The following is a 55,380-nucleotide window of genomic DNA, read 5'->3' as shown; positions in this document are numbered from 1 at the left end:
TTTCGTAACCGAGGCCGTAGACCGCGACACCGGAGACGACGATCAGCGCCGGCATGTGCCACAGGTAGACGCTCATGAACCGCGGGCCGATCCACTTCAGGGCGGCGTCGAGGTTCGGCCGGGCGGCCAAGGCGTTCAGCTGGGGCTTGAAGGCCAGCAGGAGCCCGATCTGGCCGATCGCGAGGAAGGCCAGCAGCGCGGTCGGCGGGCTCATGTTCGACACCGGGGCGCCCGGCATGCCGATCATGCTGGCCGGGTACGGGCCGAAGGCGACCATCAGCGCGGTGATGCCGAATCCGATACTTGCCATGCCGAGCGCGGCGTTGCGGCCGAGCGCCCCGAGACGTCCTTGCGTGTAGTGGAAGCCGAGCTGGTGCACGGCCATCCAGACGAAGACGGCGTTCGCGAAACCGATCAGGCCGAGGTCGTTGAAGCGGGCGACGTCCACGAGCACGGCGGCGGCGAGCATCACGAGCGGGACCTTCAGGCCCCAGCGGCGATGTGCCGCGGCCAGCATCGGGGTGAGCAGCACGGTGAGCACGTACACGGCGAGGAACCACAGCAACTGGGCGGCGATCGCGCCGCCGACCTGCAACGGCTGCTCCGGAACGCCCATGCCGCGCAGGATGTCCGGGACGAACAGCCAGACGGCCACCAGCGGGAGCACCGGGATCATCAGCCGCTTGAGACGGGCCGCGAGCCAGGAACGGGAACTTTCCGCGCGGCTCAACGAGATCAGGTTCGCCGCGCCGCCGGCGAAGAAGACGAGCGGCATGACCTGACTGAGCCAGGTGATGATCCACCAGCCGGGCGTCGCGAGGGCGTTCCCGGTGGCGAGACGGCCGTCGGCGTAGGAGAGCACCGGCATACCCCAGTGCTGGACGACGACCGCGAGGATCGCGACCGCTCGGACGATGTCCAGGAACCTGTCCCGGCCCTGTTTCCCGCTTGTGTGCATGGAAAAGAGCCTGGTGCTTCGGGGCCGCGAAAACAGTGGTGCGGGCCGCCGTATCGATCTTCGGGGTTTTCGCCCTCGGAAGGTGGAGTTTTCCCTACCCCACGCCGTCGGTCTCGGGCTCCGGGAGCGGGGCGGAGCACAGCCGGAACTCCCAGCAGTCGTCTTCGGCGCGGCCGAGTTCGTACCGGGTTTCGATTTTGGGCCCGTCGTGGAGATGGACGTGTTTGAGGACGGTGCCCACGATCGGCTCCGTGTCACCGAGTTCCTGGACACGGCCGTCGAGCGGCCCGCCGAAGAAGCGGACGCTGCGGGAGGTCCGGTCGGTCATGGGGCCTCCTCGGCTCGGCTCGTTTCCTCACCAACAGTCTGCCCATGTTAGGTGAGTGACGGCTTCGCCACCAAGAGCTACTTCAGCGTCCTAAGTAAGTGAGCACCGCGCGGACCCGGCGGTGCTCCACCGAGCTCGCTTCGAGCCCGAGCTTCGAGAAGATGTTGCCGATGTGCTTCTCGACCGCGCCGTGCGAGACGACGAGCGAGTTCGCGATCGCGGTGTTCGACAGGCCCTGCGCCATCAGCCCCAGCACCTCGGACTCGCGGGCGGTGAGCGCGTCGAGCGGGTTCTTGCGGCCCCGCGCCATGAGCTGCGCGATGACGTCCGGATCGATGGCCGTGCCGCCGCCGGCGACCCGCTTGACCGCGTCGAGGAAGTCCCCGACGTCGGCGACGCGTTCCTTGAGCAGGTAACCGACTCCGCCCGCGCCACCGGACAGCAGCTCGACGGCGTAGCTCTCTTCGACGTACTGGGAAAGCACGAGGACCGGAAGGCCGGGAACGGCCTCACGAGCGCCCAGCGCCGCACGCAAGCCCTCGTCGGTGAAGGTGGGCGGCATACGGACGTCGACGATCGCGAGGTCCGGCCGGTGCTCCTTGACCGCGACCAGCAGATCGTCACCGTTGTCCACGGCGGCGACCGTCTCGATGTCCTCGTCGGCGAGCAGTCGGATCACCCCCGCGCGCAACAGAACCGCGTCTTCGGCGATGACAACCCGCATGCTGCCCCCAGCGTCGTGAGTGAATGGCAGAGCCTATTCACTCACGAGCGGGTCACCATTGGCACGGCAGGTCCGCGCGAATCACCGTCGGGCCGCCGGGCGGGCTGACGACGGTGATCACGCCGTCGATCGTGGCCGCGCGGTCGGCGAGCCCGGCGAGGCCGCCACCTGGCCGGACTTCGGCGCCACCGTGCCCGTTGTCGGTGATCTCGACGATGACCATCGACTCGGTGCGCCACACCTTCACGCCCGCTTCGGTCGCGCCCGAGTGCTTCGCGATGTTCGTCAGCGTCTCGCCGACGATGAAGTAGGCCGTCGTCTCGACCGCGGCCGGTGGTCGCGGCTCGACGTCCACCTCGACGTCGACGTGGATCGGCGATTTCGCGGCCTGCGCGGACAAGGCGGCGTCGAGACCGCGGTCGCCGAGGACGGCCGGGTAGATCCCGCGTGCGAGATCGCGCAGTTCCGACACCGCGAGCTTGGCGTCGAGGTGCGCCTCGTCGATCAGTTCGCGCACGGCGTTCGGGTCCTGGTCGAACTTCGACTTCGCGCGGCCGAGGCTCATCGCGACGGCGACCAGCCGCTGCTGGGCGCCGTCGTGCAGGTCGCGCTCGATGCGGCGGCGTTCGGCCTCGGCGGCGTCGACACCGCGAGCCCGCGACGCCTGCAGACGCTCGGCCTTCTGTTCCAGTTTCGCGGCGCGGTTCGGGCCGAGCAGCGAGTACGCCAGGTTGCCGTGCAGCCACCCGACCCACGGGGTCACCCAGATCGCCATCGGCAGCAGCACGACCGACGCGATCGCGATCGGCAGCTCCAGACAGGCCAGCGGGAACGCCGCCATGAGGTAGGCGAGGTCGCGCCAGGTCGTCGCGTCGGTCAAGCGGGTCAGCCAGCGCTTGACCAGCGAAAGTCCTTCGAGGGGGAGCCGCTCGACCGGCTCCAGCGGGGTTTCGAGCATCGTCCGCGCCCAGCCCCGCTCCCGGTCGGCGGACCAGCGGATGAAGCTGGTCGTGGCCATCAGGATCGGGAAGCCGATCCACACCACCGCGGTCGCGATGCCGACCGCCAGCCCGACGACGATGAGGATGAACTGGAGCAGCCGGAAGAAGAAGCTGACGAACATGTAGGCGATCGACCGCATCGGCCGCGGCCGCGGGATCCCCACCTGCTGTACCTGCTGGTCGATCGTCATCCGTGAACCTCGCCCCAAGAATTTTCCAGACGGCGGCGCTGGGCGTGAGTCGGCCCGAGCAACGCCGCCGCGAGCCGGGCATGCATCCCGGCCAGCGCCTTCGTCAACGCTACCGAGAGCGCGATGCAGAGCACTCCGAGCGCCGCCCAAGGCAGCGCGGAGACCGTCGAATCGACGGTGAACCACGCGTTCTCCCAGGCCGGGAAGTGGTACTCGCCGCCGGGCAGGAAGCGGTAGTAGATCGGCAGCCCGGCGAGGCCGAGACTGGTCGCCCAGAACGCGGTGACCAGGACGAACTCGACGATCCCGAGCGGGAAGAGCAGGAAGAAGTAGCCGAGGTCGCGCCAGGTCGAGCCGTCCTTCAGGCGTGCCTTCCAGCGCACGGACTGGCCGGCGACGGGCAGCGGGAGATACGGCAGGTCGATGTAGCGGTCGAGCAGCGCGTACACCCTGGCGCGCTCCATCCGGGCCGCGCCGCGGACCGTCAGGATCACCAGCGCGAGGATGGGCAACCCGATCCAGACGACCGCCGTGCCGATGCCCGCCGAGATGAAGGACATCAGGAGCGCGAAGGCCAGGACGCCCATCGGCAGGTTCATCAGCAGGTAGACCAGCGAGCCGCCGAACGACGGATCGGACCTGCTCAGCTCCCGCTCGGCCGCCAGCGAACTCATGGTCGTGCTCCTCTCCTGTTCGAGGAGTCAAGCATCGCGCGCGGGGACGTCCGCTGACATGGTGCTCGCGGGCATCTCCCAGGTAGGGCTAGCCCCACCTGCGGGATTAACCCGGTTGCCGACCGCGTTATGATGTAGAGGTTGTGTCCCACCAAGGGGGTGAACGGTTTCGACTTTGGACGTTGAATCAGGAGAAGCGTGCCGGTGCAGGCGAGAGACCACCGTAAGCGTCATCGCAAACCAATAAGCGCCGAGCCTAAGAGCCAGCGCGAGTTCGCTCTTGCTGCCTAAGCAGTAGAGCAACTCTGTCGGTCCGGGGTCGCCTCCGACCCGGTCACCGGCATCAGCTAGGAGGCTTACCGTCACACTCGGCTACGGAGTGTGGTTGGGAATCAAACAGTGGCTGGGCTCGTCACTTCAGCTTGTTCGCGTGACTGAAGGGGCCAAGTAGAGACATAGCGGACTGCGCACGGAGAAGCCCTGATGATTCGCCAGAGGACCCGGGTTCAATTCCCGGCACCTCCACCGTTCGACGAAGCGGCCCTGCCCCTCAAGGGTGGGGCCGCTTCCTTGTACGTTGCAGGTGTGCACTTAGGGACATAGGCTGGCCCGCTTCCGGGTAATAGCCTCGTGACCATGCGCCTTCATGTGCATCAGTGGGGATCCGGACCGCGTGTCGTTCTCGTGCACGGCGTCCTGCTCGGCGGCCGCGAGGCGTGGCGGGCTCAGCGCCCGCTGACCGAGCGGTGGACGTTGCTCGCGCCGGACCGCGTCGGTCACGGGAAATCGCCGGACGGCGTACAGGATTTCGAGGTCGACTCCGAATTGATCGCGGAGCAGGTGCTGGACGAGCCCGCGCATTTGGTCGGGCTGTCCTACGGCGCGATCGTCGCGATGCTGGCCGCCGCGCGGCGGCCGGAGATGGTCCGGACGCTCACCGTGGTCGAACCGCCCGCAGCGGGGATCGTCCGCGGTGACGAGGTCGTCGACGCGTGGGACGCCGAATTGCGGCGATTTCTCGACGGGCCGCTCGACGATCCTCGCGAGGTGTTCAAGGCGTTCTTCCCGCTCGCCGGCGTTCCGTTGCCCATCCCGGACCCTGTGCCGGAGGCGCTGCGGCGCGGTGCCCGTGCGCTGGTCGGGATGCGGCCGCCGGGTGACGCGGACTTACCGCTCGATGCGCTTGGCCGAAGCGGATTTTCCGACACTCGTGGTCACCGGCGGCCACCGGCCGGAGTACGAGATCATCGCCGACGCGATCGCGGACGGGGTCGGCGCCCGCCGGGAAATCGTGCGGGGGATGGGGCATTTGGTGCCCGACACGGGTGCGCCGTTCAATGAGCTTTTGGAAGGATTTCTGAATCACGGAGAGTAGCTGCAGCAAGGTCGATTTCATCTCGATTCACCCGCAATGGCGATCTTGTTCCGGTGAAGTGTCATGCTGTGTGTCCGACCATGGCTCTCTTTCGAAACGACCCCGTGTCGCCGGAGGGCCGGAAGAAGGTGGCAGATGACCTGGGCCAGGCATTCCAGTCGTCCCGACCCCGCTGAAGACCAGAGCCGGATGGCTGGAGTGCGCGCGGAGGAAGAAGTCCGCCTCACCCTGCAAAACGGCAGAGCCGCTCGAACCGTCGCAGGGCACGCCTCGGATGCGATCGACTGCGCGGAACTGCTGGCGATGCTCGGACTCGAGGGAGTCCAGAAGAAGCACGCTCAGCGCACCTGACCCCCGATCCGGGTGGTCAATTCGGCCGCGGTCGGACGGACCTCTTCGGCGAGATCGGGCCAAGTCTCCTCGCATCCCTCGGCCCCCGGGCAGAGGTGGCGGAGGGTCACGCTGATCGCGGCCATCGGCCGGCCGCCGTGGTCGAAGACCGGGCAGGCCACCGAGGCGAATCCTTCGGTGACGTGACCGTCTTCGACCGCCCAGCCGAGCCTGCCTTCCGCGTTCAGTGTGCGGCGCAGTTCGGCGAGGGTGCGCGGGCCGCGACCGGTGCGCAGGACGAACGCCGACGCGGCAGGGAAGAGCGCGCGCACATGCGGTGAGGGCAGATGCCGCAGGATCGCCCTGCCCGACGCCGTGAGCTGGCCCGGGAGCCGGACGCCGACCTCGGTCACCAGGGTTTCCGGGCGCGTGGGGCGCTCTTTGACCAGGTAGAGCGACTCGTTGCCGTGCAGCACGCCCAGATGTGCGGTGTGGCCGACGCGGTCGGCGAGTTTGCGCAGCAGCGGGACCGCGAGTCGTTCCAGCGGGTCGTGCCGCAGGTAGGCCGACCCGAGTTCGAACGCGGCGATGCCGAGGCCGTAGCGGCGCTCGGCGGGCAGGTGCGTCACGAATCCGGCGGCTTCCAGTTCGGCGAGCAGGTGATATGTCGTCGACCGCGGGAGACCGAGCTCGCGCGCGATCGCGGCCGCGGACACCGGGCCGGGCCGCGCGGCGAGGGCGCGGAGGATGCCGAGGCCGCGTCGGAGGGCCGGCACTTCGCTGCTCTCGCCCATGGTCGGCCTCCTTCGTTTTCGTGCGGGTGTTTCGTGCGGCGGGGGAGCAAGGGACCTTTGCTACCACTTCTCTCAATGTCGAGACGAGTGGTAGCAAAGGTCCCTTGCTCCCTTTCCGCAGGTGGAAGCGGTGACTGTGTGGATTTCTGGTCACTCAACGCACCAAAATCCACACAGTCGCTACGTGGGGTAGGGGGTGTGTGGATATAGGGACACTCAACGTCCCTATATCCACACACCCCCATCCCGGCGGCGACCCGTGGTAGCAAAGGTCCCTTGCTCCCACCGTGCGTGTCTTGGATACCAGACACAACCACCGGTTGGCGCGGCCCACCAGCGGGCATGGCGTTGTCCAATGGGGCTATGCCGGAAACCGTACTTCTGGGGTCCGAACCGCTTCGGCCCGAACAGGTCGTCGCGGTCGCCCGTGACCACTCGCCCGTCGCGGTCAGCGAAGCGGCCGAGAAGAACCTTGCCGCGACGCGTAAGCACATCGACGACCTCGCGCACGCCGAGACGCCGACGTACGGCGTTTCGACGGGCTTCGGGGCGCTCGCCACCAGGCACATCCCGCTTGAGAGCCGCACCGCGCTCCAGCGGTCGCTGATCCGGTCGCACGCGGCCGGGGCGGGCCCGGTCGTGGAGACCGAGGTCGTCCGCGCGCTGATGTTGCTGCGCCTCCGCACCCTCGCCAGCGGGTACACCGGCGTCCGCCCGCAGACCGCGCAAGCGCTTGCGGCCATGCTCAACGCCGGGATCACCCCGCTCGTCCACGAGTACGGCAGCCTCGGCTGCTCCGGCGACCTCGCGCCCCTCGCCGCTGTCGCGCTCGCGCTGATGGGGGAGGGCGAAGTCGAGTACAACGGCGAAGTCGTCCAGGCCGACGTAGCGCTGAAGCACGCTGGGATCGAGCCGATCGTTCTCGCGGAGAAGGAGGGTCTCGCCCTCACCAACGGGACCGACGGCATGCTCGGCATGCTCCTGCTCGCCGCCGCCGACCTGCGCAAGTTGCTCGACACCGCCGACATCACCGCGGCGATGAGCGTCGAAGCGCTCCTCGGCACCGACCGCGCCTTCGCGGCCGACCTCCAGGCCTTGCGTCCGCACCCGGGCCAGGCGCTGAGCGCCCAACGCATGTGGACGGCGCTTCAGGACTCGAAGATCGTCGAGAGCCACCGCGGCCCCGACTGCAACCGCGTCCAGGACGCGTACTCCCTCCGCTGCGCGCCCCAGGTGCACGGCGGCGCGCGCGACAGCCTCACACACGCCGAACTCGTCGCCGAGCGTGAGCTTCATTCCGCGGTCGACAACCCGGTCGTGTTGTCCGACGGACGCGTCGAGTCCAACGGCAACTTCCACGGCGCCCCGGTCGCGTACGTGCTCGACTTCCTCGCCATCCCGCTCGCGGACGTCGCGAGCATCGCCGAGCGCCGCACGGACCGCATGCTCGACAAGGCTCGTTCGCACGGCCTGCCGCCGTTCCTCGCGTTCGACCCCGGCGTCGATTCCGGCCACATGATCGCCCAGTACACGCAGGCGGCCGTGGTCAGCGAACTCAAGCGTCTCGCGGTGCCGGCGTCGGTCGACTCGATCCCGAGCAGCGCCATGCAGGAGGACCACGTCTCCATGGGCTGGTCCGCCGCCCGCAAGCTGCGCAAGGCCGTCGAGGGCCTCAACACCGTCCTCGCCATCGAGCTGCTCACCGCCGCGCGCGCCCTCGACATGCGCGCGCCCCTGGTCCCGTCGCCGGTCACCGGCCGGGTCCGGGATCTCGTCCGCACCAAGGTCGAGGGCCCCGGCCCCGACCGTCATCTGGCGCCGGAGATCGCCGCCGCCGAAGAACTCGTCGCGTCGGGTGCCGTCCTCGCCGCGGCCAAACTGGAGGTCTGAGCCCATGACCCGCACGGTCCGTGCCGCCCGAGGCACCACGCTCACCGCGAAGAACTGGCAGACCGAAGCCGCGTTGCGGATGTTCCACAACAACCTCGACCCCGACGTCGCCGAGCGTCCCGAGGACCTGGTGGTCTACGGCGGCACCGGCAAGGCCGCCCGCAACTGGGCCAGCTTCGACGCGATCACCCGCGAACTGACCACTTTGGACGCCGACGAGACGCTGCTCGTCCAGTCCGGCAAGCCGGTCGGCGTGTTCCGCACGCACGAATGGGCGCCGCGCGTGCTCATCGCGAACTCCAACCTCGTCGGCGACTGGGCGACGTGGCCGGAGTTCCGCCGCCTGGAGGCCCAGGGCCTGACCATGTACGGCCAGATGACCGCGGGGTCCTGGATCTACATCGGCACGCAGGGAATCCTGCAGGGCACGTACGAGACCTTCGCCGCCGTCGCCAAGAAGCGGTTCGGGGGCAGCCTCAAGGGCACGCTCACCGTCACCGCCGGTCTCGGCGGCATGGGTGGCGCGCAGCCGCTCGCGGTCACGATGAACGACGGTGTCGCGCTCGTCATCGAATGCGACCCGCAGCGAGCGCACCGCCGCGTCGAGACCCGCTATCTCGACGAGGTCGCCGACGACCTCGACGACGCGATCCGCCGGGTGGAGGCCGCGAAGAAGGAGAAGCGCGCGCTGTCCGTCGGCGTGGTCGGCAACGCCGCCGAGGTGCTGCCCGAACTGCTGCGCCGTGGCGTCGAGGTCGACATCGTCACCGACCAGACCTCCGCGCACGACCCGCTGTCCTATCTGCCCAAGGGAATCGGCGTCGACGAGTGGCAGGACTACGCGGACAAGAAGCCCGACGAGTTCACCGAACGCGCCCGCGAGTCGATGGCGGAGCACGTCGAGGCGATGCTCGGCTTCCTCGACAAGGGCGCCGAGGTCTTCGACTACGGCAACTCCCTGCGCGGCGAGGCGAAACTCGGCGGCTGCGAGCGCGCGTTCGACTTCCCGGGATTCGTGCCGGCCTACATCCGCCCGCTGTTCTGCGAGGGCAACGGCCCGTTCCGCTGGGCGGCGCTGTCCGGCGATCCCGAGGACATCGCGGCGACCGACCGCGCGATGCTGGAACTGTTCCCGGAGAACGAATCCCTCGCGCGCTGGATCCGGCTCGCCGGGGAACGTGTGGCCTTCCAGGGCCTTCCGTCGCGGATCTGCTGGCTCGGCTACGGTGAGCGGCACCTCGCGGGCCTGCGGTTTAACGAAATGGTCGCCAGCGGCGAGCTGAAGGCGCCGGTCGTCATCGGCCGCGACCACCTCGACTCGGGCAGCGTCGCCTCGCCGTACCGCGAGACCGAGGGCATGGCCGACGGTTCCGACGCGATCGCCGACTGGCCGCTGCTGAACGCGCTGGTCAACACCTCGTCGGGCGCCAGCTGGGTGTCGATCCACCACGGCGGCGGCGTCGGCATGGGCCGCTCCATCCACGCGGGCCAGGTCAGCGTGGCCGACGGAACCCTGCTGGCGGCGCAGAAACTCGAGCGCGTGCTCACCAACGACCCGGGCATGGGCGTCATCCGGCACGTCGACGCGGGCTACGACCGCGCCGCCGACGTCGCCGACGAGCGCGGCGTGCGCGTGCCGATGCGGGACGCCGAGTGACCGCGTCCTCGCTGCTGGAGGAGATCTCGGACGTCGGCCGCGACCCGAAGCGCGGCGGCTATTCCCGCCACGCCTTCGACGCGGCCGAAACCGAGCTGCGCGCGTGGTTCGTCGAGCGCGCCGGATGGCTGGGGCTGGGCGTCGAGACCGACCGCAATGGCAACATCTGGGCCTGGTGGGGCACACCCGGCCCGGACGCGGTCGTCACCGGGAGCCATCTCGACTCGGTGCCCGGCGGCGGTGCCTTCGACGGTCCGCTCGGTGTCGCGAGCGCGCTCGACGCGGTGGAGATCCTGCAGGCCAAGGGATTCCGGCCGGCCAAGCCGTTCGCCGTCGTGGTCTTCGCGGAAGAGGAAGGCGGCCGATTCGGCGTGCCGTGCCTCGGATCGCGTCTGCTGACCGGGACCATCGACGCGGACAAGGCACGCGGCCTGCGCGACCCGGACGGCGTCACGTTCGCCGAAGCGGCGGCGAAATCCGGCCTCGATCCGGATCGGGTCGGCCGTGACTCCGAGCGGCTCGGGCTGATCGGGCGGTTCCTGGAACTGCACGTGGAGCAGGGGCGCGGGCTGATCGACCTCGGTTCGCCGGTCGCCGTCGGCAACACGGTGATCGCGCACGGGCGGTGGCGGTTCTCCTTCCAGGGGCAGGGAAACCACGCAGGTGCGACGCTGATCGGCGATCGCCGCGATCCGATGATCCCGGCGGCGGAGACCGTTCTCGCCGTGCGGAAACTGGCGAAGGCGACCGCCGACGCGAGGGCCACTGTCGGCAGGCTCGTGCCTGTTCCCGGCGGGACGAACGTCATCGCGTCCACTGTGGACCTGTGGCTGGACGCGCGGGTACCGGGCACGGATACGCCCGCACTGGTCGCGGAAATCGCGAAGCTGGCCGAAGAGGCGGCCGGACAGGAAGGGTGCCGGGTCGAGGTCACCAGGGAGTCGTACTCCGACGACGTGATCTTCGACGACGCGCTGCGCCGCGACCTGGGCACATGGCTGGGCGGGCCGCCGGAACTGCCGACCGGCGCCGGGCACGACGCGGCGATCCTCGCCGGGTTCGTCCCGTCCGGAATGCTCTATGTGCGTAACCCCACCGGGATCAGCCATTCGCCCGAGGAGTTCTCCGAGGCGGAGGACGTCGACCACGGTGCCCGCGCGCTCGCGGACGTCCTGGAGAAACTGTCGACATGACGACATATTGGTGTGAACGTGCCTGGCTGCCGGACGGGATCGCCGATGCCGTCAGGATCGAGGTCGACGGCGGCAAGATCACGTCCGTGACGGCGAACGCGCCTCGCGAAGGGACTGTCCTGAGTGGACTGACCTTGCCGGGCTTCGCGAACGGGCACTCGCACGCGTTCCACCGTGCGTTGCGCGGGCGGACGCACCACGATCGCGGAACCTTCTGGACGTGGCGCGAGCGGATGTACTCGCTCGCGTCCCGGCTGGACCCGGATTCGTACTACCGCCTGGCGCGCGGGGTCTACGCCGAGATGGCGCTGGCCGGGTACACGAGCGTCGGCGAGTTCCACTATCTGCATCACGCGCCGGGCGGAAAGCCTTACGCCGAGCCGAACGCGATGGGCGAGGCGTTGCGGCAGGCGGCCAGTGACGCCGGGATCCGGCTGACGTTGCTCGACACGTGCTACCTCGCGGGCGGGATCGGCGTCGAACCCGACGAGGTGCAGCGGCGGTTCTCCGATGGGACGGCCACCAGGTGGGCGCAACGAGTCGGCGAACTGCGGGAGGACGAGACGTTCCGGGTGGGTGGGGCGATCCATTCGGTACGTGCCGTTCCCGAGGATCAACTGTCCGAAGTGGCCGGTGGGACTGGGCCGCTGCATATCCACCTTTCGGAGCAGCGTGCCGAGAACGAGCAGTGCCTGGCGGCTTATGGCCGGACGCCGACGGAGTTGCTTCATGACCACGGCGTGCTTGGCGAGCGGCTTACCGCGGTGCATGCGACGCATCTGACTTCGGAGGACGTCCAGCGGTTGGGTGCGGCAAGGAGCCGCGCCTGTTTCTGCCCGACGACGGAACGGGATCTCGGTGACGGCATCGGTCCCGCGCGGACGCTGCTGGACGCGGGGGTGCGACTGTCGCTCGGCAGCGACAGCAACGCGGTCGTCGACGCGTTCGAGGAGACCAGGGCACTGGAGCTGAACGAGCGGCTCGCCAGCGAGAAACGCGGTCGGTTCACGGCCGAAGAACTGCTCGCGGCCGCGACGGATCACGGTGCAGTCGGCTGGGACGAGGTCGGCGCGCTGGCTCCGGGGGCGGGCGCGGACCTGGTGACGGTCGGGCTCGGGTCGGTGCGGACCGCGGGGATCGAGCCGTCCGGGGTGGTCTTCGCCGCTTCGGGGGCGGACGTACGGGACGTCGTCGTCGCCGGGCGTGAGATCGTCCGCGATGGCGTGCATCAGCTGATCGACCGGCCGGAAACGGTCTTGGCCAAGGAGATCGAGGCATTGTGGCAGTCCTGATCACGGGAATCGGCGAGCTCACGACGAACGACGCCGAACTGGGCAAGCTCCGGGACGCGGCGGTCGTCATCGAGGGCGAAGCGATCGCGTGGGTCGGCTCGGCGGCGGACGCGCCCGACGCGGACGAGCGGGTCGACGTCGAAGGGCGTGCGGTGCTGCCCGGTTGGGTGGACAGTCACACGCACCTCGTTTTCGCCGGGGACCGCACTGCCGAGTTCGAGGCACGGATGGCCGGGAAGGCGTACAGCGCCGGGGGCATCGCGGTCACGGTCGACGCGACGCGGTCTGCTTCCGATGAGCAGTTGGCGGCGAACCTGCGGCGTCACGTGGACGAAGCGGCGAGGCAGGGCACGACCTGCCTGGAGACGAAGACCGGATACGGGCTCAACGTCGAGGACGAGGCTCGTTCGGCGCGGATCGCGGCCGATGTGGCCGACGAGGTCACGTTCCTCGGTGCGCATCTGGTGCCGCCGGGCGCGGACGCGGAGTCCTATGTGGACCTGGTCTGCGGTGACATGCTCGACGCCGTGGCGCCGCTCGTGCGGTGGGCCGACGTGTTCTGCGAGACCGGTGCGTTCGACGAGGCGCAGTCCGGACGGGTGCTCAAGGCGGCGCGGGAGCGTGGGCTCGGGCTGCGGGTGCACGGGAACCAGCTGGGGGAGGGGCCGGGAGTGCGGCTCGCCGTCGAGCTGGGGGCGGCGAGTGTCGACCACTGCACCTACCTGAGCGAGGCGGACGTCGAGGCTCTCGCTGCTTCGGACACTGTCGCGACCTTGCTGCCGGCGTGCGACCTGTCGACGCGGCAGCCGCTGGCGCCGGCGAGGCGGCTTCTCGACGCGGGGGCGACGGTGGCGCTGGCCAGCAACGCGAACCCGGGCAGCTCGTACACGACGTCGATGGCGTTCTGCGTGACGACCGCGGTGCTGCAGATGCGGATGACGATCGACGAGGCGGTGTGGTCGGCGACGGCGGGCGGTGCTCGGGCTCTGCGGCGTGACGACGTGGGCTTCGTGCGGCCGGGGGCGCGAGCCGACCTTCACGTGCTGGAGGCGCCTTCGACGACGCATCTCGCGTATCGGCCGGGGGTGCCGCTGACGGCCGGGGTGTGGCGGCGCGGAAAGCGTCTGACCAGCGGTTTCGCCTCAAAGTGGTAGCAAAGGTCCCTTGCTCCCCCGCGCGGGTCAGGAGGCTTGGCCGAGGGTCTCCTGGACGCGTTCGCGCAAGGCGGGCGGGAGCTCGTCGAGCAGGTGGGACCACTGCTCGACCCGCTTCTCGCTCAGGTGCGTGAGCAGGTCGAGCACCGGCGCCCACAGACCCTCGTCGGCGGCCGCGACCCCCAGGAGACCGCGGAACCGGGCTTCGGGAAGCAGCCCGAGGACGTGATCGATCCGGCTCTTGTCGTCGAGGACGAACGCGATCCGGATCAGCGCTTCGTCGCCGATGACGGCCAGCGCCCGGCGCACCGTCGGATCGGGCAGGTGCCCGACGAACCGGCCGACGGTGATCCAGTCCTCGCGGCGCACCAGCTCACCGGCCACTTCGACGACGGTGTCGAGCGGGATCCGCGCGATGATCGCGCTCGCCCGGCGCGGGTCCAGTTCGGCCGCGACGTCGGCCAGGAACGGCGGCTTCAGCCGCTTCGCGACGTCGACGCCCCGAGAGACGTCGACCAGCCCGGCGATCCGCGCGCACAGAAGCGGGCCGAAGACCTTCTCGGCGATCTTCGCGAGAATCGGGCTCGGGACGAGCTTGCTCGCCATCGCCATCCGCTCCAAGGCGGCGAGGTTGGCGTCGAACAGCGTGTCCGTGACCTGCTCGCGGAACGTCTGGAGCTCGGCGGCGTCCACGTTCTCCAGATACGAGAGCCGTTCCGGGGTGGTGCCGAGGACGCGGGCGAGTTTGAGGATCTCCGCCTGCGAAGCGAAGTTTTCGGTGGTCACAGGCCCACCACCTTCCGAACGGCGCCGCGCAGAAGCGCGGGTACGTACTTCAGGCCCTCTTCGCCCGCTTCGGCCAAGGCCTTGGCCTGGCGGTGGCGCGCGTCGCGCAACGCGTCGGAGAGGTCCTGTTTCTCGTGGTCGGCCAGCGCTTCGATGCCTGCCGGGACAGGACCGCCTAGCTGACCGGTGAGTGTGCGCTCGGCCATGGTCGATCATCATGCCTCATCGGGCCGGGGAAGCAGGGGACCTTTACTTTCGTCCATGGCGGACCGCTCGTCGCGGCTTGTAGCGTCCTGTCGTGTGAAGGACGCTGAGGAGCCCGTGCGGCGTGGGCGGCGGCTGGTCATGGACGTCGCCTTGTGGCTCGGGCTCTGCGGCTGGGTGGTCATCGACGCCGGATCCAGTACGAGGCACTGGGAACTGCTCGCCGGCCTCGTCGCGACCACCACCGCGATCGCGGCGGCGCGCCGGTATCCGCTCGTCTCGCTCGCCATCGCGATGGTGGCCAGTTTCGTGGTCATGGGGAGCTTCGGCGGCCGGGTGCCGATCTGGGAAGGCTTCGTTCTCGTCGCGGTCGGTTACCTCGCCGGCTATCGGCAACCGGTCGCGAAGCCGATGCTGCGCCTCTTCGCCGCTGTTTCGGTGCTGGCGGTCCCTGTCGCGCTGTTGTGGAGCAAGGACGGCTTCGCGTCCTGGGGTGCGCTGCTCGGCGTCCTCGTCTTCGCGGGTGTGACGCCCTGGCTGCTGGGCAGGTACGTCCGGCAGCGCGAGGACATGGCGCGCGACGGCTGGCGTCGCGCCGAGGAGATGGAGAGCCGCCAGCGGCTCGTCGCCGACCGCGCGCGGCTGCGCGAGCGCACCCGGATCGCCAGCGACATGCACGATTCATTGGGCCACGAGCTGAGCCTGATCGCGGTGCGCGCGGCGGCGCTGGAGGTCGCGGGAGGACTCGACGAACCACAGCGGCTGGCCGCGGGCGAGCTGCGGCAGAGCGCCGCGACGGCGACCGAACGGCTGCGCGAGATCATCGGCGTCCTGCGTGAGGACGACGCGCCGACCGAGCCGGTGCACGAGAGCATCGACGAACTGCTCGACCGGACCAGGGCTTCGGGCGTGCTGATCGAGTCCTCAGTGGACGAACCGCTCGACGGTGAGCCGCAGATGGTCGACCGCGCCGCGTACCGCGTGGTCCAGGAATCGGTCACGAACGTGGTCAAACACGCGCCGGGTGCCGCGGTCGCGGTCCGGGTCGTGCGGTCCGAAGGACAGACGGACGTCGTGGTCACCAACTCCGCGCCGCCCGCGGGGCCGCTGCCGGGCAGGACGTCGGGCAAACGCGGGCTGATCGGCCTGCGCGAACGGGTCCGCCTCGTCGGCGGAACTCTGCGGGCAGGCCCCCATGACGGCGGATTCGAGGTCAGCGCGACCTTGCCGCACGACGCGGCGCCGTCGGAGGAATCGCCCGAGAGCCAGGCGGCGATGGACGCGGAAGTGGGGCAGTCGACGTCGGCGAGGGAACTGGAACGCGCCCGCCGGGACGTCCGGCGCAGCTTGATCCAGGCGATCGTCGTGCCGATCGGGCTTTTCGGTGTGGTGGTCGGGATCAGCGGGGCCGTGTTCCTCGTCAAGTGGTACGGCTCCGAACTCCCCGGTGGCGACTACGCCCGCATCCACGTCGGCCAGACCCGCGCGGAGATCGCCTCCCTCTTGCCCGGCGGTCAGCGGATCGCGCGGCCACGTCAGCTGGAACCGCCGGTGCCCGCCGGGGCGATATGCGAGTACTACGGCACCGAACGCAGTCTGTTCGACAGGTACTACGAGGCGTACCGGCTGTGTTTCGCGGGTGGGAAACTCGTGTCGAAGAACGTGATCAGCGAAGACGAGAAAAAGGGGGACCCGGATGATCCGGGTGGTGCTGGCCGATGACGAGGCGATGATCCGCGCCGGGGTGTCGGCGATCCTGGCCGCGGACGCCGGGATCAAGGTGGTCGCGGAGGCCGAGGACGGGCGCGCCGCCGTCGAGCAGACCCGCGCGACCAGGCCGGACGTCGTGCTCCTCGACATCCGGATGCCGGTGATGGACGGGCTCAAGGCGGCCGAGGAGATCCGGCGGCTGCTGCCCGAGGTCGGCGTGATCATGCTGACGACGTTCGGCGAGGACGCCTACATCGAACGCGCGCTCGGCCTGGGCGCGAGTGGTTTCCTGCTGAAGTCCGGCGATCCCCGCGAACTGCTCGGCGGAATCCACGCGGTCGCGGGTGGGGCGGCGTTCCTTTCGCCGAAGGTCGCGCAGCGGGTCATCGCCCGCTTTTCCGGCAATCAGGTTTCCCGCGCCGAAGAGGCGAAGGCGCTGATCGGGAAACTGACCCCACGTGAGCAGGAAGTGCTGGCGCTGCTGGGTTCCGGACTGTCCAATGCGGACATCGCCGCGAAACTGTTCGTCGTCGAGGGCACGGTGAAGGCCTACGTGAGCACCATCCTCAACCGGCTCGGCGCGCGGAACCGGGTGCAGGCCGCGATCACGGCGTACGAGGCGGGGCTGGTCGGCGGGGGACGGGAGGAGTCCAGCCGCTGACGCCGGCGCCGATGCGTGCGGTGAGCGTGCCGGGGAGCAGCCGGAACACGCCGTTGCGGACGGCCACGGCGAACGGATTGCGCAACTGCGGCCCGACTTTCCCCGCCTGGACCGAGGCTTTCACGACGCCTTGGCTGCGCGGGCGGCGCTGCTCGTCGTAACTCTTCAATGCCGCGTCGACGTCTTCGGTGGTGCTGAGCGCGGCAGCGAGGACGACGGCGTCTTCGATCGCCTGGCAGCCGCCTTGGCCGAGGAACGGCGGCATCGCGTGGGCCGCGTCGCCGAGCAGTGCGACGCGGCCTTTCACGTATGAAGACAGGGGAGTGCCGAGCAGGTCGAGATCGTGGTGGAGCAGCGTCTCGGGCGCGGTCGCTTCGATGAGTTCGGGAATGGGATCGTGCCAGCCACCGAAGCGGTCTCGCAGATACGACTTCGGATCCTCGTGGCGGACGCCCGCTTCGGCGACGTAACTCGCCCACCAGTAGACGCTGTCGTCGTGCAGCGGGATGACGCCGATCTCGGCGCCGTCGTCCCAGCTCGTGCTGAGCTCGATCTTCCGGTCGACGGTGGTCACCGCGCGGAACGCCGTGCTTCCGCTGTAGACCGGTTCGGGGTGTCGTGGCCACAGCAGCTTGCGGGCCATGCTGTGGATCCCGTCCGCGGCGACGATGACGTCGGCGTCGAGGTCGTCGAGTCGGGTGACCTCGACGCCGGTGCGGACGCAACCCTCGGGAAGGGCGTCGTGGAGTGCGCCGATGAGATCCGCGCGGTGGATGGCGGCGAGCGGGCGGCCGTGATGACGGCGGAACGCCTCGGCATCCCATCGGGTGATGCGGCGGCCGTCGCGGTCGTGGAGACCGCCGGACGATTGTTCCCGCAGCTTGCCGAGCCGGACGCCCAGCGTCTCGAGTGAACGCAGGGCGTTCGGCCACAGGGAGATGCCCGCGCCGGCGGCGGTGAGCGCCGGTGCCTGTTCGAGGACGGTGACCTCCCAGCCGATGCCGTGCAGCCCGATGGCGGCGCTCAGTCCGCCGATTCCCCCGCCGATCACGATCGCTTCGCGCATGTCGACCTCCTCTACACCTGTAGAGTACTACTACACTTGTAGAGTGCGAAAGGCGACGATCGGGGACGCGGCCATCGAGGTCATCGCGGCCGAGGGGATGCGGGGGCTGACGCATCGCGCGGTCGACCGGTTCGCCGGGCTGCCGCCGGGTTCGACCTCGTACTACGCGCGGACGCGGGCGGCGCTGCTGGAGCTGGCGATCTCGCGGATGGTCGAACTCGACGAGGTCACCCTCGACCCGCCGCCCGGGCAGCTGGCTGAATACGTGGCGGGGTTCGCGCACGCGGCGATCACGAAGGGGCGGACGCGGATGCTCGCGCGGTACGAGTTCGCGCTGGAGGCGACGCGGCGGCCTGAGCTGCGGGAGGCCTACGACCGGGGTGGGCTGGTGATCCGGCGGCGGTGCGCGGAGGTGCTCACGGCGTGCGGATCGGCGGAGCCCGAGCGGCACGCGCGGGTGCTCGTCGCGTGGCTCGAAGGGACGGTCTTCGACGCGCTGGCCGGGACCGGTTCACTGCGGCCGCCGGGGCTGGAGGAGCTGACGGTGGGGGCGCGGGAGGTTTTGGCGGGGCTCGGGGTGGCGGGGTAGCAAGGGACCTTTGCTACCACTTGGGGCGCTGACCTGCGGAAAGGGAGCAGGGGACCTTTGCTGCCACTCGGGGTGTCGGTCCTGAAGCGAGAAGTCGCGAAAGCCACTTTCGGGACATCTGACGTCCTGAAAGTGGCTTTCGCGATGTGCGGCCGGCGCGGGTGGTAGCAAAGGTCCCTTGCTCCCCCGTCAGGCGTCGCGCCGCCGCAGCACGGTGGAACCGGTGACAAGACCGGCCCCAGCCCAAGCCGCACAGAGCGCGACGCCGACCCAAGGCGCGTAGGGCGCGACGCCGCCGAAGATCGGGTTCGGCTGCCCAGGAGTGACCATCGCGTTGACGCCCGCGAAGCCGGGGAAGTAGTTCACGAGGTCTTCCCAGCCGAGCGAACCGGCGAACATCGGGATCATCACCAGCAGCACGAACACCGTCACGATCGTCCCCGCCGTCGAGCGCAGCGCCGTCCCCAGGCCGAGACAGAGCAGCCCCAGCAGCGCGAAGTAGGCGCCCATGCCCGCCGCCGTCGCGAGCACTTCGCCCACCGAGGAGCCGGGCGCGGGGATCAGCGGCGCCGAGACCGCCACGCCGGCGAGCGTGTTCAGCACGCCGAAGCCGAACAGCACCGGCAGCAGGACGGCCGACTTCGCCGCGAGGACCCGGTTCCGCACCGGGACCCACTGCAGGGTCGAGCGGATGCTGCCGCTGGCGTATTCGCTCGTGATGAACAGCGTCGCCAGCGCGACCACGGCGAACTGCGTGAGATAGAACGCCGCACCGGTCACCACGGCGTGCGGGGCCATCGGCCGGTCGCTGCCGTCTCGCAGCGCGAAGCCCAGAGCCGCCGAGTACGCCAGCATCAGACCGAGCCCGCTGATCAGGCACCACCAGGTCGACCGGACCGACCAGAACTTGGTCCATTCCGAAGAGATCGTGTTCATCGTGCGCTCCACTGCTTGAAGAAGCCGGTCAGCTCGGTACGGAAGAACTCCAGCGCCTTCCGCGAGTCGATCGAGCCGTACTGGTTTTCGATCTCGGTCGGCGGGAGTTGCGGTCGCAGTCCCAGCTGGTCGATCAGGATCGCCGCGTCGGTCACCGACGAATGGCCGCTGTTCTCGACCAGGTCCTGCCTCTTCGGGCCGGTGAGCCGCGGCCAAGTCTCGTCCCAGGACGCGCGGAAGTACTTCTCGCCGGTCGGGCTGGTCAGCAGCAGGAACGGCCGGTCGATCGAGACGTCGCCGTAGAACGGGCCGTCGATGTTCACGCCCGCCTTGATCCGCCGGTCGGCGGTCATCGCGGCGGCGGTCGCCGAACCTCCGGCGGAGTGACCGGCCATCCCGATCTTCGTCGCGTCGATCGACCAGCGCCGGTCCTTCAGCAGCGTGTCGACGACGAACGTCGTGTCCGCGGCGCGGTTGGCGATCGCGGAGGGCCACGGCTCACCGGGAAGTCCACAAGCGACACACTGGCGCAGCCCGTCGGGGAATTCCGTCGCCCAGGCTTCGTAGGCGTGGTCCACCCCGGCGACCACGAAACCTTGTGCGGCAAGGTGTTCGGCCACCGAGGTCAGCGTGATCCGGTTGTTGCCCGCGCCCGGCGAAAGCACCACCAGCGGACGCCGTCCCGGCAGGGAGGGCGCGTTCTCCCGCGAGTGGACCCGCACCTTGCTCAGCGCGTCCGGCGGCAGGTCGAGCTTCCGCCCGGCGACCGCGGCCGCCGATTCCGCCTTCGTCATGTAGAGCGGCGCGCGGCCGATCGGCACGGCCGGATACCAGACGTTGACCATCAGTTCGCGGCGCTTTTCGGGCACCCAGGGCTCGGCTCTCCGCTGATCGGTGAGATGCAGCGTGCGCAGCCCGATCGGGAACGGGCCGTCCGGCGCGGGCAGCGACAGCGCCGGAGCCGGTGCCGCCGACGCGGCCGCCGGCACCCCCAGCAGGCCGGCGATCACCGCCACCATGACCATGAGTGACTTCATGCCGCGACTCCCGTTCCGTATTCGACCGACGACGCGGTCAGTTCCATGTACGCCTGTTCGAGCGAGGCGGTCCGTTCGGTCAGCCCGTGTACGCGGATCCCGAGTTCGTGCACCGCGTCGCCGACGAGATGAATGGGCAGGTCGTGCACGACCAGTTCGCCCTGATCGGCTTCCGTGGTCGCGCCGAGCGCGTGCAGGCGCTGTTCGAGAGCATGGAGTTCGGCGGGGGCGGGCACCCGCACCGCGACCGAAGTCCGCGAATTGCCCGCGATGAATTCGTCGACCGGCGCGTCGGCGAGGAGCTTTCCCTTGCCGATGACGACGAGCCGGTCCGCGGTCAACTGCATCTCGCTCATCAGGTGGCTCGACACGAACACCGTGCGGCCCTCCTCCGCGAGCGACCGCATCAGGTGCCGCACCCAGCGGACGCCGTCGGGGTCGAGCCCGTTCACCGGCTCGTCGAACATCAGCACGCCAGGGTCACCCAGCAGGGCGCCGGCGATCCCGAGCCGTTGCCCCATGCCGAGGGAGAACGTTCCGGCGCGTTTGCCCGCGACGTCGCTGAGGCCGACCGTCGCGAGCACCTCGTCGACCCGGCTCGCCGGGATCCCGTTGCTGCGCGCCATCGCCAGAAGATGTTTGCCCGCGCTCCGGCCGGGGTGCAGCGCCTTCGCCTCCAGCAGCGCGCCGACCTCGCGCAGCGGGAAGCTCAGGTCCTCGTACCTCTTGCCGTCGATGCGGACTTCGCCGGCGTTCGGCGCGTCGAGGCCGAGCGTCATCCGCATGGTCGTCGACTTGCCCGCGCCGTTGGGACCGAGGAAACCGGTCACCTTGCCCGGCTCGACGGCGAAGGTCAGCCCATCGACCACCGTCTTCTCGCCATAGCGCTTCGTGAGTCCTCGAAGCGTGATCATCCGCGTCCTCCTTCGTGTCTCTGAATCCTCCGATGCGGGGACGCCCGGGGGCATTGCCCCGAAGTCATCGGCCACCCCTTACTTTCGGCAGGTGCCGCTCGGCACGAGTCAGCGTGGAAAGGCACAATCGGCGCCATGACCACCCGCGAACAACGGCGCGTGAATCCGCTCGACCTGGTGATGCTCGTCCTCGCCGTGTTCTCGGTCGGGCTGCTCGCCTACGTGACGTTCTTCCCGCATTCGGCGGAGACGGCGCACCGTGTCTTCGTCATCGACACGACGGTGTGCGGGATCTTCGCGCTGGAATTCCTCTGGCGGTGGCGGCGCAACGGCTGGGAGAAGCGCTTCCCGCTGCGCAACTGGTATGAAATCCTCGGCATGATCCCCATCGCGCATCCGGCGCTGCGCGGCTTCCGGCTGTTGCGGATCATCGTGGTGCTGGTCCGGCTCGCCCGTACGGCGGACCGCGCGTTCGGGGAGCGGTTCACGCAGCGGCTGGTCGAACGGCTTTCGCGGCCGATCGTGCTGGCGATCAAGAAGCCGATCACGATCGCGGTGCTCGACGAGGTCGTGAAGGTGCTGGAAACCGGGAACTATCCGCAGAACCTCGCGCGCTCGCTCGGTGAGAACCAGACGCTGCTGCGCGGGATCATCGCGGAGAAGCTCAAGAACGATCCGCAGGCCGGGCGGCTTTCGAAACTGCCGTTCCACGACGAGGTGGTGCGTTCGGTGATCGACACCGCGATGCGCGTGATCCTCGAAGTGCTGACCGATCCGCGGATCGACGAATTCTTCGCGCATGTGGTGCGGGAGAACCGGGAGCAGATCCGCAGCGCCGTGCAGCTGGGATTGAACGAGCGGGAGGACGACGAGGAGCTGGCGGCACAGTTGCCGACCAGGCCGCAGCATCAGCTGATGGACTGACCTCTTGAGGTACGCCGGGTGGGCGCGGCGGTCAGCGGATCCTCCGGCCAGGGGTGTTTCGGGTAGCGGCCGCGAAGATCGGCGCGCACGGCCGCGTACCCGTTGCGCCAGAACGATTCCAGATCGGCGGTGACGGCGGCCGGCCGACCGGCGGGGGAGAGCAGGTGCAGCACCACCGGGACACCCGCCAGCTCCGGCGTCGCGAGCCAGCCGAAGGTCTCCTGCAGTTTCACGGCCAGCACCGGCTGCTCGCCCGAATAGTCGACCCTGATCCGCGAACCCGACGGCACCTCCAGCCGATCCGGTGCCAGTTCGTCCAAACGCGACGCTTCGGGCCAGGGCAGCAATCCACGCAGCGCGGCACCCGCGTCCAGCGATGCCAGGTCCGATCGGCGGCGAGCCGAGCCGAGGTCGAGCCAGCTGTCCATAGTGGACAACAAGTCAGCGTCGCCGACCGCGGGCCAAGGCGGGCCCAGTACTCGATGCAGGAACGACAACCGTTCACGGAGTCGCTTCCCGTCTTCCGGCCAGCGAAGCAGGCCGAGTCCTTCGGTGCGCAAACCGTCCAGTAGTGCGGCGCGGATCGCGTCTGGGGCGGGTGAGCGCAACGGTTTCTCCGCGAGCACGATCGCCCCGAGCCGCCGCACCGATCGCGCGACGACGTCACCCGAAGACCAGCGCACTTCGTCCACCGAGGACACCAGATTCGGCGCCGCGCGCACGGCGAGGTCCTCGTCGGCGGGGGCGGCCAGCCGGATGATGCCCTGTGCGCGGCCGGGATCGCGGGTCGCTTCGGCCACGGCCAGCCATTCGACGTCGGCGAGTCCGCTGCCGCGCGGCAGTTCGGCCGCCGTTCCGCCCGCCATCAGATACACCGGCGTCCCCGCGGCACGCCGTCGCGCGAGCCGCTCGGGATGCGCGAGCGCCACCACCAGTGCTGGATCGGACGCGTTGCCGCCGTCGGGCACCAGCCGGGAAAGCCGTCGCACGTCACGCTTCCAGCGCTCGTCACCGCGCACTCGGCGCAGCTCGGCTTCGAGGTCGGTCAGGGTGCCGCCGCTGTCCAGCAGCGCGACGACTTCGGCGGCCGAGCGCGCGTTGGTCCGCGCCGCGCCGTCCAGCAACGCCCTCGCCAGCCGTGGATGCAGGCCCAGCCCGGCCATTTTCCGGCCGCGTTCGGTGACCGTGCCGTCCTCCGCGGTCGCCCCGAGCGTGGTCAGCAACGCGCGCCCGGCGGCCAGCGCGCCTTCGCCGGGCGGGTCCCACCAGGCGAGGCCGGAACCGTCCGGAGTGGACCAGCAGGCGAGTTCGAGGGCGAACCGCGCCAGTTCCGCCGTCCGGATCTCGGGTTCGGGATAAGCGGGCAGCGAACCCTGCTCGTGCGCGGCCCAGCAGCGGTACGCGCGGCCCGGCGCCTCACGTCCGGCGCGACCGGCGCGCTGTTCCGCGACCGCGGCCGAAACGCGGACCGTCGCCAATCCGGGCAGGCCGCGCCGGTGATCGACGCGGGGAACGCGGGAAAGTCCGCAGTCCACCACCGCGCGCACCCCCGGCACGGTCAGGCTGGATTCGGCGACCGACGTCGAGAGAACCACCCTGCGACGGTCGCGCGGGCGCAGCGCGTCGTCCTGGCTCGCCGCCGAAAGCCGTCCGTGCAAGGGCAGCACGTCGGCGTCGAGACCGTTGAGAAGTCCGCTCACCCTGGCGATCTCCCCGGCGCCGGGCAGGAAGGCGAGGACGTCACCGTCCCCTTCGGACAGTGCTTTGTGGATCACGCGGGCCACGGTCGCCTCGATCCGCTCGCCGCGCGCGGGCGGGGAGTACGAGACGTCGACCGGGTACGTCCTCGCGTGCGCGGTGATCACCGGCGCGTCGCCGAGCAGGGCCGCCAGCCGTCCGGAGGCCACCGTGGCGGACGTCGCGAGCAGCCGCAGGTCGTCCCGCAGCCCGGCGCGCACGTCCAGCAGCAGCGCGAGCAGGAGGTCCGCGTCGAGATGGCGTTCGTGGCATTCGTCGAGCAGGACGGCCGACACCCCGGCCAGCTCGGGATCGCCCTGCACCCGCCGGACCAGCAAGCCCGAGGTGACCACTTCGATCCGCGTCGAAGAAGACACCTTCCGATCGCCGCGGACCGAATAGCCGACCGTCTCACCGACCCGTTCGCCGAGCAGGGACGCCATCCTCGCCGCCGCGGCCCGTGCGGCGAGCCGCCGCGGTTCGGCGACGATCACCCGGCCTTCGCCGTTGTCCAGCGCCAGCGGCACCAAAGTGGTCTTTCCGGTGCCAGGGGGCGCGACGAGGACCGCGGTGCCGTGGGCGTCGAGTGCGGCTTCGAGTTCGGGCAGGACGGCGCGAACCGGCAGATCGGGAAGGGTCACCGCTCGGTGACCTGTGGCGGAGGCGGGATCCGGTAGCCGGACGGGCCGATGTTGCGGTTCAGCGAATCGAGCCATTCCCCGGACGAGATCATCTTCTGGATCGCCTTGGCCACCGCCGCGCGGCCCTCGATGTCGTCCTTGCGCAGGCCGACGCCGTACTTCTCCTTCGAGAAGGGCTTGCCGACGACCCGCAGCAGTTCCGGGTTCTGCGCCACGTAACCGGCGAGGATGACGTCGTCGGTGGTCACCGCGTCCACCTGTCCGGCGAGCAGCGCCGTGACGCAGTCCTGGTAGCGCGGGTACTCGACGAGCTGCACGGCCTGGGCGAACTTGTCGCGCACCTGCTCGGCGGAGGTGGTGCCGCCCACGGCGCACAGCTTGCGGCCGTTGAGGTTCTCGGGACCGGTGATGTCGGTCGACCGGAGGCGGACGAGGAGATCCTGGCCGGTGTCGAAATAGGGCCCGGCGAACGCGACCACCTGTTTGCGTTTTTCGGTGATCGAGTAGGTCGCCACCATCAGATCCGTGGTCCCCGAGGTGATGTCCGTCTCGCGGGACGACGGCCTGCTGTCGTGCCAGGTGATGTGATCCTCGTCGACGCCCAATTCGCTCGCCACGTACTTCGCCACGTCGACGTCGAAGCCGACGTACCGGCCGTCGACCGTCCGTTTGGAAAGCCCCGGCTGGTCGAAGCGGATGCCGATGGTGAGCTTGTTGGACGCGACGGCGCGCGCGACGAGGGAATCCGACGGACCGGCCTCTTCGCCGCAGGCCGCCGCTGTGACCAGCATCAAGCAGGCCACCAGCAGGGCGCGTCCCCTCATCGGGTGCCTCCGTCCGCCGCCTCACGTTGTTCTCAGGGTCGGCGGTTAGCCTAGGCCCGTGCGTAGACCGCCCCAAGTCGTACTCGACGCCGTGGGCACACTCGCCCGGCTCGGACTGGCCGCCGTCTGGTTGGTTTCCGGAGCGCTGAAGATCAGCGCCCCGGGGCAGACCTACATCGCGGTCCAGGCGTTCGATGTCCTGCCGGACGGGCTCGTCCGCCCGGTCGCGATCGGGATGCCGCTCGTCGAACTGGCGCTCGGCCTGTTCCTGCTCGCCGGGTTCGTGACCCGGTGGGTGTCGGTGCTGTCGGTGCTGCTGCTCGCGGTGCTCATCGCCGCGATCGCCCAATCCTGGGCGCGCGGGCTGAGCATCGATTGCGGCTGTTTCGGCGGTGGCGGTCAGATCGCCGCGGATCAGACGCAGTATCCGCAGGAGATCGCCAGGGACCTCGGATTCGCGCTCTTGGGTGTCTGGCTGATCGTGCAGCCGCGGACCTGGTTTTCCGTGGACGGCTGGCTCGGGAACTCTCGCGCCTCCGCCGACGACGACTATGTGGGTATCGCTGAAGGGAACGAATAATCGTGGGTGGAGCTGAGCGCAACGCTCGGAAACGCAAGCAGCAGCAGACGGCGGCGCGTTCGGTGGCACAGGCCAGGGGCGTCGCGGGCGGCGACAAGAAGAAGGTCGTCGCGATCACCGTCGCGGTGGTCGTTCTCGCCGCGCTGGTGATCGGTGGCGTCATCTGGACGACGTCCAGCAAGGACAGCACCGAGGGCAAGGTGATCGGCGCGCAGACGGGCACATCGGCGCCCGGTGTCGTCGAAAAGCGCGACGGTGCCGTCGTGACCGTCGGCAAGTCCGAGGCGAAGAAGACCATCGACGTCTACGCCGACTTCCTGTGCCCGGTCTGCAAGCAGTTCGAAGAGACCTTCAAGGGGCAGATCGAGGAGCAGGTGAACAACGGGACCCTGCAGGTCCGGTACCACATGCTGCCGATGCTGAACCAGCGTTCCGACCCGCCCGGCTACTCGCTGGACTCCGCCAACGCCTCCCTCGCGGCGGCCGACGCGGGCAAGTTCCTCGCCTTCCACGACGCGCTGTTCAAGGACCAGCCGGAGGAAGGCGGCCGCGGGTTCGACAAGGCGCAGCTGATCAAGCTCGGCCAGGACGTCGGCATCACCGACCCGACCTTCGTGCTCAAGGTCAACAGCGGCGCGTACGAGCAGGAGATCCAGGACGCGTACAAGAAGATCTCCACGGACCCGTCGCTGCAGCAGGACTTCGGCAACGGCCCCGGTTTCGGCACGCCGACCGTCACCGCGAACGGGCAGGTCGTGAAGCTCGAGCAGGACTGGGTGCAGAAGGTCGTCAGCTAGTTTTCCCGTGAAGGCCCCCTTCCCTCGGATCAGCCGAGGGAAGGGGGCCTTCACGCTGTTCGGGGTCGGTGGGGGCGGCCGGGTGGTAGCAAAGGTCCCTTGCTCCGCGCCGCGGTGACCGTGTGGATTTCTGGTCATCCAACGCACCAAAATCCACACAGTCAGTCAACACCGCTGCCCGCCGGGGACGTGGTAGCAAAGGTCCCTTGCTCCCTTTCGCAGGTCAGGGGCGCGAAGCGACGGCGGCGAAGGCCTGTACGCGCGCTGTCTCCGCGGAGCGCGGCCAGACGAGGCCCCACTCGACGGCGGGTGAGCCGGCGAAGGGCACGAAGCGGATCCGCGGGTGGCTGAAGTACTCCCGCGCGTGCGCCGCGAGCGGGCAGATGCCGGCACCGGTGGCGATCGCGGCGAGCAGTTCTTGAAAGGTCGCGAAGGGGGCGCCCCGGGTCACGGGGTGTCCGGCCGGCGTCAGCCACTGTCGCGGTTCTTCGATCCAGTACGGCTCCGGCGGATGCGCCGCGCGAAGGACGGTGTCGCGGGCGAGGTCGTCGAGAGTGACTGACTTTCGTCGCGCGAATGGGTGTTTCGACGACACCGCGAGCACCATCGGTTCGGTGTACACGGCCGGGCCGGTCGCGAGATCGGGTTCGTCGACCGGAAGCAGCGTCACCAGCACGTCGATCTCACCCGATCGCAGCATCGCGAACGGGTCGGCGAAATCAGCCTCGCGAATGAGCGGTTCGGTGTCCGGGTAGCGCTGCCGGAAACGGTCCAGCAGCTCCTCGGTCAAGTCGGCGACGCCAGGTGCTTCGAAGCCCAGCCGCAGCACGCCGCCGACCCCGCGGCCGGCCGCGATCGCGCGGTCGATGCCCTCGTGCAGCGCGCGGTAGGCGGGGCCGAGGTCATCTCGCAGCCGTTCGCCGATCGGGGTGAGCCGGACCCGCCGGCTGGTGCGGGCGAACAGCGGTACGCCGATCCGGCGCTCCACCTGCTTGATCGACTGGCTCACCCGCGCCTGCGAGACGTGCAGGCGCTCCGCGGTGCGGCCGAAATGCAGCTCGTCGGCCAGCGCCAAGAAGATCTCGATATCCCGCAGTTCCATAATCTCCAGGTTATCGATACGGCTCCGTGCCGGTCATCGGGAACCGTATTTCCCGCAGGTCTAGACCATCGACGCTGTGCCATGTGTTAATTCAAGCAATGAATTTACGCGTTCTCGGCATGGGTGGTGAGGTATGACGAAATTCGTGGTCCGGCTCGCTCTGCTGTTCGTTTCGTGTCTCGCACTGGCGTCGGCGCCGGTGACGGCACAGGCGGCGCCCGCGTTCAAGGTGCTCGCGTTCTACAACGGCACCTACGACGCGGCGCACATCAGCTTCGTCAAGGAAGCCAACCAGTGGTTCCCGAAAACCGCTTCGCAGAACAACTTCAGCTACACCGCGACCAACGACTGGAACCGGCTGAGCTCGCTGCAGCCGTCGCAGTACCAGGTCGTGCTGTTCTTGGACGACCTGCCGCAAACCTCCTCGCAACGCTCGGGCTTCGAGCGCTACATGAACGCGGGTGGCGCGTTCTTCGGCTTCCACGTGGCCGCGTTCAACACCAATCCGTCCACATGGGACTGGTACCACAACAGGTTCCTCGGCACGGGTGCGTTCAAGTCCAACACCTGGGGTCCGACGACGGCGACGCTGAAGGTGGAGAACCGGCCGCATCCCTCGACCACGCGGCTGCCCGCGACCTTCACCTCGTCGGTGAGCGAGTGGTACGCCTGGAACAGCGACCTGCGCAAGAACCCGGACATCCGGATCCTCGCGTCGGTGGACCCGGTGAGCTTCCCGCTCGGGACCGACCCGAACCAGTCCTGGTACAGCGGGTACTACCCGATCCTCTGGACCAACGCCAAGTACAAGATGCTCTACGCCAACTTCGGGCACAACAAGATGAACTACGAGACGAACCAGCCGCTTTCGTCGACCTTCGGCAGCGAGGTGCAGAACCGCTTCGTCGTCGACGGTCTGCTGTGGCTCGGTGGAAGGCAAACCGCACGAGGATGAGCCGGGCCCGCGCTCTTTCCGGCAGGTCAGGGGCCTCGGTGGTAGCAAAGGTCCCTTGCTCTCCCGCGGTGCCGTGAAGGCCTCCTTGCCTACCCTGAAGGTAGTGAAGGAGGCCTTCACGGACGGCCTGCGCAGGTCAGCGGGCCCGGTGGTAGCAAAGGTCCCTTGCTACTCCTCGATGGCGCCCCCGACCGCCCGCAGGTGCTGCCGGAACGTCAGCGAAGGCGACTTCGCCCGCTCCGCGAGGAAGTCGGCGAAGCGGACCTGCTCGCGAAGGGACTCTCCGCCGCGGATCCGGTCGGCCTGGCGCCGCTCGGTGTCGCGGATGCCTTCGGCGCGATCCAGGACCTCGTCCGCCCGGTCGGCCGGGACGAACAGGACGCCGTCCTCGTCGCCGAACACGAGGTCTTCCCTCGTCACCGTCCATTCCCCGACGACGGCAGATTCGAGCGCGCCGTCCGGGCGGGCGGAGACCGAGAGCGGGCCGGTCGGGATCGAACCGAGGCTGAACAGCGGCAGCCCGATCTTCTTGATGTCGGCCGTATCGCGGTGCAGCCCCCAGATCACCACGCCGCTCAGCCCGGCCGCCTCCGCTTCGAGGACCGCGAGGTCCCCGACGCAGCTTTCGTCGAGCCTGCCGCCGTTGTCGACGACGAGGACGTCGCCGGGGTTCGCGATTTCGTACGCCTCCAGGAAGACGTCGACGCTGCCGACGTGCCGGGCGGGGGTGACCCGCCCGGCGACGCGGGCGCCGGGCACGACCGAGTGCGTGCCCGCGGGCGCGCACCGGACCTGAACGCCGGCGCGCACGCAGCCGTCGGTCAGATGCGCGGTGGTCAGCAGGGAGAACCGCTGCCGAAGCTCTTCGGGATCCATGCCCCGACTTTAGCCACGGCGCCACACCACGAGTTTGTCGAAGTAGTCGTCGTCCTGCAGGGTCCCCATGATTTCCCCGTTGTCGCCCACGATCGCGCCGCAACCGCCGGACGGCGCGGGAAGCGTCTCGACCGGGCCGCCCGGCGTCCACGCCGCGGGAATCGTGGCGGTACCCATGGTCCGCAAGCAGCCGACGAGGAGTCCCGACCCGTTGAGCGCGGTCACCGTCATGGTCTCCGGCACCGGGATGGAGGTGTCAGGGGCCGTCCAAAGCCGTTGGCCCCCTTGGAGATCGGCCAGCACCTTGCCGTCCCGGATCGCGATGGCGTGTGCTTCGCGGACGCCCTCGGGAAGGGCGAGTTGCCTTGCCACGCCGTCCTTCCAGAGCCAGGTGCCGCCGCCCTGCTCCTGCATCAGGATCGTGCCATCGTGATCGATGTCCACCGGGCTGAGCAGCGGCGGGGAGTCCAAAAGCACCGGGTGCGCGCGGTCGCCGGCAGGCCAGAACGCCGCCCGTGAGCCGTATCGCGGATCGTTGAACACGTCGCCGACGATGTCGCCGCGGTTGTTCATCCCGGTGACGACCGTCTGGGCGTACCCCGGGACGTTCTCCAGGAGCTGGAACCCGCCGTTCTGGTGGACGAACGAGCGTTTGGTCCTCGTCGAGATCGCGTACCCGTTCGTGAGAATCGCCTTCGACGTGTTCTCGTCCACGGCTTCGACCGTGTCGTAGCCCGCCGGGAAGCCGTGGTTGCGCACCATCCAGCCCGACCAGGTGAGCAGCCCCCGGTCGGAGTGCCCCGCGTAGCTCCCGGCCCCGTCGGTGGCCACCACTCGGATGGCGTCTCCGCCCGGCGGCCGCAGGTAGCTCATCGTCCAGCCGCTCGCCGACGCGGTGCCCGCCGACATCAGCCCGGCGGCGACGGTGGCCGCCAAGACCATGCTCGTCCGTTTCATCCTTACCCCCTGTGAGTCGTGTTTTCCCTGTTTAACGGGGGTGCGGCCCGCCTGTCTGCGTCACCTGACACGCAACGTGCCGGAAGTAACATCCGTTCAGGTCTGTATGTAAGGGTTGATAAATACAAACCTGTCTGTATCTTCAGTGGCAGCAGCGACCCGGCAACGACAAGGAGCGTGGTGGTGGCCAACAAGGTGTACGTCGTCGGCGTGGGCATGACGAAGTTCGAGAAACCCGGCCGCCGCGAGGGCTGGGACTACCCGCAGATGGCCAAGGAATCCGGAACCAACGCGCTCGCCGACGCCGGGATCTCCTTCGACGAGGTGCGGCAGGCCTACGTCGGTTACGTCTACGGCGAGTCGACCTCGGGGCAGCGCGCGGTCTACGAACTCGGCATGACCGGGATCCCGGTCGTCAACGTCAACAACAACTGCTCGACCGGGTCGACCGCGCTGTACCTGGCCGCGGAGGCGATCCGGGGCGGCCGTGCGAACTGCGCGCTCGCGCTCGGCTTCGAGAAGATGCAGCCCGGATCGCTCGGCTCGACCTACGACGACCGCGAGCAGCCGATGGGCAAGCACCTCCAGGCGCTCGCGGAGATCTCCGAGGTGCTCTTCCCGCCCGCGCCGTGGATGTTCGGCGCGGCCGGCCGCGAGCATATGAAGACCTACGGCACCACCGCCGAGCACTTCGCCAAGATCGGCGAGAAGAACCACCGGCATTCGGTGAACAATCCGTACGCGCAGTTCCAGGAAAGCTATTCACTGCAGGACATCCTCGACTCGCGGATGATCTACGACCCGCTCACGAAGCTCCAGTGCTCACCGACCTCGGACGGTTCCGGCGCGGCGATCCTCGCCAGCGAGTCCTTTGTGGACTCGCACGGGCTGGCCGGGCAGGCCGTCGAGATCGTCGGGCAGGCGATGACCACCGACTTCGCCAGCACCTTCGACGGGACCGCGAAGAACATCATCGGCTACGACATGAACGTCCAGGCCGCGCGCCAGGTGTACGACCAGGCCGGGCTCGGCGCGGAGGCCTTCCAGGTCATCGAGCTGCACGATTGCTTCTCCGCCAACGAACTCCTGCTCTACGAAGCGCTCGGTCTCTGTGCCGAAGGGGAGGCCGGGAAGCTCGTCGACTCCGGAGACACCACCTACGGCGGGAAATGGGTCGTCAACCCGTCCGGCGGGCTGATCTCCAAGGGGCATCCGCTCGGCGCCACCGGCCTCGCGCAATGCGCCGAGCTGACCTGGCAGCTGCGCGGGACCGCCGGCAAACGCCAGGTCGACGGTGTCCAGGCCGCGTTGCAGCACAACATCGGACTCGGCGGCGCCGCCGTCGTCACCGCCTACCAGCGCGCCGAGCGCTGATCCCGAAAGGAAGAACCATGGGCAAGATCAGTGCCTCCGTCGAACTCCCCGCCGCCCCCGACAAGGTGTGGGCGGAGTTCTCCAACCCCAACAACTTCGAGAAGTGGCTGACCATCCACACCAAGTGGAAGGGTGAGGTCCCGGCCGAATTCTCCAAGGGAGCACAGGCTTCCGAGGTCGTCACCATGCTCGGGATGCCGAACACGATCACCTGGACCGTCGACGAGTTCGAGGCGCCGTCGAAGCTGGCGATCTCCGGCACCGGGATGGCCGGGGTGAAGGTCAAGTTCGAGCTGTCGGTGGAGGCGTCCGGAGCCGGTTCGCTCGCCTGCATCGACGCGGAGTTCGCCGGTCAGATGATCGTCGGCGCGCTCGGCAAGGCCGTCGAGAAGGACGGCAAGAAGAACCTCGACGCCTCGCTCGAGAACTTCAAGGCGCTGGTCTCGTGACCGAGCGGTTCGACCCCGGCGGGCTCGGCGAATGGACCGACGAGTCGCGGTTCGAGGTCACGCGCGAGCGGCTGATCGAGTACGCGAAGGCCACCAACGACCCGATCCCGGCGCACCTCGCCGGTGACGTCGCGAGCCCCGTGTTCGCGATCGTTCCGGTGTTCGAGTCGCTGATGGAACCCGCGCTCGAGGTCGTCCCGGTCGGCTTGTTCGGCAGGATCGTGCACGGGGAACAGGAGTTCCGGTTCCACCGGCCGATCCGACCCGGCGACAGGCTCGTGTCGCGGGCGCGGATGACCGGTTACGAGGGCCTGCCGAACGGCACCCGCGGCACCATCCACCTCGAATGCCGGACCGACGGCGGCGACCTGGTCAACGAGCAGTACGTGACGCTGTTCGTGCGCGGGTTCGACACCGGGGAGACCCGCGGCGAACTCGGGCCTGACCACAAGTTCGACGAAAACCTCCGCTCGCAGGCGCCGGTGGCGAAGGTGAACCAGCACGTCAACGACGACCAGACGTATCGGTACGCGCCCGCCGCCGGCGACCCGATGCCGATCCATCTCGACGAAGAGGTCGCGAAGGATTCGGGACTGCCGGGGATCATCGCGCACGGCCTGTGCACCATGGCGTTCACTTCGTGGGCGCTGCTGACCGAGGTCGCCGGGTCCGATGTGGACAGACTGAAGCGGTTCGCCGTCCGGTTCGCCAAGCCGGTTCTGCCCGGCCAGGACCTGACGACGCAGATCTGGCGCGCGGGCGCCGGGAGCTACGCGTTCGAAACCACCGTCGGCGAAACCGTCGTGATCAAAGACGGTCTCGCGGAATTCGCGGAGTAGGAGCAAAGCCATGGGAGCACTCGACGGACGCGTCGCCGTCATCACCGGCGCCGGACGCGGGATCGGCCGCGAGCACGCGCTGCTGTTCGCGCGGGAGGGCGCGAGCGTCGTGGTCAACGACCTCGGCGGGGCGAACGACGGCAGCGGCAGGGATGCCGGGCCCGCGCAGGAGGTCGCCGACGAGATCCGCGCGGCGGGCGGGAAGGCCGTGGCGAACACGGCCAACGTCGCCGAGTGGGCGGGTGCCGCCGAGCTGGTGACGCAGGCGGTGGACGAGTTCGGCAAGCTCGACGTCGTCGTGAACAACGCAGGTATCCTGCGCGACGCGTTCATCGCCGGACTTGAGGAGTCCCAATGGGATTCCGTGATCGCCGTGCATTTGAAGGGGCACGCGGCGGTGCTGCGGCACGCGGCCGCGTACTGGAAGACCGCGAGCAAGGCAGGCGAGCCGGTGGCGGGTTCGGTGATCAACACCGCCTCGGCGTCCGGGACCACGCTGCCGAACGCGGGGCAGGCGAACTATGGCGCGGCGAAGGCGGGCATCGCCGCGCTGACGCTGGTCGCCGCCGAGGAGCTGGAGCGTTACGGCGTGCGGGTCAACGCGATCGCGCCGATCGCGCGCACGCGGCTCACCCTGGCGACGCCGGGGATGGGCGCGATCTTCGCCCAGGAGGTGGCAGAAGGGGAGTTCGACGCGTTCTCCCCGGCGAACATCTCGCCGCTGGTCGCCTACCTCGCGACCGAGAAATGCCCGCTCACCGGCAAGGTGTTCGCCGTGCAGGGCGGCGCGATCTCCGAACTCGCGGGCTGGCACGACGTCAAGGTGATCGAAACCGAGGCCGCCTGGGAGATCGACGACATCGCCGCGAGGCTCCCGTGATCGAGTGGTCCGAGACCGAACTGCTGATCAGGGACGCGATCCGGGAGTTCGTCGACAAGGAGATCCGGCCGCATCTCGACGCGCTGGAAAGCGGGACGCTGCCGCCGTACGACATCATCCGGAAGATGTTCGCGTCCTTCGGCATCGACGCGCTCGCCCGGGAATCGGTGTCGAAACTGCTGTCGAAGTCCCCTGGATCCGGTTCGGGTGGCGGCCTGGCGTTCGGTGGGCAGGAGGCGATGGCGCTCATCGCGGTGAGCGAACTGGCCGGGGTCAGTCTCGGCATCGTCGCGTCGCTCGGCGTGAGCATCGGGCTGGCCGCGCAGACGATCCTGACCAAGGGCACGCAAGCGCAGAAGGAACGCTGGCTGCCCGGGCTGGCGACGTTCGAGAAGGTCGGGGCGTGGGCGATCACCGAACCCGACTCCGGTTCGGACGCCTTTGGTGGCATGAAGACGTCGGTGCGGCGCGACGGCGACGAGTACGTTCTCAATGGACAGAAGACGTTCATCACCAACGGGCCTTACGCCGACACGATCATCGTGTACGCCAAGCTGGACGACGGCTCGGCGGTCCGGGACCGCAAGGTGCTGACGTTCGTGCTCGACAAGGGCATGCCGGGACTCACGCAGGGCAAGCCGTTCAAGAAGATGGGCATGATGTCGTCGCCGACCGGCGAGCTGTTCTTCAGCGACGTCCGGCTCGGGCGGGACAGGCTTCTCGGCGAATCCGAGACCGGTCGAGACGGGGACAGCAAGGCCGACGTGAAGTCCGGGTTCGCCGTCGAGCGGATCGGGGTCGCGGCGCTGGCGCTCGGGATCATCAACGAATGTCATCGGCTGTGCGTGGACTACGCGAAGAACCGGAAGCTGTGGGGCCAGGAGATCGGGCGGTTCCAGCTGATCCAGCTCAAGCTGGCGAAGATGGAGGTCGCGCGGATCAACGTGCAGAACATGGTCTTCCAGCTGATCGAGACCCTGCGCGCGGGCAAGATGCCGACGCTGGCCGAGGCTTCGGCGATGAAGCTGTACTCGTCGGAGGCGGCCACCGAGGTCGCGATGGAGGCCGTGCAGTTGTTCGGCGGCAACGGGTACATGGCGGAGTACCGGGTGGAGCAGCTGGCGCGGGACGCGAAGTCGCTGATGATCTACGCGGGGAGCAACGAGATCCAGGTGACACACATCGCGAAGGGCCTGCTCGGTCGCTGAGGGAGCAAGGGACCTTTGCTACCACGCGGGGTCCGGGGCCCCGACGGACGACACGCGTGATCAGCCGGACGACACGCGTGTTTGGAGACGGATCTCGCGTGATTGGGGCCGGAACTCGCGTGCTTGGAGGCGTTCCGGCTCCAAGCACGCGAGTTCCGCGCTCAATCACGTGAGTGCGGGGTCAGTCGCGTTCGATGAGGTGACCGACGACCTCCGGGCCGGGGTGCGCGTGGCCGGAGCCGTCGCGCCGGACGTCGACTTCGGGGAGTTCCACGGGGTCGCCGTTGCGGGCGGCACCGGCCGGACGCGGGCCGATCCAGCCGACGATCAGCCGCGTTTCGCCCTTGAGGAACCGCTGCGCCCGGACGCCGCCGGTCGCGCGGCCCTTGGCCGGGTACTCACTGAACGGGGTCACCTTCACGCTCGCGCCGGTCGCGGTGACGACCATCGGCTCGCCGTGTTCGGCGTCGTCGGTGCGGATCGCGCCGAAGAAGACCACTTCCGCCTCGCCGCGCACGACGATGCCTGCCATGCCGCCGCCCTTGAGACCCTGCGGCCGCACCAGCGAAGCGGCGTAGCGCAGCAGTGACGCTTCGGACGACAGGAACGCCAGTGTCTCGTTGCCGTCGGTGAGCCAGGTGGCGCCGACGACCTCATCGCCGTCCTTCAGGCTGATCACGTCGAACTCGTCGGAGCGGACCGGCCATTCCGGCGCGCACACCTTCACGACGCCCTGTTTCGTGCCGAGCGCGAGGCCGGGGGAGCCGGCGGCCTGTTCGCCGAGCGGGGCCAGGCCGATGACGCGCTCGCCCTTCTCCAGCGGCACCAGTTCCTTCGCGGCCATCCCGCCGCGAAGCGACACGGTGCCCGCCTGCTCGGGCAGCACCGGCAACGGCAGGACGTCGGTCTTGAACGCGCGGCCGCGGTTGGTCACCAGCAGCACCTGCCCGCGTGCGGTCGAATGGACCACCGCCGCCACCGAGTCGTGTTTGACGCGGCCGTTGCGGCGCCGCACCTCCGACGCCTCCTCCGATTCCGCGGCCGTCCGCGCGACCAGCCCGGTGGCCGACAGGATCACCTGGCACGGATCGTCGGCGACCTCCAGCGGACCCGACGGCTTCGACGCGGCGAGGACCTCCTTGAGGTCACCGTCGATCAGCGCGGTGCGGCGTTCGGCGGGGGAGTCCTTGGCGACCTTGGCCAGCTCGGCCGAGACGACCTTCTTCAGCACCGACTCGTCGTCGAGGATCTTCGACAGCTCGGCGATCTCCTCGCGCAGCTTGTCCTGCTCGGCTTCGAGCTCGATCCGGTCGTACTTCGTGAGCCGCCGCAGCGGGGTGTCCAGAATGTAGGTCGCCTGGATCTCCGAGAGCTTGAACCGCTTCATCAGGCCGTCCTTCGCGGCCGCGGCGTTCTCGCTCTCGCGGATCAGCTTGATCACCTTGTCGATGTTGAGCAGGGCGATCAGCAGGCCGTCGACCAGGTGCAGCCGTTCTTCGCGTTTGCGGCGCCGGTACCGCGTGCGGCGGGTGACGACCTCGTAGCGGTGGCTGAGGAAGACCTCCAGCAGCGCCTTGAGCCCCAGCGTCCGCGGCTGCCCGTCCACCAGCACCAGGTTGTTGATGCCGAACGACTGCTCCAGCGGCGTGAGCCGGTACAGATCCGCCAGCAGCGCCTGCGGGTTCACGCCGACCTTGCATTCGATGACCAGCCGCGTGCCGTTCTCGCGGTCGGTGAGGTCCTTGACGTCGGCGATGCCGGTGAGCCGCTTGGACTTGTTGACCTCGTCGGTGATCTTCTCGATCACCTTCTCCGGGCCGACGCCGTACGGCAGTTCGGTGATGGTGATCGCCTGCCGCCCGCGGCTGCCCTCCAGCGGCCCGGTCTCGGCGCTGGCGCGCATGCGCACCACCCCGCGGCCGGTCTCGTACGCGCGGCGGACCTCGTCCAGCCCCAGCAGCGAGCCGCCGGTCGGCAGGTCGGGGCCGGGGACGAACTCCATCAGCTTGTCCAGCGTGGCGTTCGGGTGGTTGATCAGCCATCGCGCCGCGCCGATGACCTCGGTCAGGTTGTGCGGGATCATGTTGGTCGCCATCCCGACCGCGATCCCGGAAGTGCCGTTGACCAGCAGGTTCGGGAACGCCGCGGGCAGCACGGACGGCTCTTCGAGCGAGCCGTCGTAGTTCGGCCGGAAGTCGACGGTGTCCTCGCCGAGCTCACCGACCAGCAACATCGCCTCGGGGGAGAGCCGCGCCTCGGTGTACCGCGAGGCGGCCGGGCCGTCGTCGGGGGAGCCGAAGTTGCCGTGCCCGTCGACCAGCGGGACGTTGAGCGAGAAGTCCTGCGCGAGCCGGACCATGGCGTCGTAGATCGCCGTGTCGCCGTGCGGGTGGTACTTGCCCATCACGTCGCCGACCACACGGGACGACTTCACGTACGCGTGCGTCGGCCGGTAGCCGTTCTCGTTCATCGAGTACATGATCCGGCGGTGCACCGGCTTCAGCCCGTCCCGCGCGTCCGGGAGCGCCCGCGAGTGGATGACCGAATACGCGTACTCCAGGTACGAATCCTCGATCTCCGTCTTCAGCGAGTTGTCGAAGACGTTCGCGCCTGGCTTGTCGAACGCTGACGGGTCGACCTTGGTCGTGGTGCCCTTACGGCGTGCCATTGCTCAAAGCTCCTTGAATAGCAACGAAATCAGGCGTCGATGGCTTCGCGGTCGACCCGGTCGGAGGATTCGACCAGCCAGTTGCGGCGCGGCTCGACCTTCTCGCCCATCAACAGTTCGAGCGCGTTCTCCGCGGCTTCGACGTCGTCGAGGGTGATGCGGCGGACCGAGCGGGTGGCCGGGTTCATCGTGGTGTCCCACAGTTCGTCGGCGTCCATCTCGCCGAGACCCTTGAACCGCGGCACCGGCGTGACGATCTGCTTGCCGGCGCGTTCCAGCTCCGCGAACTTGGTCTCCATCTCCTTCTGGGTGAAGGTGAAGTGGGTTTCCGGGTTGCGGCCCTTGGTGACCAGTTTGTGCAGGGGTGGCATCGCGGCGTAGAGCCTGCCGTCCTCGATGACCGGTCGCATGTACTTGGCGAACAGCGTGATCAGCAGCGTGCGGATATGCGAACCGTCGACGTCCGCGTCGGCCATCAGGATCACCCGGCCGTACCGCATGGTCGACAGGTCGAACGTGCGCCCGCTGCCCGCGCCGAGCACCTGCACGATGGAGGCGATCTCGGCGTTCTTCAAGGTGTCGCCGAGCGACGCCTTCTGGACGTTGAGGATCTTGCCGCGCAAGGGAAGCAGCGCCTGGTACTCCGACACGCGCGCCATCCGCGCCGAACCGAGGGCACTGTCACCCTCGACGAGGAACAGCTCGCTGCGGGAGACGCCGGTGGTGCGGCAGTCGACCAGCTTCGGCGGCATCGCCGCGCCTTCGAGCGCGGTCTTGCGCCGGGCCGCGTCCTTCTGCTGCTTCTGGGTGAGCCGGACGCGTGCCGCGTCGACCACCTTCTGCAGCACGATCTTCGCCTCGGACTTGGTCTTGCGCTCTTCGGTCCAGGACCGGATGTGCTTGTCGACGACGCCCTGGATGACGCGGGTGATACCGGCGGTGGACAGCTCGTCCTTGGTCTGCGAGGTGAACTGCGGCTCCGGCAGCCGGACGTGGACGACCGCCGTCATACCTTCGAGCACGTCCTCGACGGTCGGCATGTCCTCCTTGGGCTTGAGCAGCCCGCGGGTTTTGGAAATGGCGTCCTGCAAGGCTTTCAGCACCGCGCGGTCGAAACCGCGGCGATGGGTGCCGCCGTGCACGTTGCGGATGGTGTTGGTGAAGCATTCCACCGTGCGCTCGTAGCCGGTGCCCCAGCGCAGCGCGACCTCGATCTCCGCGTGACGCACCACATTGGACTGCATGACACCGCTGGCGTCGGCCGCGTTCTCCTTGTACGTGCCCTCGCCGTTGATGATCAGCGTGCCGCAGACGGGTTTCTCGCTGTCCGGGGCGAGGAAGTCGACCATGTCGGCGAGGCCGTTGGGGTAGTGGAAGGTCTCTTCGCTGATCGAGTCGTCGACGGCGGTGCGCAGCACGTACGTGACGCCGGGGACGAGGAACGCGGTGTTGCGCATCTTCGCGCGGACACCTTCGACGTCGAGCGCGGCGCCGCTTTCGAAGTAGCGCGCGTCGTACCAGTACCGGATCGACGTGCCGGAGCGCTCGCCACGCTTCATCTTGCCGGTGATGTTCAGCCCGGACTTGCGGGTGAACTTCGCCTTCGGGCCGGGCCCGTCGAACACGCCGGGCACGCCGTGCGCGAACGACATCTGGTGGACCTTGCCGCTCTGCTTCACCGTGACGTCGAAGCGGTGCGACAGCGCGTTCACCGCCGAGGCGCCGACACCGTGCAGACCGCCGGAGGTCTTGTAGCCCGAGCCGCCGAACTTGCCGCCCGCGTGCAGCCTGGTCAGCACCAGCTCGACACCGGACAAACCGGATTTGGCGTGCGTTCCGGTGGGGATGCCGCGGCCGTCGTCGTCGACCTGGACGCTGCCGTCGGCGTGCAGGGTGACCACGATCTTCGTGGCGTGACCCGCCACGCCCTCGTCGGTCGAGTTGTCCACGACCTCGGAGAACAGGTGGTTGATGCCGCGGCTGTCGGTGGAGCCGATGTACATCCCGGGGCGCTTGCGGACCGCTTCCAGACCCTCGAGATGCGTCAGGTCGTCGGCCCCGTACAGGGTCTCAGCAGTCACTGGGTACTTCTCCTGGAGTCGTGGCTCGCGAACTAGCTCGTGGAGGTGGTGTTCAACGCGACACCGTACTGGAGGATATCCGTCCCCTCCGACAGCTTCGTTCTCCCGAGCCCCGCGTGTGGCGCATCACCCTGTCCCGATGGGCGGGTCACGGCTGGGGAAAGCGGCTTCCTCAAGGCTTGGATGAGGCGTTATCGTTCCCGGTGTCACACGGTGACGGGGGGAAGAAGGTGGCCGTCGTAACCGGTCCCACACGCGTCTCGACCGCACAACGCGTCGTGAGTCTCTGGTATTTCGTGGTGGTCATCGGCTCGCTCGGGCTGCTCGCGCCGCTGCCGTTCGTGCACGCGGCGATCCGGCTGCGCCGCACGTTCGTGGTGCTCTACGTGTTCCTCTACGGCGGGGTCTCCTACGGGCTGCTCTATCTGCTCTCCCTCGAGGAGACGGAGGGCCCGGTCGGGACGGTCATGGCCCTCTCGTGGTTCTTCGGCACGATCCTGTTGATCACCGTGTCCTGTGTCCATCTCGCGCTGCTGCGGAAGAAGATCCTCTACCCGCCGCCGACGGCGTGGGTCGAGTCCGGCATGCACTGCGGGCTGTTCTCGATCGACATCTCCGGGTTCGGGCAGGTCGGCCGCAGCAGCGAGGTCTTCGTCCAGGTCCGGCGGGTGCTCTTCGGCGTTCTTTCCACCGCCTTCGAGGCCAGCGGGATCGCCTGGGAGGCCTGCCTGAAGCGCGACACCGGGGACGGCATGATCGTCGTGGTCCCGCCGCATTTCCCGAAGTTCCGCCTGGTGTACCCGCTGGTGTCCCGGCTGGCCGCCGAACTGGCCCGGTACAACGTCGGCACCGAGCCCGCCCTGCGGATCCGGGTCCGGGTGGCGATCCACGCCGGCGAGATCGCGCTCGACGAGTACGGCGTGACGGGGCGGCCGAAGGTGCTGCTCGCCCGGCTGCTGGACTCGCGGGTGCTGCGGGACGCGCTCGCCGAAGCGCCGGACGAGTCGCCCGTGGTGGTGCTCGTGTCGGACCGGTTCCACGAGGACGTCCAGGACCAGGGCGGCCCCGGTCTCGACACGATGAGCTACCGGCAGGTGCTCGTGCACGAGAAGGAGACCGAGGTCCGCGCCTGGCTGCACGTCCCGGATCCGGTGTTCAGAGAGCTGCCGTGAGCACCTCCAGCGCGCTGTGCTGACGGGCGGCGTCGACCTTGTCGACCGGTCCCGCCCAGCGGAGGCCGTGCTGGTCGAGCGACGTGCGGTTGTTCGCGATCGTCGAGTTCGCTTGGCGCGTCAGGTAAGCGCGGTACGGTCTGCCCGTCAGCGCCCGGTCGAGCTCGCCGAGGCCCCTGGCGTACGCGCCCTTGAACGACGGCCCGTCGGCCCCGCAGTCGCCGGATTCGCACGGGTCGCGCAGGATCCCGTCCGAGTGCAGGAGCGACGTCGTGGTGGAGGCGTCCGCGAGCCGCCGGGCCGTCGTGAGCAGGGCGGCGTCACCGGTCGCGCGCCGCAGTTCGACGAGCGCGCCCAGGACGATGCCCTGGTTGTAACTCCAGACGGCCTGGCCGTTGTTGGCGCAGGAGGCGTTCAGGCCGTCGTTGATCAGGGCGTTCCCGTTGATCATGCCGCTCGCGCGGAACCAGTCCCAGACCTCGCGTGCCCGCGCGAGCTGGCGCGTGTCGCCGGGGATCCGGTTGTGCAATGAGGCGGCGACCTTGACGTACAGCTCGTTGGTGACGGCGTTCTTGTACGTCTTCGCCGTCGACCACCAGAGTCCGCCGCCGCAGGTCCCGTCGCGGTAGGAGTACATGTAGTCCGCCGCGATGACGGCGGTGTCGAGGTAGCGGCGGTCCTTCGTGAGGTCGTAGGCGCGGATCCAGGCGAGCGCCCACCAACCGGTGTCGTCGATGTACTCGTTCGTGAAGTCGTTGCCACGGTTGCGGTCGAAGGTGTTTCCGATGGCGTAGCGGTAGTTCTGCGAACCGGTTCGCGTGCTGTAGTCGAGGATCGCGGTGAGCGCGTTCGCCGAGTTCCACCAGCCCGTGGTCTGCCAGAGTCCGGTGCCGTTGTCGTAGAACTGCATGAGCGCGGTTGCCGCGGCTTCGGTGCGGTCCTTGGCGGCGACCGTGGTGCGGAACCACGGCGTGCAGGCGATTTCCGGCCGGTTGCCGGCCTTTCCGCAGGCGCGCAGGGCGCCGAAGCGGTGGGTGGCGGGGTCGTCGACGTTGAACATCAGGGTGCGCCAGCCGCGTTGGCCGTCGGGGATCTTCGTGTCGCCGATCCGGCTGTCGCCCGCCCAGGTGCGGCCGCCGTCGAAGGAGCGGTCGAGCCAGACTTCGTCGCCGGGGTCGCCGTTGGCGATGCTGCCCCAGCCCATGTCGTCGCCGTCGGAGAGATGCAGCGTGATGCCGCGGCCCCAGACGGACGCCGTGCCGGGTCTTCTTTCGCCGACGGCCAACGCGGGGTCGCGGCTGTCGCAGTACTTGGCGCAGATTGTCGCCGCGACGGTGGGTTCGGGAGTGGTGGCCGGCGCGAGAGCGAATGTCAACGTTGTCACAAGCAGGGAGGTGAGCCACATGGATTCGAGTGTGGGGGCGGTCACTTTCCGGCCCGATCAAGTCACCCTTTCAGCCCGCGTCGATGGTCTGGAATACTTCTTGCGTGCGTGAAGTTGAACGCTCAAGCAACGTAACCCCGGCCTAGGGAGCAGGTCATGCAGTTCGGAATCTTCACGGTGGGCGATGTGACGACCGACCCGACCACCGGGGAGGCGCCCAGTGAGTACGAGCGGATCAAGGCGATGGTGCGGATCGCGCTCAAGGCCGAAGAGGTCGGTCTCGACGTCTTCGCGACCGGCGAGCACCACAACCCGCCCTTCGTGCCTTCGTCGCCGACGACGATGCTCGGCTACATCGCCGCGCAGACGTCGAAGATCATCCTTTCCACCTCGACCACGCTGATCACCACGAACGACCCGGTGAAGATCGCCGAGGACTTCGCGATGCTGCAGCACCTCGCCGACGGCCGCGTCGACCTGATGATGGGACGCGGCAACACCGGCCCGGTGTACCCGTGGTTCGGGCAGGACATCCGGCAGGGGATCCCGCTGGCCATCGAGAACTACCACCTGCTGCACCGGTTGTGGCGCGAGGACGTGGTCAGCTGGTCCGGCAAGTTCCGGACGCCGCTGCAGGAGTTCACCTCGACGCCGCGGCCGCTCGACGGTGTCCCGCCGTTCGTCTGGCACGGCTCGATCCGCAGCCCGGAGATCGCGGAACAGGCCGCCTACTACGGCGACGGGTTCTTCGCGAACCACATCTTCTGGCCGAAGGAGCACTTCCAGGCGCTGATCGACCTCTACCGCGAGCGGTACGAGCACTACGGGCACGGCAAGGCGGACCAGGCCATCGTCGGACTGGGCGGACAGGTGTTCCTGCGGCCCAAGTCGCAGGACGCGGTGCGGGAGTTCCGGCCGTACTTCGACAACGCGCCGGTGTACGGGCACGGGCCGTCGCTGGAGGAGTTCACCGAGCAGACGCCGCTGACCGTCGGCAGCCCGCAAGAGGTGATCGACAAGACGCTGAGCTTCCGCGAGCACTTCGGCGACTACCAGCGTCAGCTGTTCCTGATGGACCACGCCGGCTTGCCGCTGAAGACCGTGCTGGAACAGCTCGACCTGCTGGGCGAGCACGTGATCCCGGTGCTGCGCAAGGAACTCGACTCGCTTCGTCCTTCTCACGTTCCGGAAGCCCCTACGCACGCTTCTCGTTTGGAGGTCTTGGCATGACCACGATCGCTGTCGTCACCGCGGGATTGAGTCAGCCGTCCTCGACGCGGCTGCTCGCCGACAAACTCGCCGCGGCGGTTTCCGTCGCGCTGCCGGACGTGAAGATCGAGGTGATCGAACTCCGCGATCTGGCCGTCGACGTCACGAAGAACATGCTGACCGGGTTCCCCTCCCCGGCCCTGCGGGCGGCCATCGACACGGTGACCACCGCGGACGGCCTGATCGCCGTGACACCGGTGTTCACCGCGTCGTACAGCGGACTGTTCAAGTCGTTCTTCGACGTGCTGGACCAGAAGGCGCTCGACGGGAAGCCGGTGCTGATCGGTGCCACCGGCGGGACCGAACGGCACTCGCTCGTGCTCGACTTCGCGCTGCGTCCGCTCTTCGCCTACCTTCGCGCCGAGCCCGTCGCGACGGCGGTGTACGCGGCTTCGTCGGACTGGGCGTCTCCGGGCGACCTCGACAAGCGGGCGTCGCGGGCGGGGCGGGAGTTCGCCTCGCGGCTGTCTTCGGATTCGCCGGCCGGGGCTCCGGAGAGCGGGTTCGTGCCGTTCGAGCAGCTGCTGGCCGGTGGGTGAGCAAGGGACCTTTGCTCTCTTGTGCTCACGAGGCGCGTTCGGGGGTCGACTGTGTGGATTTCGGGGCGTTGGATGACCAGAAATCCACACAGCCCCTCCGCGACCGGTCCTGTCACGACGGGGTGTGTGGATATAGGGACGTTGAGTGTCCCTATATCCACACACCCCTCACTCGCGGTGACATCGGACGCTCGCCGCGGCACGGTCGAGTGGGGAGGATTTGGGACGTTGGACGTCCCAAATCCTCCCCACTCACCGATATCGGCTCCACCGCGGCGGCGGGACGAGGCCAAGCCGCGCAGGTAAGCAAACGCCAGTCCTTGCCACTGACGACGCGTGTTCAGGGGGTCGGCCAGACCGGCCGGATCTCGATGGTCGCGAACTTGGCGACCGGATGCTTCGCCACGATCTCGATCGCCTCGTCGAGATCGGCGCACTCGACCAGGTCGTAGCCGAGGATCTGTTCCTTCGTCTCCGCGAACGGCCCGTCCGAGACGAGCAGTTCGCCGTCGCGGTGGCGCACGGTGGTCGCGGTGGCCGCCGACCGGAGCCTGCTGCCGGACAACCGCACTCCGCGAGCGGTCATCTCGTCGACCCATTCCTGGGTCCGCTCGTCCAGCGGGTCTTCACAGTCGTCCGCACCGGGGAACGGCGTCCCGCAGATCAGCAACATGTAGCGCATCGGTCCTCCTTGGTCGAGCAGTTCATCACCCCGACGAACGGTCTCCTCCGAAACAGACCGTCAGGACCAGCGCTTTCCCGTCCCGACCGGCACAATCGACGGAAAGGGACGACGGCGAGGAGACGACGGTGGGCATCGGAAAACCCGTGAAGCAGGCCCTGATCCTGATCGCGGGCATCATCCTGCTGGCGGTCGGTATCGCGCTGCTCGTGCTGCCAGGGCCGGGGTTGCTGCTGGTGCTCGCGGGTCTGCTCGTGCTGGCGTCGGAGTTCCCCGCGGTGGAGAAGTACGTCGATCCGATCCGCGACAGGGCGATGAAGGCGGCCGAGGACAGCGTTTCGTCCCCGCTGCGCATCGCCGGTTCGGTGCTGGCGGGGCTGGGGCTGCTGGCCGCCGGGATCGTCTGGGGCCTGGTGCCGGGATTGCCCCTCGCGGGCTGGAGCACCGGGTCGAGCTTGATCCTTTCCGGGCTCATCCTGTTCGCGTTGCTGATCTGGAGCTACAAGCGGGTGCAGGCGCGGAGGTCCGCGAACGCCGAATAACAGCCGGGTGGTCTGGTACCGTGCGCCGCGTGGCACCCGACTTCCAGCGCGCACGGCGGCCGGAACAGGTCGAGGCCCGGCGCGCGGCGATTCTCGGCGTGGCGCGCGAACTCCTGGCCGAGCGGCCCGTCTCCCGGATCAGCCTGCGGGAACTGAGCGATCGGGTGGGCCTGGCGAAGTCGAACGTGCTGCGGTACTTCGACAGCCGTGAGGCGATCTTCCTGGAGGTCTTGGACTCGGTCTGGATCTCGTGGCTCGACGAACTCGAAGGCGAGCTGAGCTCCCTCGACGGCCCCGGCTACGAGCGAGTCGCGACCGTCATCGCGACGTCGATTTCGCGGCAGCGCCTGCTCTGCGAGCTGATCAGCACGATGGCCGCCGTGCTGGAACGCAACATCTCCGTCGAGACCGCGCGGACGTTCAAGACGCGGGCCGGTGAACGGACCGAACGGCTCGCCGACATCGTCCGCACTCAAGTCGCGTTGGACGCCGAAGCGGCCGGCTATTTCGCGAAGGCCGTCTTCATCCTCGTCGCGGGACTGTGGCCCTACGCGAACCCAGGAGAGGCCGTGGCGACGGTCCTGGCCGAACGCGGAGCGCCCACCGGCCACGCGATGTTCGTCGACGGGTTGACCGAGGGGCTGGCGAACCAGCTGGTCGGCCTGGCTGTTCGCGCAGGTCAGAGCCCCGGGTGGTAGCAAAGGTCCCTTGCTCCCTTCCCGCACGCGCCGGTCGGCGAGAACCTGCCTAAGGTGAGCGGAACCCACTCGTACAAGGAGCGATCATGAGCCCAGGCGGCACCCACACCCTCGGCGATCTCACCGTGAGCCGGATGGGCTACGGCGCCATGCGGCTGTCCGGCCCCGGCATCTGGGGCCCGCCGAGCGACCGCGACGCCGCGATCGCGGTCCTCCGCGAGGCGGTCGAGCTGGGCGTGACCCACATCGACACGAGCGACTTCTACGGTCCGCACACGACCAACGAGCTGATCCGCGAGGCCCTGCATCCGTACCCGGACGAGCTGCACATCGTCACGAAGGTCGGCGCGAAGCGGTCCCCGGACAAGGGCTGGCCGTCGGCGCTCTCGCGCGAGGAGCTGACCTCCGCGGTCCACGACAACCTGCGCAACCTCGGCCTCGACGTGCTCGACGTGGTCAACCTGCGGCTCGCGGGGGAGCACGGCGTCTTCCCGATCCCGGTCTCGATCACGGAGCCGTTCGAGGTGCTCGCCGAGCTTCAGCAGCAGGGCCTGATCCGGCACCTCGGCCTGAGCCACGTGTCGGCGGAGCAGGTCAAGGAAGCGCGCGCCATCGCGCCGGTCGTCTGCGTGCAGAACGAGTACAACGTCGCGAACCGCGCCAACGACGGGCTCCTCGACGCCCTCGCGGCCATCAACATCCCGTTCGTGCCGTACTTCCCGCTCGGCGGGTTCACGCCGCTGCAGTCCGGCGTGCTCGACGACTGTGCCCGCCGGGTCGACGCGACGCCGATGCAGGTCGCGCTCGCGTGGCTGCTCCGGCGGTCGCCGAACATCCTGCTGATCCCGGGCACGTCCTCGCCCGCGCACCTGCGGGAGAACGTCGCCGCCGCGGACCTGGAGCTGCCCGCGGACGTCCTGGCGGATCTCGACGCCCTCGCCTGACTTCCCGCGTGAAGGCCTCCTTCCCTCGGCTGAGCCGAGGGAAGGAGGCCTTCACGCGCTTCAGAGGACATCCCGGCGTCGCAGCAGCCAGCCGCCGACACCGGCGAAGACCACCAGGTAGCCGGCCACCACCAACGTCGCCTGAGAGACGCTGACGAGTTCCCCGACGCCCGGCGTCGCGCCCGAAGCGCCGAGCGACGCCGCCAGCGAACCGGCGTTGGCTCCCGACAGCGCCAGCTGAAGCGTGCCGACCCAGTCCACCAGCGGGGCCGCGACCCCGAACAGCAGGTTCTGCACCACCAGCAGCCACACCAGGCCGAGCCCGATCGGCAGCGCGACCCCACGCATCGCGATGGCGAGCGCCGCGCCGAGTGCCGCCCAGGTCATCGCGATGAGCCAACCGGCGCCGATCCCCGTCAGCAGCGATCCGAACGACGGCCAGTTCATCGGCTCGCCTTCCGAAGAGGCGATCAGCGCGCTCGTGATCGCGCCGGTCGCGAAGCTCGCCACCACGACGGTCAGCGACGCGACGGCCAGCGCGACCAACTTTCCACTGTAGACGGTCAGCCGCGAAGGTCCTTGCGTCAGAACGGTCTTCCAAGTGCTCCAGCCGTATTCGGTGCCGACGGCCAGCACGCCGAGCACGAGCAGGATCGCCCCGAGGAACACCGGCAGTCCGCCGATCGCGTTGCCGACCAGGTTGGACGGCAGGGTCGCGGCCAGCCCGCGATCGGTACCGGGAGCCCCGCTCGACGAACCCGCCGCGCCCGCGAGCGGCAGCAGGTAGGTGAACGTCAGGCCGAGCACGACCGCGATACCCAGCATGAACCAGTTCGCCGGACGCCGGACGAGTTTCGCCAGCTCGGCGGTGCAGCTACCCCACATGACCTGCCACCTCTCCGGTGAGCTCGAAGAAGACCTGTTCCAGATCCCGTTCGCGGACGTGCAGTTCACGGACCGCGATCCCTTCCGTGACGAGTTCGCGGTTCAGCCACGCCGCGCGTTCCGGGGCGACGGTCAGGTCGAGCCCGGTCCCGCTCTCGCGCACGTTCTCCGCGCCGATCCGGCGCCGCACCAGGTCGGCGGCACGCACGATCTCGTCGGACTCGATGTGCAGCACCGTGCCGCCGCGGAGTTCGGCGACCGTGTTCTCCGCGACCAGCCGCCCGCGTGAGACGACGCCGACGCGGTCGCAGATCTGCTGGACCTCGCCCAGCAGATGGCTCGACAGCAGCACGGTGCAGCCCTCGGCGCCGAGCCGCCGGATCAGCACCCGCATGTCGGCCATCCCGGCCGGGTCGAGCCCATTGGTCGGCTCGTCGAGGATCAGCAGCCGCGGGTCCTTCAGCAGCGCCGCCGCGACACCGAGCCGCTGTTTCATGCCGAGCGAATAGGTGGAGTACCGGTCCTTGCCTCGATCGGCGAGGTCGACCATCGCGAGCACTTCGCCGACGCGGAGCGGATCCGTTCCGCTGTAGCGGGCCAGTACCTTGAGATTGTCCGAGCCGGAGAGGTAGGGGTAGAACCCCGGCGATTCGATCAGCGCGCCGACCCCGGCGAGGTCACCGGGCGGCCTGCCGAACAGCCGGACGCTGCCGGACGTCGGCCGGACGAGGCCCAGCAGCATCCGCAACGTCGTGGTCTTGCCTGCGCCGTTCGGGCCGAGGAATCCGTAGATCTCGCCGGGCAGCACGGTCAGTTTCATCCGGTCGACGGCGAGTTGTTCGCCGTACCGTTTCGTGAGTTCGTCTGTGTCCACGGGAAGGTTCATGGTGACGAATGGTGTCGCGGGGGAGGCCTTCACCACATCCGTTCACGAGCGGCACTCCGCGTACGTCGCCGGACGTAGCCGGATGGCCGGAATCCTGCGACATCTGTCGAAAACACCGGTACCGGACACCGCGGCGATGATCATAGGCTCGGTGGCGTGTCGAAAATCCTCTTGATCCTCCACGTGCTCGCCGCCGTCATCGCGGTCGGCCCGGTCACCGTCGCGGCGAGCATGTTCCCCGCCGCGGCGCGAAAAGCCTTCGCCGAACCGGGTTCCGGCCTGTCCGTGCTGCGCGCGCTCAACCGGATCTGCCGCGTCTACGCGATTTTCGGTATCGCGGTGCCGTTCTTCGGGCTGGCGACGGCGGGAAGCATGCGGGTCTTCGGCGACGCGTGGGTGATCGTGTCGATCGTGCTGACCGCCGCGGCCGCCGGTGTGCTGGCGTTACTGGTGCTGCCCGGGCAGAACGCGATCCTCGCCGCGCTGGACGCGGAGCCGCCTTCGGCGCCGGTCACCGCCGGGCGGGTGGCGATGTACACCGGGATGTTCAATCTGCTGTGGGCCGTGGTGACGGTGCTGATGATCGTGCGGCCCGGGTCGACCACCGGTGCCTGAAAAAGCCTCGTGAGTGGATCACCACTCACGAGGCTCTTGGTCAGGCGCTCAGCAACTGGTTGAAGAACGACCGGTAGCGGCGAAGCGCGATCCGGAGGTCTTCGGTGGCCGGTTCGCCCTGGCTCCACGCGGATTCCAGTTCCTTCTTGTGGTCCGCGAAGGTCGTGGCCAGGTTCTGGATCACCACCGCGACGAGTTCGTCGGCCTCCTTGACCGCTCGCCGCGGATCGTCCACAAAGGCCGTCTGGATGCCTTGCCAGCTGTCGCGGAACCTCTCGACGTCCACGTTTTCGAACAACGTCTGCGCGTCGTCTTCGGTGGTGCGCCGGGAATCGGTGGCCACCAGGTCCTCGGTGCCCAGGGGACGGCCGGCGTCGCCGTCAGCGGTCCGATCCTCGTCGGGCCGTTCCGTCGTCTCCGCGACGCGTTCCGTTCCCTCGGTTTCCAGTGGCCTGCTTTCCATGGCTTTCCGCTCCTTCGCCGGCATCGGTCAACAGATCTTCGAACACTTCGCGGTAGTGCTTCATCGCTTCCCGCATGTCCTCTGTGGACATTTCGGATTCCCGGTGGCGCACCAGCGTGTCGTGCCCGGCGCGGTAGTGCCGCAACGCGTTCGCGTGCCGGACGGACAGATCCGCGAGCTGCTGGTCGTACCCTTCGGTCGGGTAGCCGCGCTCGGCCATCAACGAGACCAGTACCCGGTCCGCCTCGACGACGGCGCCGGACGGGCGGTCGACGAACTGTTCCTGGATCAGCGCCCATTCCTGCGCGTACCGGTCCTTTGTGGTCTCCGGCAACGGCCGGATGTCGAGATCCGAATGTCGTTTCACCCGCGACGAAAGCTCACGTTCGGCTTCTCGCGGGCTTTCGTGCTCCTTGACGGCCCGGTCGTATTCGGGCCCGAACGTCTCTCGCAATCGCCGCCTGCGTTGTCCTTCGATGACGAACCAAGCGGCCGCTCCCACCACCAGGACCGCGGCGATGACGATGATGATGACCAACCACGTGGGCATCGTTATCTCTCCTCCGGATATTCGCCGGTCATCCCCCGACAGGCGGTGAGTTCCCCGCTTTCCTGGCCGGAAACCCTTGTGCCGTAAGAAGTTTTGGATCTTAGGCCGGATGGCCCAGCGAAATGATCTCTCTTGGGCCGCTTCGTGGACGCCTGTGCGCCCATGTGGAGGAGATCGTGAGGCTCGCTAATCAAGCGTCCCCCTATTGGGTGTCGCCGATGACTCAGTGTAGGTAAAACTCCCGATCACTGCTCCGTTGTGGCACTATTGCCCCGTTCGCGGGAAGAGGGCCTGCGAACGGAGGGGGCCGCCGTAATGGGGCTGCCTGGTACGACAGAAAAGATCATCAGGGGAGGAGATCGTCAAATGTCGACGCCTACGGACGTCAAGGACCCCATCGGCGAGGAGGAGCCGGTCGACCCGGCTCAGCCCAAGCCCGAACTGCCGCAGCACGAGCACAGCCCGGACTGCGAGCACTACCGCGACAAGCTGCTGGAATGCTCGGGCGGCTGTGTGCAGACACCGCCGCCCACGCCCTGATCCGGTAACGAAGCGGGCCCGGCCGCGGGGTTGCCCGGTGGCCGGGCGCACTTCGACTACTAAGTGTGTTGTCATGGTTCGGTGGCTGTGATTGAGCTGAATCAATCCGAGATCATCCGTGCAGCTCGAGAATTACACCGTGCAGGCGTCGATGCCGCGTGTTCGGCCCGTCAGCGCGAAGGTGTACGGCTGCTCCGCAGAGGCCTGGCCCTGCTCGACTCGATCCAGCCGGTCGCCGAAAATCATGACGGCTGGCTGGCGACCAGGATCCGGCTGACCTGCACCATCGCGGCTCTGTCGTCCGAAACCGCGGGTGAGGTCGCGGCGGGTATGGCGGGCCTCGACGAGGTTCGGCTCTTGCTCGAATCGGTGTCCGACGCGCTCTTGCGTGCCGAACTCGGAGGACAGCTGGACCACAATTACGCTCTTCTGCTCATGGCCGCGGGCCGGAACGAAGAGAGCCTTGCGTATTTCGATTCGTCCATCGGGCAGAAGAACGTTGTTCTGGCATCGGCGGAAGACCCGACTTCGCTCCTGGGGCCCTACCTGGGCACGCTGGCGACACGCGGTCTGGCCAATACTCGTTTGGGCGACATACGCAAGGCTCGCGAGGACTTGACGCGATCCATCGAACTCGCGGAGCGGCACGATCTCAAAGCACAGGCAGCCGACGTGATGAGGCCGCTCGGCTCGTTGGAACTCCGGGTCGGAAACGTGCCGGCGGCCCTGCGTGTGTTCAACAAGGGTGAACACATTTATCGCGCGCTCGACATGAAGGTTCCACCGCTGCTGAGGCTTGCCCAAGCCCAGGCCTTGCTGACGGCGGGGCTCGCCGAGGAAGCCGGAGGTCACCTCGACGAGGTGCTGCCTGCGATGCTCGCGCAGCGCAGTATCAGCCGTGATCTCGCCGACGTGGAGCTGTATCGGGCCTCGGCGGCCTTGATGAGTGACGATCTCGAACTCGCCCGCTCCCACGCCGCGTCCGCCCGTCGCAGGATGCTCCGCTGGGGCTGCCAGACCTGTGTCGCCAACGCGACCATCGTCGGCCTCCGCGCCGACGTGCAGGAAGCCTTGCGCACCAACGAAATCTCGCCCACCCTGACCTCGCGCGCGTTGCGGGCGGCGAACGGGATGCCGATGCCGCGGCTCGCCGATCAGGCCGCGCTGGCGCGGATGCTGGCGGTTCGGGTCGAGCTGCGGAAGGGGAAACGCAAACGCGCCGCCGAGCTGCTCGCGCGGATTCCGCAGCCGGGACGGTTGACTTCCGTCGATTACCGGATGCTGCGCAGGCTTTGCCGCGCGGAACTCGCGGTGGCCGAGGGGGACAAGACCAAGGCGCTGGCGGAGATCCGGGCCGGGCTCACCGAACTCGACCGCGTCCGCGACCGGATGGGCGGTATCGAGCTGGTGTCCGGTACGGCGCTGCACGGCAGGGAGCTGGCGGATCTGGCCGTCAAGATCGTGCTGGAGCGGGCCGACGCGGCCAGGTTGTTCGGCTGGACGGAGCGGACCCGGGCGCAAAGTTACCGGTACGAACCGGTTGTCGCGACCGACCCGGAGCTCGCCGAGCGCGTCGGCGAGGTCCGAGGGCTCGATCAGGCGATCCATCAGGCGCAGCACGAGGGGCATCCGACGGCGGCCTTGCGGACGAAGCACGCCGAGCGGTTGCGTGAGGCGCATCGGCTCGGCTGGCATACGGGTCGCTGGGGCAGGCCCCGGCCGGTCGCGCGGCTCGCGGAGGTCGCCGAGGAGCTGGGCGAACGCGCGTTGGTGAGTTTCGCGTCGTCGGGGGACGACCTGGTGGCGATGGTCGTCGTCGACGGGCGGTGCGAGCTGGTGCGGCTCGGTTCGGCCGAGCGGGCGGCGGAGTCCGCGCGGATGCTCAACGTCGATCTCGACGCCCTCGCGCCGGATCGGCTACCGGCGCCGTTGGTCCAGTCGGTGCTCGGGTCGGCGCGGAAACAGGCCGAACGGCTGGACATCCAGCTGATCCGGCCGCTCGAAGCGCTGCTCGGGGATCGCGGCCTGATCGTCGTGCCGACCGGCCCGTTGTTCGCCGTCCCGTGGGGAGTGCTGCCGGCGTTGCGGTCGCGGCCGATCGTCGTCGCGCCGTCGGCGACGGCCTGGCTGGGGGCGGCGCGGTCGACGGTGTCCCGCGCGCGGAAGGTCGTTCTCGTCCGGGGCCCCGGACTTGTCGGGACGCGTGGTGAGCTGGACAAACTCGCCGTGCATTACCGGACCGCGCGGACGCTGGCCGACGGCGAGGCGACCGTGTCCTCCGTTTTGCGCGCGCTGGACGGAGCGAAGCTCGCGCATATCGCCGCGCACGGCGCGCACGAGCCCGAGAACGCCTTGTTCTCGCGGCTGGAGTTGGCCGACGGCGCGCTCTTCGCCCACGAGATGGCCGGGCTGGCGCAGCCGCCGACACAGGTCGTCTTCGCGGCGTGCGAACTGGCGTTGAACCGGATCCGGCCCGGCGACGAGGTCCTCGGTTTCGCCAGCGCGTTGCTCGCGAGCGGTTCGCGGACGGTGATCGCGCCGTTGAGCCGAGTCGGTGACGAGGCCGCCGCGGCCGCGATGGACGATTACCACCGTGGTCTCACGGGTGGGGCCGGGCCGGCGACCGCGCTGGCGGACACCATCGCCGTTGATCCGTTCCGGCGACCGTTCGTCTGTTTGGGTGCGGGCTGATCCTCCGGCTTGACAACCCCTGTTCGATCTTCACGACTCCAAGTGCCCGGTTGGTTACTCTTGACCGAGTCGTCTGAACCAATTATGGTCTAGACCACATTCGCCGGCTCGGCGCTTCGGCGGATGTGTCCCCACCTTCATTGGTATTTCGCTCGCTGTGACCCAGGAATCTCGAGTCCGCGGTGGGTGTAGAGATTGGGAAAGGGGTAGGCATGAGCTTCAAACGACGGCTTTTGACCCTGGCGGCCGGTGCGGCGATGGTGCCGGCGGCCCTGGTCGCGATCCCGGCGGGCACCGCCAGCGCGCACGGCTATGTTTCCTCGCCCGCGAGCAGGCAGGCGCAATGCGCCCAGAACACCGTTTCCTGTGGCTCCATCAAATGGGAGCCGCAAAGTGTCGAAGGCCCCAAGGGGCTCATGAGCTGCAACGGCGGTGTCGGCCGTTTCGCGGACCTCAACGATGACAGCAAGGGCTGGAAGGTGCATTCCCTCGGCCGTACCACCACGTTCCGGTGGACGCTGACGGCTCGCCACCGCACCAGCACTTGGGAGTACTTCGTCGACGGCGCCAAGGTCGCCAGCTTCAACGACGGTGGCGCGCAGCCGGGTGCCACGGTCACCCACAGCGTGAACCTGCAGCAGAGCGGGCGGCACAAGATCCTCGCCCGCTGGAACGTCTACGACACGGCGAACGCCTTCTACGCGTGTATCGACGCCAACATCAGCTAGGAGTGGGGCTCGTGAGTGGTAATGACGGTTCTAACCGTCATTACCACTCACGAGGCTTTTGTGTCAGGCTCGTCCCATGTGCGAACGGGACGGCGTCAAGCTGACCAATCTCGACCAGCCCTTGTTCGAGGGCGCGACCAAACGCGACCTGGTGGACTATCTGGACGCCGTCGCGGACCGCCTCGTCCCGGTGCTGGCGAACAGGCCGCTTTCGGTGATCCGGATCCTGCGCGGCCAGGACCCGTTCATGCAGAAGAACCTGCCCAAGTACACGCCCGACTGGGTGAAGCGGTACGGGATGTGGGCGGAGACGTCGAAGCGGCAGGTGTCGTACGCGCTCTGCGACGATCGCCGCACGCTGCTGTGGTTCGCGAACCAGCGCGCCGTCGAATACCACCCGACGTTGATGACCGCGGACGTCGACGCGGGGCCCACT

At 68.6% G+C, this 55,380-nt stretch carries 55 protein-coding genes and 1 other RNA gene (2 of these 56 running past the window's edge); 31 read left to right on the top strand and 25 right to left on the bottom strand.

Annotation, left to right across the window (positions count from 1 at the left end; genetic code table 11):
- The 5 genes from ACSMFO_RS28060 to ACSMFO_RS28040 all read right to left on the bottom strand — a co-directional run.
- Window positions 1-958 carry the 5' portion of an acyltransferase family protein gene (locus tag ACSMFO_RS28060; RefSeq protein WP_436461105.1) on the bottom strand. It extends 368 nt beyond the left edge of the window, so 958 of the gene's 1,326 nt are visible here — the first part of the coding sequence; it begins with the start codon at window positions 956-958; its stop codon lies beyond the left edge, outside the window.
- Window positions 959-1,052: 94 nt separating this feature from the next.
- Window positions 1,053-1,286, bottom strand: a complete 234-nt coding sequence (locus tag ACSMFO_RS28055) for a hypothetical protein (RefSeq protein ID WP_037345959.1) — start codon at window positions 1,284-1,286, stop codon at window positions 1,053-1,055.
- An 82-nt stretch (window positions 1,287-1,368) separates the two neighbouring features.
- On the bottom strand, window positions 1,369-2,010 hold the full coding sequence (locus ACSMFO_RS28050; protein ID WP_038518748.1) for a response regulator transcription factor: 642 nt from the start codon (window positions 2,008-2,010) through the stop codon (window positions 1,369-1,371).
- A gap of 52 nt (window positions 2,011-2,062) precedes the next feature.
- Window positions 2,063-3,202: a sensor histidine kinase gene (locus ACSMFO_RS28045; protein WP_240595375.1), complete on the bottom strand. Its 1,140-nt coding sequence runs from the start codon at window positions 3,200-3,202 to the stop codon at window positions 2,063-2,065.
- Complete coding sequence (locus ACSMFO_RS28040) at window positions 3,199-3,876, bottom strand: sensor domain-containing protein (RefSeq protein ID WP_436461104.1); 678 nt, start codon at window positions 3,874-3,876, stop codon at window positions 3,199-3,201. Before ACSMFO_RS28040 ends, ACSMFO_RS28045 begins: the two co-directional genes overlap by 4 nt.
- A gap of 155 nt (window positions 3,877-4,031) precedes the next feature.
- Between ACSMFO_RS28040 and ssrA the strand changes: the two genes are divergently transcribed.
- The 3 genes from ssrA to ACSMFO_RS28025 all read left to right on the top strand — a co-directional run bounded on the left by ssrA (window position 4,032) and on the right by ACSMFO_RS28025 (window position 5,602).
- Window positions 4,032-4,404, top strand: a transfer-messenger RNA (tmRNA) gene (gene ssrA, locus ACSMFO_RS28035).
- A 108-nt stretch (window positions 4,405-4,512) separates the two neighbouring features.
- A complete protein-coding gene (locus tag ACSMFO_RS28030) occupies window positions 4,513-5,217 on the top strand; it encodes an alpha/beta fold hydrolase (protein ID WP_436461103.1) in 705 nt (234 codons plus the stop codon).
- Window positions 5,218-5,386: 169 nt separating this feature from the next.
- Complete coding sequence (locus ACSMFO_RS28025) at window positions 5,387-5,602, top strand: hypothetical protein (protein ID WP_037345970.1); 216 nt, start codon at window positions 5,387-5,389, stop codon at window positions 5,600-5,602.
- Here ACSMFO_RS28025 and ACSMFO_RS28020 read toward each other — a convergent pair.
- Entirely contained in the window at window positions 5,590-6,375 is a 786-nt protein-coding gene (locus tag ACSMFO_RS28020) for an IclR family transcriptional regulator (protein WP_360094000.1), read from the bottom strand. The genes ACSMFO_RS28025 and ACSMFO_RS28020 overlap by 13 nt on opposite strands.
- A 363-nt stretch (window positions 6,376-6,738) precedes the next feature.
- Here ACSMFO_RS28020 and hutH point away from each other — a divergent pair, with 363 nt between their 5' ends.
- Genes hutH through hutI form a run of 5 tightly spaced genes read left to right on the top strand, consistent with a single transcriptional unit; the run spans window position 6,739 to window position 13,561 of the window.
- The gene (hutH, locus tag ACSMFO_RS28015; protein WP_436461102.1) at window positions 6,739-8,265 is read left to right on the top strand and encodes a histidine ammonia-lyase; all 1,527 of its coding nucleotides are present in this window, start codon (window positions 6,739-6,741) and stop codon (window positions 8,263-8,265) included.
- A 4-nt stretch (window positions 8,266-8,269) separates the two neighbouring features.
- Entirely contained in the window at window positions 8,270-9,922 is a 1,653-nt protein-coding gene (gene hutU, locus ACSMFO_RS28010) for a urocanate hydratase (RefSeq protein ID WP_350575374.1), read from the top strand.
- Entirely contained in the window at window positions 9,919-11,115 is a 1,197-nt protein-coding gene (locus ACSMFO_RS28005; RefSeq protein WP_436461101.1) for an allantoate amidohydrolase, read from the top strand. The genes hutU and ACSMFO_RS28005 overlap by 4 nt, the downstream gene beginning before the upstream one ends.
- Window positions 11,112-12,407, top strand: coding sequence for a formimidoylglutamate deiminase (locus tag ACSMFO_RS28000; RefSeq protein WP_436461100.1), 1,296 nt, complete (start codon window positions 11,112-11,114; stop codon window positions 12,405-12,407). Before ACSMFO_RS28005 ends, ACSMFO_RS28000 begins: the two co-directional genes overlap by 4 nt.
- Entirely contained in the window at window positions 12,395-13,561 is a 1,167-nt protein-coding gene (hutI, locus tag ACSMFO_RS27995) for an imidazolonepropionase (RefSeq protein WP_395871125.1), read from the top strand. Before ACSMFO_RS28000 ends, hutI begins: the two co-directional genes overlap by 13 nt.
- Window positions 13,562-13,588: 27 nt before the next feature.
- Here hutI and ACSMFO_RS27990 read toward each other — a convergent pair whose 3' ends face one another.
- Together ACSMFO_RS27990 and ACSMFO_RS27985 are read right to left on the bottom strand one after the other, a co-directional pair.
- The gene (locus ACSMFO_RS27990) at window positions 13,589-14,347 is read right to left on the bottom strand and encodes a hypothetical protein (protein WP_436461099.1); all 759 of its coding nucleotides are present in this window, start codon (window positions 14,345-14,347) and stop codon (window positions 13,589-13,591) included.
- Complete coding sequence (locus ACSMFO_RS27985; RefSeq protein WP_016331662.1) at window positions 14,344-14,553, bottom strand: hypothetical protein; 210 nt, start codon at window positions 14,551-14,553, stop codon at window positions 14,344-14,346. The genes ACSMFO_RS27990 and ACSMFO_RS27985 overlap by 4 nt, the downstream gene beginning before the upstream one ends.
- Window positions 14,554-14,668: 115 nt before the next feature.
- Between ACSMFO_RS27985 and ACSMFO_RS27980 the strand changes: the two genes are divergently transcribed.
- Window positions 14,669-16,273 carry a histidine kinase gene (locus tag ACSMFO_RS27980; RefSeq protein ID WP_436461125.1) on the top strand — a complete coding sequence of 535 codons (1,605 nt, stop codon included), beginning with the start codon at window positions 14,669-14,671 and terminating at the stop codon, window positions 16,271-16,273.
- A complete protein-coding gene (locus ACSMFO_RS27975; RefSeq protein ID WP_436461098.1) occupies window positions 16,248-16,922 on the top strand; it encodes a response regulator in 675 nt (224 codons plus the stop codon). The genes ACSMFO_RS27980 and ACSMFO_RS27975 overlap by 26 nt, the downstream gene beginning before the upstream one ends.
- Here ACSMFO_RS27975 and ACSMFO_RS27970 read toward each other — a convergent pair.
- On the bottom strand, window positions 16,867-17,988 hold the full coding sequence (locus tag ACSMFO_RS27970; RefSeq protein ID WP_436461097.1) for an FAD-dependent monooxygenase: 1,122 nt from the start codon (window positions 17,986-17,988) through the stop codon (window positions 16,867-16,869). The two genes, ACSMFO_RS27975 and ACSMFO_RS27970, sit on opposite strands and share 56 nt — an antisense overlap.
- A 43-nt stretch (window positions 17,989-18,031) precedes the next feature.
- On the opposite strand from ACSMFO_RS27970, the gene ACSMFO_RS27965 reads away from it, so the two are divergent.
- Window positions 18,032-18,577 carry a TetR/AcrR family transcriptional regulator gene (locus tag ACSMFO_RS27965; protein WP_436461096.1) on the top strand — a complete coding sequence of 182 codons (546 nt, stop codon included), beginning with the start codon at window positions 18,032-18,034 and terminating at the stop codon, window positions 18,575-18,577.
- Window positions 18,578-18,766: 189 nt separating this feature from the next.
- On the opposite strand, the gene ACSMFO_RS27960 is transcribed toward ACSMFO_RS27965, so the two are convergent.
- Genes ACSMFO_RS27960 through ACSMFO_RS27950 form a run of 3 tightly spaced genes read right to left on the bottom strand, consistent with a single transcriptional unit; the run spans window position 18,767 to window position 21,464 of the window.
- Window positions 18,767-19,513 (bottom strand): ABC transporter permease, encoded by a 747-nt coding sequence (locus ACSMFO_RS27960; protein ID WP_436461095.1) that lies wholly within the window; start codon window positions 19,511-19,513, stop codon window positions 18,767-18,769.
- Window positions 19,510-20,550 (bottom strand): alpha/beta hydrolase family protein, encoded by a 1,041-nt coding sequence (locus tag ACSMFO_RS27955; protein WP_436461094.1) that lies wholly within the window; start codon window positions 20,548-20,550, stop codon window positions 19,510-19,512. Before ACSMFO_RS27955 ends, ACSMFO_RS27960 begins: the two co-directional genes overlap by 4 nt.
- A complete protein-coding gene (locus ACSMFO_RS27950; RefSeq protein ID WP_436461093.1) occupies window positions 20,547-21,464 on the bottom strand; it encodes an ABC transporter ATP-binding protein in 918 nt (305 codons plus the stop codon). Before ACSMFO_RS27950 ends, ACSMFO_RS27955 begins: the two co-directional genes overlap by 4 nt.
- A gap of 135 nt (window positions 21,465-21,599) precedes the next feature.
- On the opposite strand from ACSMFO_RS27950, the gene ACSMFO_RS27945 reads away from it, so the two are divergent.
- Complete coding sequence (locus tag ACSMFO_RS27945) at window positions 21,600-22,388, top strand: ion transporter (RefSeq protein ID WP_436461092.1); 789 nt, start codon at window positions 21,600-21,602, stop codon at window positions 22,386-22,388.
- Here the strand turns inward: ACSMFO_RS27945 and hrpB are convergent.
- Together hrpB and ACSMFO_RS27935 are read right to left on the bottom strand one after the other, a co-directional pair.
- Window positions 22,373-24,766 (bottom strand): ATP-dependent helicase HrpB, encoded by a 2,394-nt coding sequence (gene hrpB, locus ACSMFO_RS27940; protein WP_436461091.1) that lies wholly within the window; start codon window positions 24,764-24,766, stop codon window positions 22,373-22,375. The genes ACSMFO_RS27945 and hrpB overlap by 16 nt on opposite strands.
- Entirely contained in the window at window positions 24,763-25,590 is an 828-nt protein-coding gene (locus tag ACSMFO_RS27935; protein ID WP_038518708.1) for a glutamate ABC transporter substrate-binding protein, read from the bottom strand. Before ACSMFO_RS27935 ends, hrpB begins: the two co-directional genes overlap by 4 nt.
- Window positions 25,591-25,681: 91 nt before the next feature.
- Here ACSMFO_RS27935 and ACSMFO_RS27930 point away from each other — a divergent pair, with 91 nt between their 5' ends.
- The gene (locus tag ACSMFO_RS27930; RefSeq protein ID WP_436461124.1) at window positions 25,682-26,170 is read left to right on the top strand and encodes a MauE/DoxX family redox-associated membrane protein; all 489 of its coding nucleotides are present in this window, start codon (window positions 25,682-25,684) and stop codon (window positions 26,168-26,170) included.
- Window positions 26,171-26,172: 2 nt separating this feature from the next.
- Entirely contained in the window at window positions 26,173-26,967 is a 795-nt protein-coding gene (locus tag ACSMFO_RS27925) for a DsbA family protein (RefSeq protein WP_436461090.1), read from the top strand.
- Window positions 26,968-27,190: 223 nt separating this feature from the next.
- Here the strand turns inward: ACSMFO_RS27925 and ACSMFO_RS27920 are convergent, their stop codons facing one another.
- Window positions 27,191-28,069 (bottom strand): LysR family transcriptional regulator, encoded by an 879-nt coding sequence (locus tag ACSMFO_RS27920; RefSeq protein WP_436461089.1) that lies wholly within the window; start codon window positions 28,067-28,069, stop codon window positions 27,191-27,193.
- Window positions 28,070-28,202: 133 nt separating this feature from the next.
- On the opposite strand from ACSMFO_RS27920, the gene ACSMFO_RS27915 reads away from it, so the two are divergent.
- A complete protein-coding gene (locus ACSMFO_RS27915) occupies window positions 28,203-29,024 on the top strand; it encodes a ThuA domain-containing protein (RefSeq protein ID WP_436461088.1) in 822 nt (273 codons plus the stop codon).
- Window positions 29,025-29,192: 168 nt separating this feature from the next.
- Here the strand turns inward: ACSMFO_RS27915 and ACSMFO_RS27910 are convergent, their stop codons facing one another.
- Both ACSMFO_RS27910 and ACSMFO_RS27905 read right to left on the bottom strand, forming a co-directional pair.
- Window positions 29,193-29,900, bottom strand: coding sequence for an RraA family protein (locus tag ACSMFO_RS27910; RefSeq protein ID WP_436461087.1), 708 nt, complete (start codon window positions 29,898-29,900; stop codon window positions 29,193-29,195).
- A 9-nt stretch (window positions 29,901-29,909) separates the two neighbouring features.
- Entirely contained in the window at window positions 29,910-30,857 is a 948-nt protein-coding gene (locus ACSMFO_RS27905) for a hypothetical protein (RefSeq protein ID WP_436461086.1), read from the bottom strand.
- 180 nt (window positions 30,858-31,037) lie between these two features.
- Here ACSMFO_RS27905 and ACSMFO_RS27900 point away from each other — a divergent pair, with 180 nt between their 5' ends.
- From ACSMFO_RS27900 to ACSMFO_RS27880, 5 genes are read left to right on the top strand one after another with little or no spacing between them, the layout of a single operon-like run.
- Window positions 31,038-32,231 carry a lipid-transfer protein gene (locus ACSMFO_RS27900; protein WP_436461085.1) on the top strand — a complete coding sequence of 398 codons (1,194 nt, stop codon included), beginning with the start codon at window positions 31,038-31,040 and terminating at the stop codon, window positions 32,229-32,231.
- 17 nt (window positions 32,232-32,248) lie between these two features.
- Complete coding sequence (locus ACSMFO_RS27895) at window positions 32,249-32,680, top strand: type II toxin-antitoxin system Rv0910 family toxin (protein WP_436461084.1); 432 nt, start codon at window positions 32,249-32,251, stop codon at window positions 32,678-32,680.
- A complete protein-coding gene (locus ACSMFO_RS27890) occupies window positions 32,677-33,519 on the top strand; it encodes a MaoC/PaaZ C-terminal domain-containing protein (protein ID WP_436461083.1) in 843 nt (280 codons plus the stop codon). Before ACSMFO_RS27895 ends, ACSMFO_RS27890 begins: the two co-directional genes overlap by 4 nt.
- Window positions 33,520-33,529: 10 nt before the next feature.
- On the top strand, window positions 33,530-34,399 hold the full coding sequence (locus ACSMFO_RS27885; RefSeq protein WP_436461082.1) for an SDR family oxidoreductase: 870 nt from the start codon (window positions 33,530-33,532) through the stop codon (window positions 34,397-34,399).
- Complete coding sequence (locus tag ACSMFO_RS27880; protein WP_436461081.1) at window positions 34,396-35,607, top strand: acyl-CoA dehydrogenase family protein; 1,212 nt, start codon at window positions 34,396-34,398, stop codon at window positions 35,605-35,607. The genes ACSMFO_RS27885 and ACSMFO_RS27880 overlap by 4 nt, the downstream gene beginning before the upstream one ends.
- A gap of 181 nt (window positions 35,608-35,788) precedes the next feature.
- On the opposite strand, the gene ACSMFO_RS27875 is transcribed toward ACSMFO_RS27880, so the two are convergent.
- Window positions 35,789-38,275, bottom strand: coding sequence for a DNA gyrase/topoisomerase IV subunit A (locus ACSMFO_RS27875; protein WP_436461080.1), 2,487 nt, complete (start codon window positions 38,273-38,275; stop codon window positions 35,789-35,791).
- Between the two features lie 29 nt (window positions 38,276-38,304).
- Window positions 38,305-40,356 carry a DNA gyrase/topoisomerase IV subunit B gene (locus tag ACSMFO_RS27870; protein WP_436461079.1) on the bottom strand — a complete coding sequence of 684 codons (2,052 nt, stop codon included), beginning with the start codon at window positions 40,354-40,356 and terminating at the stop codon, window positions 38,305-38,307.
- Between the two features lie 230 nt (window positions 40,357-40,586).
- On the opposite strand from ACSMFO_RS27870, the gene ACSMFO_RS27865 reads away from it, so the two are divergent.
- A complete protein-coding gene (locus tag ACSMFO_RS27865) occupies window positions 40,587-41,528 on the top strand; it encodes a hypothetical protein (RefSeq protein WP_436461078.1) in 942 nt (313 codons plus the stop codon).
- Here ACSMFO_RS27865 and ACSMFO_RS27860 read toward each other — a convergent pair.
- The gene (locus tag ACSMFO_RS27860; protein ID WP_436461077.1) at window positions 41,512-42,933 is read right to left on the bottom strand and encodes a glycoside hydrolase family 76 protein; all 1,422 of its coding nucleotides are present in this window, start codon (window positions 42,931-42,933) and stop codon (window positions 41,512-41,514) included. The genes ACSMFO_RS27865 and ACSMFO_RS27860 overlap by 17 nt on opposite strands.
- Before the next feature lie 135 nt (window positions 42,934-43,068).
- Between ACSMFO_RS27860 and ACSMFO_RS27855 the strand changes: the two genes are divergently transcribed.
- The gene (locus tag ACSMFO_RS27855) at window positions 43,069-44,142 is read left to right on the top strand and encodes an LLM class flavin-dependent oxidoreductase (protein ID WP_038518680.1); all 1,074 of its coding nucleotides are present in this window, start codon (window positions 43,069-43,071) and stop codon (window positions 44,140-44,142) included.
- Entirely contained in the window at window positions 44,139-44,720 is a 582-nt protein-coding gene (locus tag ACSMFO_RS27850) for an FMN reductase (protein ID WP_436461076.1), read from the top strand. Before ACSMFO_RS27855 ends, ACSMFO_RS27850 begins: the two co-directional genes overlap by 4 nt.
- A gap of 340 nt (window positions 44,721-45,060) precedes the next feature.
- Here ACSMFO_RS27850 and ACSMFO_RS27845 read toward each other — a convergent pair whose 3' ends face one another.
- Complete coding sequence (locus ACSMFO_RS27845; protein WP_436461075.1) at window positions 45,061-45,402, bottom strand: YciI family protein; 342 nt, start codon at window positions 45,400-45,402, stop codon at window positions 45,061-45,063.
- A 128-nt stretch (window positions 45,403-45,530) separates the two neighbouring features.
- Here ACSMFO_RS27845 and ACSMFO_RS27840 point away from each other — a divergent pair, with 128 nt between their 5' ends.
- The 3 genes from ACSMFO_RS27840 (at window position 45,531) to ACSMFO_RS27830 (ending at window position 47,586) form a co-directional block, all read left to right on the top strand.
- Complete coding sequence (locus ACSMFO_RS27840; RefSeq protein ID WP_037346915.1) at window positions 45,531-45,944, top strand: PGPGW domain-containing protein; 414 nt, start codon at window positions 45,531-45,533, stop codon at window positions 45,942-45,944.
- Window positions 45,945-45,973: 29 nt separating this feature from the next.
- The gene (locus ACSMFO_RS27835; protein ID WP_436461074.1) at window positions 45,974-46,642 is read left to right on the top strand and encodes a TetR family transcriptional regulator; all 669 of its coding nucleotides are present in this window, start codon (window positions 45,974-45,976) and stop codon (window positions 46,640-46,642) included.
- Window positions 46,643-46,728: 86 nt separating this feature from the next.
- Window positions 46,729-47,586, top strand: a complete 858-nt coding sequence (locus ACSMFO_RS27830) for an aldo/keto reductase family oxidoreductase (protein ID WP_436461073.1) — start codon at window positions 46,729-46,731, stop codon at window positions 47,584-47,586.
- A gap of 60 nt (window positions 47,587-47,646) precedes the next feature.
- Here ACSMFO_RS27830 and ACSMFO_RS27825 read toward each other — a convergent pair whose 3' ends face one another.
- Both ACSMFO_RS27825 and ACSMFO_RS27820 read right to left on the bottom strand, forming a co-directional pair.
- A complete protein-coding gene (locus ACSMFO_RS27825; RefSeq protein WP_436461072.1) occupies window positions 47,647-48,471 on the bottom strand; it encodes an ABC transporter permease in 825 nt (274 codons plus the stop codon).
- Window positions 48,461-49,357, bottom strand: a complete 897-nt coding sequence (locus ACSMFO_RS27820; RefSeq protein WP_436461071.1) for an ABC transporter ATP-binding protein — start codon at window positions 49,355-49,357, stop codon at window positions 48,461-48,463. The genes ACSMFO_RS27825 and ACSMFO_RS27820 overlap by 11 nt, the downstream gene beginning before the upstream one ends.
- 156 nt (window positions 49,358-49,513) lie before the next feature.
- Between ACSMFO_RS27820 and ACSMFO_RS27815 the strand changes: the two genes are divergently transcribed.
- Entirely contained in the window at window positions 49,514-49,972 is a 459-nt protein-coding gene (locus tag ACSMFO_RS27815; protein WP_037346056.1) for a membrane protein, read from the top strand.
- Between the two features lie 40 nt (window positions 49,973-50,012).
- On the opposite strand, the gene ACSMFO_RS27810 is transcribed toward ACSMFO_RS27815, so the two are convergent.
- Together ACSMFO_RS27810 and ACSMFO_RS27805 are read right to left on the bottom strand one after the other, a co-directional pair.
- On the bottom strand, window positions 50,013-50,315 hold the full coding sequence (locus ACSMFO_RS27810) for a hypothetical protein (RefSeq protein WP_228694684.1): 303 nt from the start codon (window positions 50,313-50,315) through the stop codon (window positions 50,013-50,015).
- A 37-nt stretch (window positions 50,316-50,352) separates the two neighbouring features.
- Window positions 50,353-50,985 (bottom strand): hypothetical protein, encoded by a 633-nt coding sequence (locus ACSMFO_RS27805; protein ID WP_436461070.1) that lies wholly within the window; start codon window positions 50,983-50,985, stop codon window positions 50,353-50,355.
- Window positions 50,986-51,351: 366 nt separating this feature from the next.
- On the opposite strand from ACSMFO_RS27805, the gene ACSMFO_RS27800 reads away from it, so the two are divergent.
- From ACSMFO_RS27800 to ACSMFO_RS27785, 4 genes are all read left to right on the top strand, one after another.
- Window positions 51,352-51,525 (top strand): hypothetical protein, encoded by a 174-nt coding sequence (locus tag ACSMFO_RS27800; protein ID WP_350575277.1) that lies wholly within the window; start codon window positions 51,352-51,354, stop codon window positions 51,523-51,525.
- Between the two features lie 81 nt (window positions 51,526-51,606).
- Entirely contained in the window at window positions 51,607-54,216 is a 2,610-nt protein-coding gene (locus ACSMFO_RS27795; RefSeq protein WP_436461069.1) for a CHAT domain-containing protein, read from the top strand.
- A gap of 212 nt (window positions 54,217-54,428) precedes the next feature.
- The gene (locus ACSMFO_RS27790; RefSeq protein ID WP_016331699.1) at window positions 54,429-54,944 is read left to right on the top strand and encodes a lytic polysaccharide monooxygenase auxiliary activity family 9 protein; all 516 of its coding nucleotides are present in this window, start codon (window positions 54,429-54,431) and stop codon (window positions 54,942-54,944) included.
- 76 nt (window positions 54,945-55,020) lie between these two features.
- Window positions 55,021-55,380 carry the 5' end (the start) of a DNA polymerase domain-containing protein gene (locus ACSMFO_RS27785; RefSeq protein WP_073847940.1) on the top strand. 582 nt of this gene lie beyond the right edge of the window, so the window shows 360 of its 942 coding nt (coding positions 1-360); its start codon is at window positions 55,021-55,023; its stop codon lies beyond the right edge, outside the window.

This window comes from Amycolatopsis sp. w19, from assembly GCF_051373225.1.
GTDB classification, from domain to species: domain Bacteria; phylum Actinomycetota; class Actinomycetes; order Mycobacteriales; family Pseudonocardiaceae; genus Amycolatopsis; species Amycolatopsis japonica.
This window is presented reverse-complemented; position numbering and strand designations above follow the sequence as displayed.

Bases quoted from the DNA above. Each gene is read 5' to 3' on its own strand.
- ACSMFO_RS28055 (WP_037345959.1), bottom strand. From the start codon at position 1,286: ATGACCGACCGGACCTCCCGCAGCGTCCGCTTCTTCGGCGGGCCGCTC.
- ACSMFO_RS28050 (WP_038518748.1), bottom strand. From the start codon at position 2,010: ATGCGGGTTGTCATCGCCGAAGACGCGGTTCTGTTGCGCGCGGGGGTG.
- ACSMFO_RS28045 (WP_240595375.1), bottom strand. From the start codon at position 3,202: ATGACGATCGACCAGCAGGTACAGCAGGTGGGGATCCCGCGGCCGCGG.
- ACSMFO_RS28040 (WP_436461104.1), bottom strand. From the start codon at position 3,876: ATGAGTTCGCTGGCGGCCGAGCGGGAGCTGAGCAGGTCCGATCCGTCG.
- ACSMFO_RS28030 (WP_436461103.1), top strand. From the start codon at position 4,513: ATGCGCCTTCATGTGCATCAGTGGGGATCCGGACCGCGTGTCGTTCTC.
- ACSMFO_RS28025 (WP_037345970.1), top strand. From the start codon at position 5,387: ATGACCTGGGCCAGGCATTCCAGTCGTCCCGACCCCGCTGAAGACCAG.
- ACSMFO_RS28020 (WP_360094000.1), bottom strand. From the start codon at position 6,375: ATGGGCGAGAGCAGCGAAGTGCCGGCCCTCCGACGCGGCCTCGGCATC.
- hutH (WP_436461102.1), top strand. From the start codon at position 6,739: ATGCCGGAAACCGTACTTCTGGGGTCCGAACCGCTTCGGCCCGAACAG.
- hutU (WP_350575374.1), top strand. From the start codon at position 8,270: ATGACCCGCACGGTCCGTGCCGCCCGAGGCACCACGCTCACCGCGAAG.
- ACSMFO_RS28000 (WP_436461100.1), top strand. From the start codon at position 11,112: ATGACGACATATTGGTGTGAACGTGCCTGGCTGCCGGACGGGATCGCC.
- ACSMFO_RS27985 (WP_016331662.1), bottom strand. From the start codon at position 14,553: ATGGCCGAGCGCACACTCACCGGTCAGCTAGGCGGTCCTGTCCCGGCA.
- ACSMFO_RS27975 (WP_436461098.1), top strand. From the start codon at position 16,248: ATGATCCGGGTGGTGCTGGCCGATGACGAGGCGATGATCCGCGCCGGG.
- ACSMFO_RS27970 (WP_436461097.1), bottom strand. From the start codon at position 17,988: ATGCGCGAAGCGATCGTGATCGGCGGGGGAATCGGCGGACTGAGCGCC.
- ACSMFO_RS27960 (WP_436461095.1), bottom strand. From the start codon at position 19,513: ATGAACACGATCTCTTCGGAATGGACCAAGTTCTGGTCGGTCCGGTCG.
- ACSMFO_RS27955 (WP_436461094.1), bottom strand. From the start codon at position 20,550: ATGAAGTCACTCATGGTCATGGTGGCGGTGATCGCCGGCCTGCTGGGG.
- ACSMFO_RS27950 (WP_436461093.1), bottom strand. From the start codon at position 21,464: ATGATCACGCTTCGAGGACTCACGAAGCGCTATGGCGAGAAGACGGTG.
- ACSMFO_RS27945 (WP_436461092.1), top strand. From the start codon at position 21,600: ATGACCACCCGCGAACAACGGCGCGTGAATCCGCTCGACCTGGTGATG.
- ACSMFO_RS27935 (WP_038518708.1), bottom strand. From the start codon at position 25,590: ATGAGGGGACGCGCCCTGCTGGTGGCCTGCTTGATGCTGGTCACAGCG.
- ACSMFO_RS27920 (WP_436461089.1), bottom strand. From the start codon at position 28,069: ATGGAACTGCGGGATATCGAGATCTTCTTGGCGCTGGCCGACGAGCTG.
- ACSMFO_RS27915 (WP_436461088.1), top strand. From the start codon at position 28,203: ATGACGAAATTCGTGGTCCGGCTCGCTCTGCTGTTCGTTTCGTGTCTC.
- ACSMFO_RS27910 (WP_436461087.1), bottom strand. From the start codon at position 29,900: ATGGATCCCGAAGAGCTTCGGCAGCGGTTCTCCCTGCTGACCACCGCG.
- ACSMFO_RS27905 (WP_436461086.1), bottom strand. From the start codon at position 30,857: ATGAAACGGACGAGCATGGTCTTGGCGGCCACCGTCGCCGCCGGGCTG.
- ACSMFO_RS27895 (WP_436461084.1), top strand. From the start codon at position 32,249: ATGGGCAAGATCAGTGCCTCCGTCGAACTCCCCGCCGCCCCCGACAAG.
- ACSMFO_RS27885 (WP_436461082.1), top strand. From the start codon at position 33,530: ATGGGAGCACTCGACGGACGCGTCGCCGTCATCACCGGCGCCGGACGC.
- ACSMFO_RS27875 (WP_436461080.1), bottom strand. From the start codon at position 38,275: ATGGCACGCCGTAAGGGCACCACGACCAAGGTCGACCCGTCAGCGTTC.
- ACSMFO_RS27860 (WP_436461077.1), bottom strand. From the start codon at position 42,933: ATGTGGCTCACCTCCCTGCTTGTGACAACGTTGACATTCGCTCTCGCG.
- ACSMFO_RS27855 (WP_038518680.1), top strand. From the start codon at position 43,069: ATGCAGTTCGGAATCTTCACGGTGGGCGATGTGACGACCGACCCGACC.
- ACSMFO_RS27850 (WP_436461076.1), top strand. From the start codon at position 44,139: ATGACCACGATCGCTGTCGTCACCGCGGGATTGAGTCAGCCGTCCTCG.
- ACSMFO_RS27845 (WP_436461075.1), bottom strand. From the start codon at position 45,402: ATGCGCTACATGTTGCTGATCTGCGGGACGCCGTTCCCCGGTGCGGAC.
- ACSMFO_RS27830 (WP_436461073.1), top strand. From the start codon at position 46,729: ATGAGCCCAGGCGGCACCCACACCCTCGGCGATCTCACCGTGAGCCGG.
- ACSMFO_RS27825 (WP_436461072.1), bottom strand. From the start codon at position 48,471: ATGTGGGGTAGCTGCACCGCCGAGCTGGCGAAACTCGTCCGGCGTCCG.
- ACSMFO_RS27820 (WP_436461071.1), bottom strand. From the start codon at position 49,357: ATGAACCTTCCCGTGGACACAGACGAACTCACGAAACGGTACGGCGAA.
- ACSMFO_RS27805 (WP_436461070.1), bottom strand. From the start codon at position 50,985: ATGCCCACGTGGTTGGTCATCATCATCGTCATCGCCGCGGTCCTGGTG.
- ACSMFO_RS27800 (WP_350575277.1), top strand. From the start codon at position 51,352: ATGTCGACGCCTACGGACGTCAAGGACCCCATCGGCGAGGAGGAGCCG.
- ACSMFO_RS27790 (WP_016331699.1), top strand. From the start codon at position 54,429: ATGAGCTTCAAACGACGGCTTTTGACCCTGGCGGCCGGTGCGGCGATG.